We start from the raw sequence: 57,671 nt of genomic DNA on the forward strand, positions 1-57,671 counted from the left end.
CAATCCAGCGGCTCCTACGGCATCAAAGCGGGCGGGGGTCCGTACCGCGGATTCGGGTAGGAGCGTGGCTACCAGGGTCAAGCACAGGGCGCCGAGGCCGGCAGCGGTCCAGAATAAGACGTGCCAATCGGCGACCTGGGCAATGAAGGCCGAGAAGGGCAGGCCGATGGCGCCGCCGACGCCCATCGTGGCGCTCATCGTCGCAATGGCTGCCCCGATCCTCGCCGGAGGCAATTCATCGCGCAGGATGCTGATACCCAAGGGGATGGCCCCCATGGCCAGCCCCTGCAGAACCCGACCCGCGAGCATCACTTCCAACGTGCTGGTCAAGGCGCAGAGCACCGAGCCGGCAACCATGAGGGCCAGCGAAATGATGAGCATACGACGTTTGCCGAACATATCGCCCAACCGTCCGGCGATGGGAGTGACTACGGCGCCGGCGAGCAGGGTGGCGGTGATGATCCAGGCCGCGTCGGAGGCCGAGGTGTCCAACATGGTGGGCAATTGTGGAATCAGCGGGACCACGAGGGTCTGCATTAAGGAGACCACGATGCCCACGAAGGCCAGGATGGTGACCGCGACCCGCGGGGAGGGTGGCCAGTGCGTGGATAGAGCGGGAGTGGAAGTCATGGGGCTCGCTAACTGGATGAGGTGAGTACGCCGAACTATGCTTGTGCACCATACATGAGAAGTGTAGCGCGCACATCTTTTGCATAATGCATATCGTTGTATAGTGGATTCCTGCGGAAAGACAATCAGAGGGAGAAGAATGACGGAAGACACTGATGCTCTGCAGGAGATGCAGTACGAACTCATGCTGTTTTTCCGTTATCAGTTGCGTCCGCACCATAAGAGCAGTCCGGCCCTTGAGCGTTCCGCTTATGTGTTGCTCAACCGGCTTGAACGCTCCGATCCGATGACGCTCAAGGAGCTCTCCCAGGCCCTGCGGCTTGATGCCTCGACGATCCACCGCCAGGTCGGCGCACTGATACGTCACGAGCATGTGGCCTACGTGCCCGGTGTCGCGGGTGAGGTGGCCCGCCGTATCGCCCCGACCGAGGCGGGGATCGAGGCGCTACTGGAAACGCGCCGGTCGTACGAGCAGGGATTGCGTGATGTCGTGGCCGACTGGCCGCAGGAGAAGCAGCGCGCTTTTTCGGGTTTGCTGCGCGACTTCAATGAGAACGTCGAGCGCATCGAAGAGGCCCCTTGGCCGCGGGGGCGATGAGGGGCCGGCGCGCCGGCCGCCTCGGCTAGCGGACCGCCAACATGGCCATCATGATGGCGATGTAGTGACAAGCGAATCCGCCGACCGTGAAGGCGTGGAAGAGCTCGTGGAAGCCGAACCATTCGAGGTGGATGTTCGGACGTTTGAGGGCGTAGAACACGGCGCCTGCGATATAGAGTGCGCCACCGGCGCAGAGCAGGACTGCTGCCGGGATGCTGGCGGCAAAGAAGTCGCCGATGTAGATCAGGCAGGCCAGTCCCAAGGCGATGTAGACCGGGGTGTATAACCAGCGGGGTGCGTCGGTCCAGAATAAGCGGAAGGCGACACCGAGGATCGCTCCGATCCAGACCAGCCACAGCAAGAAGGTGGCTTTCGCCTCCGGAAGCAGCGCCCAGGCCAGGGGCGTATACGAGCCGGCAATGACCAGCATGATGTTGGTGTGGTCCAGTCGCTTGAGAACCCGTTTGACCTTCGGGGACCAATTTCCGCGATGGTACACGGCAGAAATGGTGAACAGAAGCAGTCCCGTTGCGGCGTATACCGCCGCAGAAACCTTACCCCCGGTCCCGGGGGCCAACACCACGAGGACGATGCCTGCTGCCAGTGCCAAGGGTGCGGTCCCCGCGTGGATCCAGCCGCGTAAATGCGGTTTGATCTCATCCAACGGGGCCATGCTGGGGGATGACTGCGACATGGTCCGATACTACCGGAGAGTAATAAAGTGGGTGGCGGGGAAGCCGGCTTCTTCAGGCGTGCCGCTCAACACCGTGGCGGCCCAACCGGTAGCCTAGAGTCGCGGCAACCAAGCAGCGTTGATCCGTGCTGGCCGAGCGACTGGAAGGGGACGACGTGCGGTTGCCCGAAGTCCTTTACCGTCTTTACGGCAAAGTGCTCAAGAAGGATATTCCTACAGAGAAGCTACCCGGGCATATCGGGATGGTCGTGGATGGGAACCGGCGGTGGGCCAAGCTCGCCGGAGCACCGACAGTGCACGGTCACCAGGCAGGTGCCGATAACATCGTTGAGTTCCTGGGGTGGTGCCGTGAACTGAAGATCCCCACCGTCACTCTCTACATGCTCTCCACCGACAACATGAGCCGGTCAAACGATGAGCTGGACGACCTGATGGGCATCATCGCCAATATGCTGGACCGGCTCGCCGAGCAACACGACCTGTGTGTTCAGCCCATGGGTGCCTATGACGAACTACCCGACTATCTCTCGAATAAACTCCACGCCCTCGCCGAATCCTCGCAAAACGCTTCGGGACTGCATGTGAACATCGCCATCGGCTACGGGGGGCGTGCCGAAATCGTGGACGCCGTCAAGGAGCTGTTATCCGATGCCGATGCTGCAGGAACCTCCCTGGCCGAGGTGGCCCGCGGGCTGGAAGTCGAAGACATCTCCCGCTACCTCTACACCCGTGGCCAGCCCGACCCCGATCTGGTGATCCGCACCTCGGGAGAACAACGACTCTCGGGTTTCCTGACGTGGCAGAGCGCCTATAGCGAATTCTATTTCTGCGAAGCCCTGTGGCCCGATTTCCGGAAAGTCGATTTCCTGCGCGCCCTCCGTGATTTCACGGACCGCCAACGCCGCTTCGGGAGCTGAGGCGTTCACCTCCGGGCCATCGGACATTCGCTCACCGGGCGGCGTGTCTTGGGCCACAAGACATGTCTGCGGGCTAGCTTGAAGACATCGGCAGGCATTACCGCCGGCCGAGACGGAAAGGCCACCGAGCGTTGAGACACACGGTCAACGACGGGAGGCCGGATTCGGCCTCAAGGCTGGACCGGACCACCCGCAGAACGGTTACCTAGGGGCGCAACGCCCCTGTTGGGAGTCATCGTGGCAGTCGAAATCCAGTCCAGCAACGTCGTGGCGGACGAGATCGGCAGGACGGGCCCGACTCCCGCCGCCGGCTTGGCCCACGCCACCCCCGCAGCGACCCCGGTGACGAGTGCCCGGCAAAGTATCGGAGAGAAATCCTACGTTCTGGACACCTCGGTCCTGATCGCCGACCCACGGGCCGTCCTGCGATTCGCCGAACATGAGGTCATCGTTCCCATCGTGGTGATCAGCGAATTGGAAAAGAAACGCCATGATCCCGACGTCGGCTTCTTCGCCCGCAAAGCCTTGCGTCTCCTCGATGCGCTCCGCGTCGAACGTGGAGGCCTGAACCGCCCGCTGCCGATCGGGAATGACGGGGGCTCCTTGCGGATTGAGCTGAACCACGTGTCCACCGAGGTGCTTCCGGTGGGGTTCCGGGCCGGTGACAACGACTCACGCATTCTGGCGGTGGCCAAGAACTTCTTCGATGAGGGCCGCGATGTCACGGTGGTGTCGAAGGACCTTCCCCTGCGGGTGAAAGCCTCGGCAATGGGCCTGCAGGCCGATGAGTACCGGAACGGGTTGGTGCTTGATTCGGGGTGGACCGGAACCGCCGAACTAGATGTGGCCGATACCGATGTGGAGGAGTTGTATAACCACGAGCCGGTGTTGGTCGCCGAGGCGGCCGAGATGCCGGTCAACACCGGCTTGATCCTGCTCTCCAACCGCGGCTCGGCCCTTGGCCGGGTCGGAGAGGACGGGCTGGTCCGCCTGGTGAAGGGCGATCGCGACGTCTTTGGCCTGCATGGCCGGTCAGCTGAGCAACGGCTGGCGATCGACCTGCTGATGGATCGGGAGGTCGGGATCGTCTCCCTGGGCGGCCGGGCCGGAACCGGGAAATCAGCCCTCGCCCTCTGCGCGGGACTCGAAGCCGTGATGGAACGAGGCGAGCATAAGAAAGTGGTGGTCTTCCGGCCCCTGTACGCCGTCGGCGGCCAGGAGCTCGGCTACCTGCCCGGCTCCGAAGACGACAAGATGAACCCGTGGGGACAGGCGGTCTTCGACACCCTGGGCGCGCTCGTCTCCAAGAATGTCATGGACGAGGTCGTCGACCGCGGACTACTCGAGGTCCTGCCGCTGACCCATATCCGCGGCAGGTCCCTGCACGATTCGTTCGTCATCGTCGATGAGGCGCAGTCCTTGGAGAAGAACGTGCTGCTGACCGTGATGAGTCGGATCGGACAAAACTCCAAGATCGTACTGACCCACGATGTGGCTCAACGCGACAACCTGAGGGTGGGCCGGCACGACGGCGTTGCTGCCGTGGTCGAAACGCTCAAGGGGCATCCCTTATTCGGGCATATCACCCTGACCCGGTCCGAACGTTCAGCCATCGCGGCGCTGGTTACCGACATGCTCGAGGAATCGGGGGCATAGCTCTTCGCCTCTGATAGAGATCAAGAGTGACACCACCCACGATCCTGGGCCCGACGGGCCGGGCCGCGACGCACCGCGAAAGGATGTCGTGCCGGTCGGCCCCGGTTCCCGGATCCGTCTGAATGCCGCCGTGCGGTTCGTTGCCTTTTTTGGGGGGCAGCACTCATCTTCCTGGTCCTGTTCACCCTGTTGGCGGTCCTCCTTGGCGGCGTCGACTCATTCAGCAGACCCGACGGCGTGGGCCCTTCCATCGTCATGATGATGGCGGTGACCTGCGCCCATGGGGTGGTCGTTCTCGGGGTGGAACGGCGCTTCGTGCCTGATGAAATCGCTCCCGGCGTTGGCCCGGACTGGCCGTGGGGGCCCTCTGGGGGCTGCCGGGCTGCTGGCCGCCTACGGTCTCATCATGGTCCTGGGCGGTTATCGGCTCCTGCCCCCTGCCGGGGTGGATGTCCCGGGGATCTTGGAACTCATGCTGGTCGCCGGGCTGGGAGCTGCGGTGACCGAGGAGCTGGTGTTCCGGGAGATGGGCCTTCGCCTGCTGGAAGAATTCGCCGGCACGTGGACGGCGTCGTGGTGCCCGGGCGGGTGTTCGGAATGTTCCACCTAACGAACCCCGATGCGACGCTCTGGGCGGGAATCGCTATTGCCATCGGGGCGGGCCTGCTTTTGGGGGTGTCATACGCCTTGACGCGTTCCCTGTGGGTGGTGATCGGCTACCACATGCTGTGGAACATCGTGCAGGGCCCCGTATTGGGTGTTCAGATCTCGGGCACCGGAAAGGCGTCCTCGATATGGCATACGGGCCTCACGGGCCCCGAGTGGTTGACCGGAGGTTCCTTCGGGCTCGAGGCCAGTGTCGTGACGGTTATCCTGCTGCTGGCAGCGACCGTCGTCCTCGCCCTCATGCTCCGACGCCGCGGGGGAGTGGCGGCCCCCCGGGCTGGAGGCGTGGCCGGTGAGCTACACGCCGCCTCGGCTGGCCTGCGGTCCACGGATGATCCAGGGGATATGGTCCCGGACATCGGTCAGGTTCATTGAATGCTCCACGAACAGGTCATCGAGCATGTACTCGTTGACGGCGTGGATGCGGATGTCGTGTCCGTTGCCCTGAACCGGTCCGTCCAAGGCCTCCGTATACACACAAACTGCCGTTTGGAGGTCGATACGCAGCCGGGTCCTTCCGGCCTCCAACAGCGGGAACCCGTCCGTTTCCGGGGTGTAGGTGACATTGGGTGAGACCACGGCTTCCAGCGCTGCCCGCCCCGCATGGCGGGTTTCGTTCAATTCATGGATTTCCACGACGTTGGACAACGGGAATTCCAGCGGAACCGGGGCACTGCCGGCCAATTCCACGGGATCGAGCATGGCGGACCAGCGGGCATCCCCGAAGACCGGGTCACCATAATCTGCTTCCGGGCGGCGGGCAATCAGCCCGTCGTCGTCGTAGACAGGTGTCACCAGACGTGGTGGCAGCAGCCAGGAACTGCGGTTGCCCGTGATGTAGAAGGCATCGCGGGACGCGTGGATCGATGTGGTGCTGAACAGCAGTTCGGAGGACTCATCTTCGACCCGTAGGGCGTCCGGACGGCGCAACCAGGCACGGATCCGCGGGATGGCTTCGGGGATGACCTCCTCTTCACGCTCAATATCGGCCGGCGCGGAAAGGGCGTCCAGGGGAGTGTGGTCCTCCTGCAATTTGACCGGTGCGGTCGGGCCCGCCGTGGGGCTGGCGGTGAACCATTCCACGTCGAACCGCAGGGTCCTCCACCGCCAGGGCGAAGACCTACAGAGTCGGCGGAAAGCTGCGGCATCCTCTCGGGAGACCGCCGAGGGGCCAGGTGGCGGCGGGGTGGTCGGAGGAATAGTCATACTCCACAGTCTAAACAGCCGTGGCCTCACCCTGTCGTGGGCTGCGCTAGCGTTGAGCCATGATCGCTGCGATTCAGGAACTGCGTGACAACGCGCCGGTGGCCTTCGTCCCGCTGGTCCTGGCGTTGCTGCTGTTCGTGATCAACGGGGCACGTTTGACGTGGATCGACGCCCGAACGCATCTGTTGCCCAACCGGATCATTCTGCCGTGGTACGTGTTCGCTCTCGTCCTGCTCGGGGCGGCGCTGCTGCTGGCCGGGGATGGGGCAGGGCTGTTGCGGACCTTTCTGGGCGGCGCCATCCTCTTCAGCTTCTATCTCCTCCTGCACATGGTCCAGCCGCGAGGCATGGGACTAGGAGACGTGAAACTTGCCGGCATCATGGGACTGTATTTAGGGTATTTGAGCTGGTCCCATTTGCTGTGGAGCACCGTGGCGACTTTCCTGCTCGGCGGATTGGCCTCCTTGGTGTTCATTATTTTGCGCCGTGCGGGTCTGAAGACATCGCTGGCTTTCGGCCCCTACCTGGTCATCGGTACGTTGGCGGCCCTCTTCGTGGCAGGCTAGGGACATGCCAACCCCGGAATTCATTCTGTCCCTGCGCGAGAAAATTGGTCATGATGCCCTCTGGCTACCGGGGGTCAAGGCCGTGGTGCATCGCCAAGATGGTGCCCTCCTGCTGGTCAAGCGTGCCGATAACGGCAGGTGGACCCTTCCCGCAGGAATCATGGAGCCCGGTGAGGAACCAGCGGCCACTGCCGTCAGGGAGGTCCTGGAAGAAACTGGTGTCGTGGTCGCCGTCGAACGGCTGGCCGGAATCGGAACCACCGACCCGTTGACCTACCCCAACGGCGACCGCGCACAATACCTCGACGTCGTGTTCTCCTGTCGTTATCTCTCAGGAGAAGCCCGAGTAAACGACGATGAGAACACCGAGGTCGCCTGGTTTTCCGACGCAGAGCGTCCACCTTTGCCGCCCAAACACCAGCGGGCCGTGGACTGGGCGCGGGACCGGGACCCGTCCGCACGCTTCCTCAGTTGAACCCGGGAGTTCCCTGGCCGGAACGGGCCGGGCCGCTCAGGCCCCCAGCTTCCGGGCGAACGCCGCCTGCCGCTTGCGGCCGTAGGCGACCATCAGCGGTGCCAGGCCCACGGCGAACCGGGGGAACGTATCAAAGAGCCTCACCTGGCCTCCGCGCCAGCGTGGCCACGCGGTAACGGGCCGCGGTTTATCCACGACGCGTAGGACCACATCCGCGACCTCGCCCGGTTGGAGGAGCTTGCCGGTAAAGGAAAGGGCTGCACCGGGATCATCGAGTTTGTCATGGAGCATCGGAGTCCACATCCCGTCGGGACAGACGCAACTAATATCTACGCCCTTGACCCCCGCAGCCCGCAAATCGGCCAGCGCCGAAACGCTGAAGCCCAGGACCGCGTGCTTCGAAGCCGCATAGATCCCTTCCCCGGGGACCCCGACCAGGCCGGCCAAGGATGCGACGTTGACGATCAGGCCGGCATTGGCCGGACGCATCAACCCCAGTGCTGCCAGGGTGCCGTTGATGGTCCCGGCGGCGTTGACTTCCAAAACCAGACGCCGCTGGCGTTCGTCCTGGTCCCAGACGGGACCGGTAAAGAAGGCCCCGGCATTATTGACCCAGAGAGATAAGGAACCTGCTCGAGACCGGGCGGCCTCGGCGGCCGCTGAGCAAGCGGCAGCGTCGCGGACATCCAAGGCGGAGGCTAAGGCCTGCCGTTCGGCGGGCAACGATGATTCAGCATTGATATTCGCCGCCACGGCTTCGGCCTGCTGGAGATCGACGTCGGTGACCTGGAGGGTGAACCCAGCCCGCGCCAACCGCAACGCGATCTGCCGTCCCAGGCCCCCACCGGCACCGGTAATGACCGCTCCACCGCGGTCGGTTGGACTGCTGCCTGAAGGCCGCCGGTGTGCTTTCTGAGGTGTCATGCGGTCACCCCCTGATGAATGCGCGATCGTGCTGCGGATTGACTGGCACGGGCCGAGCCACGACGCCGTTCTCGTTCGAGGTCCCAGAGGTAGCTGTCGAAATCGACTTCCATCGTGTGCCGGGCCGAGGCGTAGAAACGACGGGCATTGCGCTGCTGCTCGCGTTCCATCTGTGTGCGGATAGTGGCCTCGGGCGGTGCCAGGTAGCTTTCGGTCAGCATTTCCGTCACCCAGAGCGACTGCGCCTCGGCCAAGGGCATCACTGCCCCGATGGGCTGGAGTAGGCCGATGAAGAACAACCCTGGATGATCAGGGTGCACGGTGCGCTTCCACAACGGCAACTCGTTGCCCGCCGGGTTGACCAGGTCCTCCGATAAGAAGGGGAACCGGACCCGGTAGCCGGTCGCCCAGATGATCAGATCCGCGGCTGTCGCGGACCCGTCGGTGAACACCACCTGGTCGCCATGGAGTCGTTCAATGCCTGGCTTCGGCGTCACGGCCCCCACCTTCAGCATCCAACGAATCTGTTCCGATTGGACGGGATGTGATTGGTCCGGAGCATGTGTGGGGCGAGGCAATCCGAGTCGCGTGGTGCTGCCGGAGAGAATCGATGCCAGTCGCAGCCTGGCCCGGGTGGCCCACCAGGGCAGCCATTGAGGCAAAACCAATTGGTCCGAAGCCCGGCCGAGGAAGTACTTGCGCAGCACCCACTGGCCGCGGCGTTGGGACAGGACGGCGCTGTGGGCGACCCTGCCGGCTTCGGAAGCGATATCCAAGGCCGAGTTCCCAGCGCCAACGACCACGACATTCCTCTCCTTGAGCTGTTCTGCCGAGCGGTAGTCGTGGGCGTGTAATTGTTCGCCGGCAAAATTCCCGGGATAGGCGGGTTCGGGCCAGCGGGCGTCCCAGTGGTGCCCGTTGGCGATGAGGACAGCATCATAATGGTGTTCCTCCGTCCCGTCGGGACCGGTGATGGCGACCTTCCAGCCACCATTTTCAGGGACGACCTCGTCCACGCGGGTGTTGAAGCGGATCCTTTCACGAAAACCGAAGTGGTCCACGTAGGCCTCGAAATAGTCGGCCACCTGGTCGTGACGGGCATAAGCGGGGTAGTCGGCTGGCATCGGGAAATCAGAAAAGGCCATGCGCGGGCACGATGTGTTGATTTCCAGTGTTTCGTAGCAGGCGGACTGGCCGTTGGGGTTCGCGAAGACCCAATTTCCGCCGACGACACTGCCCTGTTCGAAGCAATCGACGGGCACAGCGGCCTGGTGCAGCGCCTTCACGGCAGCCAAGCCCGAAGAGCCGGCCCCAATAACGCAGGTCCGCGGCAGGGAGACGTCCGTTGGAATCGGCGTGGTGACGGCGGGGGCTCGATCGCGTTCCTTGACGAAATAAGACATGTGACGACCCTTACATTGGAAAGAAAGATTTTCAATAAAATGGGAACGGAAGTGAAGTTCAATGCCTGTGGCAGAGTGGATTCCGTGAAGACTGGAGAAACTGCGGTGGAGCAAAACGCTGTGCCCGTGAACGAGCGGAGGTGGCGAGGGGTATCCCGCCCACAGCGGGACGCCGTCCGCCGAGAGAAGCTTCTAGAAGCCGGGGTGCAGCTCTTCGGAACCCAGGGGTACGCCGCGACCACGGTCCAGGGTTTATGTCGCGAAGCCGGGGTCTCGTCCCGTTCGTTCTACGAATACTTTTCAGGGCGCGAGGAAGTCCTCGAAACTATTTATCGTGAAGCGACCCAGGCGATCGAACAACGAGTGATGACCCTGCAGAACGAAGCAAATGACACGGCGTATGGAATGATCCGCCGCGGAGTCCAAGCTGGGGTCGGTCCCATGCTCGATGACGAACGCCTTGGTCTGGTGCTCGAGATCGAAGCCGTGGGTGTTTCGCCGGAATTGGAGTCGTCGCGGCGGCAGATGATTGCCGGGATTGCCCGGGCCATGGATGCCATGATGCTCGAATTGATTCGCCGCGGGCTGATCCCCGAGTCCCCGACGGGGCTGATTGGATTGATGGCTGTCGGCGGCATGACCGAGGCCCTCGTGGCCCATTTGAACACCCCGGCCGCCCAGCGCCTGTCGACGTCTGCGTTCGTGGACGAGCTGGCGCGCGTGATCACCCGGATGGCCGGTGGATGGCCCACCCATGGTGTTGCCTCTGCTCCGCCACTAGGCTGACGTTAGGGAAGCCGCCATCGATGTCGGTGGCCCGGAGCGAAGGGGATACGCATGGGAACCGAGCAATACCACGAACCGCCAGCCGAGTTATCGGCCGAAACCCGGACCTTTGCCCGAATGTGCACGAACCTCACCGAGGAAGCCGAAGCCATCGGATGGTACGAGCAGCGGATATCCCTCGAACCTGATCCGGTAGCCAGGGCCATCATGGAGAACTCCCTAGGCGAGGAGTTCAAGCACTTCTGCATGGAGCTGGAATACCTCTTCAGGGCAACTCCGAAATGGGGGCAGATCGCCCGGGGAATCCTCTTCCAGGAGGGGGACATCGTCGACAACGGGGAAGCGGCCGAGGAAGCCGCCGACTCAGATCCCACTGGAACCGCCGAATCTGGGCAGACAACACCTCTGGGGTCATCCGATGGTTCCCTGGGGATCGGCTCGTTGAAAGGAACCGCATCATGACCACCAATCACTTGCTCCGCGAGCTGGCACCCATCACCGCTACCGGCTGGAAACTCCTCGACGAGGAAGCACGGGATCGTCTGACCACGACACTGGGCGCCCGCAAACTCATCGACTTCTCGGGCCCCTTCGGGTGGGATTATTCCGCAACGAACTTGGGGCGCACCGAACGCCTGGCCGGTTCCGATGACGATCCGATTATTTCGAGGCGCCGCCGGGTCTTGCCGTTGGCCGAGATGCAAGTGCCCTTTTCGGTTTCCCGCGACGAACTATTGGATGGAGAGCGCGGGGCAGCCGACGTGGACCTGTCCAACCTCGACATGGCTGCGCTGCAGATGGCCAGTGCCGAAAACCAGGCGGTATTCCATGGGTGGCGGCAGGCACAGATCACCGGGATCACCCAGGCCACATCGCTGCCGACCGTCCCGCGGGTGGAGCACTTCTCTGACTACCCCAAGCGGGTGGCTCAGGCGGTTGACCAATTATTGGAAGAGGGCATCTCGGGACCCTTCGGGCTCGCCTTGGGCCCCGGGCACTATACGGCGGTCGTGCAGTCCACCGAACGGGGTGGCTACCTGCTCTCCGAACATCTGCGAAAGATCCTCGATGGACCGATCGTCTGGGCCCCGGGCGTCAAGGGCGCCGTGGTCATGAGCCTGCGCGGTGGAGATTTCCTCTTCGAATCCGGGCAGGATCTATCCATCGGATACAGCCACCACGATGCCCATGACGTCCATCTCTATCTCGAACAGAGCTTTAGTTTCCGGGTGGCGACCCCGGAAGCGGCAGTGCACCTGACGTCCAGTAGCGAGCCCTCCCAGCGCAGTCGCTAGTTCGAGTTCTCCGACCCGGCGTCGGGAACTGCAGGGGCTGAGGTGCCGGCTGACTTCTTCGCCGCGCGCAACCGGGCTTCCAACTCCAGCGCCTCCTCACCTGAGACCGCTTCGCCCCGGGCCACCATTCCCGACGTGTGGGACAGCGGGACCTGCTTCAGGAGGAGTGCCAGGACAAAGGCAATGAGGATGAAGGGGATCAGGTACCAGAAGACCGGTGCCAGCGAATCGGCATAGGCCGTCACGATGCCGTCCTGCAATGCCTGCGGGAGCTTGTCCAAGACCGAGGGGTCCAGCGTGGCAGTGGCCTGCCCGGCGTCGGAGGCCGAAGCTCCCGCCCCGGTGAAGACCGCGGTGAGCTTCTCCGTGAGGTTGTTGGTGAAGATCGCTCCGAAGATCGCCACACCCAAGGCGGCGCCGACCTCACGGAAATAGTTGTTGGTACTGGTGGCGGTGCCGACCATCTCCGCGGGAACGGCGTTCTGCACCACGAGGACGACCACCTGCATGATCAGGCCCAGGCCGGCCCCGAAAACCAGCAGGAATACGCAGATCAACCACAGCGGGGTATCGGCGGAGAGCGTCGTCATGGCGAGCATGGCAGCAGCTGTGGTGAGCGTACCTGCGATGGGGTAGGCCCTGTATTTGCCGGACCTGGAAATTGCGAGGCCGGACCAGATGGAGGTGCCCATCAGGCCGACCATCATCGGAAGCATCAGCAGGCCGGATACTGCCGCAGAGGTTCCGGAGGACATCTGCAAGAACGTGGGGACGAAAGCGATGGCAGCGAACATGCCCAGGCCCAAAGTGAAGCCGATGGCCGTGGCCGTGACGAACACCCGGTTGCGGAACAGTGCGAGGGGGATGATCGGATCAGTCGCCCGCAGCTCGGCGAAGACGAAGGCCGCCGCTGCCACCAGCAACCCAGTTCCCCACATCCACGTGGACACTGCGGACCAGCCGTGGTTGGCACTGCCGCCGAAGTCGGTGAAGAAGATCAGGCAGGTCGTGGCGATGGACAGGAAGACGACGCCGGCGATGTCGATGGCTTTTGTTGCCTTCTTATTGGGCAGGGTCAGCGCGAACCAGGCGACTGCGAAGGCGGCGATGCCGATCGGGATGTTGATGTAGAAGGCCCACTGCCAGGTCAGGTGGTCGACGAAGAAGCCGCCCAGCAAAGGCCCCGCGACTGCCGAGAGGCCGAAGATCCCGCCCAAAGGGCCCATGTACTTCCCGCGCTCCGAGGCCGGGATGATGTCGGCGATGATGGCTTGCGAAAGGATCATCAGGCCACCGCCGCCGAGCCCTTGGAGGGCGCGGAAGAAGACGAAGATCCAGAAGGTTCCCGCAAAGGCGGCACCCACTGAGGCCAGCGTGAACAGCGCAATCGCGATCAAAAAGAGATTGCGGCGGCCGAGCACGTCGCCGAACTTGCCGTAGATGGGCATGACGATCGTGGTGGCCAGCAGATAGGCGGTGGTGATCCAGGCCTGATGCTCGACTCCTCCGAGCTCGCCGACGATCGTGGGCATCGCGGTGGAGACGATCGTCTGGTCGAGGCTGGAGAGCAGCATACCGGCAATAAGCGCCGAGAAGATGATCCAGATGCGGCGTTGGGTCAGCGCGATCAGGCCGGGGGACTGCGGCGGCGCGGTAGTGCTCATGGTGGTTCCTAGAAGGTCAGGGCTCGAGGGAGTGTCCGCGGAGCCGAAAATGAGGAAAAGGGGTGATGCGAAGTGCGCGGACAGGAGCCGGCATGATCCGGGGCCGGCAGCGTACTAGGTGCCGAACAGACGCCGGGCGTGGGAGAAGTTCTCGGTCAGGATCCGAGTGAATCTGTCCAGCGCGTTCGGGGCTGCCTCTTCCGCAGCAGCAGGGGCTCCTGAAGCAGTGGAATTGCAGGTAATGCCCTCTGTCGAGCAGGAGCTGGAGTGTCCGATGAATTCCTGGAAGCTCGTCATGGCCAACTGCGAAAACAATGTTGAAGCCAGATTCGCAAATGGGTCCTCCGGTTCCAGAGCCTGACGTTGCGCGATCAGTTCCGCCAGCGCTCGCTGACGCTGCATTGCCGAATGAATCATCCGTTTCATCAGCGCCGGTTCCGAATGCATGATCTGCATGAAGGAACCCATGTCCGTCGGTGGGACGTCCATGGTGGCATATGCCTTGATGAACAACTCCAGAAGGGCCTGATCCAACGGAAGTGCGGTGGTGGATCCGGAGGAGCTCGCCACGGACGTTCGAGCGGAGTCCAGGAAATCCTGGGCGAACGGCTTGAACGGGTCGGCGGACTTCACCCCCAGGACGGCGTCCTCCTTGGTGGCGAAGTAGTTGAAGAAGGTGCGGCGGGAGACTCCGGCAGCCTCGCAGAGTTCCTCGATCGTGAATCCGTTCAATTCACGTTCGGCGGTCAGCGTGCGGGCGTGGTTGGTCAGCGCGGCATAGGTTTCCATGCGTCGACGTTCCCTGGCCCCCGGAGCCTCCGTTGCACTTTTCTTCACATAGTGCAGTTTTGCACTATTGGGCCATGGGTGCAAATCGGGAGGTGGTGTAATTGCGCACACTGCCGCGGAAGCGTGAACCTGTCTGGCCGGGCGGAAGGGCCCCCGGGCATGGCGGCGGCCCACCCCGTTGCCGGAATGGGCCGCCGAAGGAGGGGGCTGTGCCTTATTTGCCCGAAGGCGAGGTCATCGTGGTGACATCCAGAGCTGTATCGAGCTGCTCTTCGGTGAGTTCGCCGCTCTCAAGGAAGCCCAACGCGATCGTGGCCTCACGCACGGTGAGTCCTTCGGCGATGGCCTTCTTGGCGATCTTCGAGCCGTTCTCGTAGCCGATGAACTTATTCAACGGGGTGACGATCGACGGGGAGGCTTCGGCCAGGAAACGGGCCCGGTCCACGTTGGCCGTGATGCCATCGACCATTTTGTCCGCCATGACCTGGGAGGTATTGGTCAACAGGCGAATCGATTCGAGCAGGTTCGCCGCCATCACCGGAATCCCGACGTTGAGCTCGAAAGCACCGTTGGTGGAGGACAAGGAGACCGTGGTGTCGTTGCCGATCACCTGGGCGGCGACCTGAATCGCGGCTTCACTGATTACCGGATTGACCTTGCCGGGCATGATCGAGGAACCCGGCTGCAGATCGGGGATGGCGATCTCACCCAAACCGGTATTGGGGCCCGAGCCCATCCACCGGAGGTCGTTGTTGATCTTCATGATCGAATAGGCAATGTTGCGCAGCTGACCCGAGGCTTCGACAAGCCCATCGCGGTTTGCCTGGGCTTCGAAATGGTTACGTGCCTCTGTCAGGGGCAGACCGGTGTCCTCGGCCAGCAGGGCAATGACCCGCTGGGGGAAGCCTGCCGGCGTGTTGATGCCTGTGCCGACTGCCGTTCCGCCTAAGGGGACCTCTGCCACGCGGGGGAGGCTGGCCTCGATCCGCTCGACGCCGTAGCGCATCTGGGCGGCGTAGCCGCCGAATTCTTGCCCCAATGTCACTGGTGTGGCATCCATGAGGTGGGTCCGACCGGATTTCACGACGTCGGCAAACTCGTCGGACTTGCGTCCCAGGCTTTCGGCGAGATGGTTCAGCGCCGGAACCAAATCGTTGAGCAGCGCGTCCGTGACGGCGACGTGGACCGACGTCGGGAAGACATCGTTGGAGGACTGCGAGGCGTTGACGTGGTCGTTCGGGTGAACGCGGGCCTGACTGCCGGCGGCTTCCAATCCCTGGTTGGCCAGAGCTGCCAGAACCTCATTGGTATTCATATTCGACGACGTCCCTGAACCGGTCTGGAAGACGTCGATGGGGAAGTGCGCATCATAGTCGCCGGATGCCACGTGCTCGGCCGCATCAACGATGGCGCGGGCGATCTCCTCGTCGAGGACGCCTAGCTCCGCGTTCGCCAGGGCTGCCGCACGCTTCACCCGGGCCAACGCCTGGATATGGCGACGTTCGAGCCGCTTGCCGGAGATGGGGAAATTCTCTACGGCGCGCTGCGTCTGTGCGCTATAAAGGGCGTCGACCGGTACGCGGACTTCGCCCATGGTGTCATGTTCAATACGGAATTCATCCTTGCTAGCCATGACATCACCATACGCCGCCCGGGGGCCCGAACCCGATCCCGGGCGGCGTCATCTGGGACACACCATGACCTAGAGTGCGCCGAATCCCGTCACTATTTCTGCCTTGCCTTCTTCGAGGCGGTAGGTCACGCCAATGACGGCCGTCTCACCGGCGTCGACGGCGTCCGAGATGAGCTTGGAGGATTCAACCAACCGGTGAGTGGACTGCCTGACGTGCTCCTCGACCGTCGTATTCACATCGGTGACCCCTGCCCGTTGGGCGGTGATGACCGAGGGGGTGATGCGCTCGACGAGATCCCGGATGAACCCGGGGGGCATCTGCCCGGTCTCGAAGGCGTCCATCGTCGCTGTCACGGCGCCGCAGCTGTCGTGGCCCAGGACCACGATGAGGGGGACATCCAATAGGGCAACACTGTATTCGAGCGAACCGAGCACGGCATCGTCGGGAACGTGCCCGGCGGTCCGGACAACGAACACATCACCGAGGCCGACATCGAAGATGATCTCGGCGGCCAGTCGTGAATCCGAGCAACCGAAGATGACGGCGAAGGGATGCTGGGTATTCACCAGGGCCGAACGACGGGCAGAATCCTGGTTCGGGTGGTTGGTGGATCCGGCAACGAAGCGGGCGTTGCCCTCACGCAGTTTGGTCCAGGCCTGGGCCGGGGTGAGAGGTGCGGATTCGGACTCAAGAGATTCAGCAGACATGAAAAAAGAGTACATCCGCCACGGCGCAGATCCGCTACTGCGTTGAGTTGGATTGGTCCTTCATGACGGACCGGGCGGCCTTTTGGAGCACCTCATCGCCGGAATCGGAGCTGAGCATGAGCGTCGATTCCTTGGTCTTGCGAACCCAACTGACGTTTGCCTCTCGGGTGTAGGACTCCCACGTGGTCCCGTCGACCTTTACGGTGCCCGACTCGGTAGCGTCCTCGCTCATCTTGGCGATCCAGCCCGGTGTGGCATCTGCGGTCTGACGAATCCAGACAAAGCCCTCGTCGCCCGTCACATAACCGACTTCCCAGTAGTCGATCTTGTCGGCGCTTCCGGAATTCCAGCGGGCGAAGTTCGGATACCAGTCCGCGGGCACTGCGGGGGCTACCGGTGTGAAATCGGCTGCCTGGTCGGCCTGGGAAGCCACCGCGGAGACGTTCACGTCAGGTTTGAACTTATCGTCGTTGCTCGGCGGATTCAGGGCGATGACCGGTACCGCAACGGCAACCGTCAGCAGCACGGAGATGATCATGCCCTTCAGCGATTGGTTGGCCCGCTTGGACTGGGAGGGCGTCAAGACAGGTGTTACCTGCGGCTCTTCGGCATCTGGGGGCGTCTGGGGTGCATCACTCACGCCTCCATTGTCCCCGATTTTCACGACCGTGGATGACGCGGTGTCGGTCATCACCACCGCATCCATCGTTTCAGCGGATATGCTCGAAGGCGTTGCCCATGGCACCCACACCCACTCGACGACGAGGAACACCGTGACAGAAGCCACAAATTTTGCCCACCTGTCCCCCCGACTGTCCGTCGGCGATGCCGAACCGGACCGCAACCTGGCCTTGGAGCTGGTACGCGTCACGGAGGCTGCCGCGATAGCCGCCAGCCCCTGGGTCGGCTTCGGGGACAAGAACTCGGCAGACGGTGCGGCCGTCGACGCCATGCGTTCGCTGCTCTCCACCGTGTCGGTCACCGGGACCGTCGTGATCGGAGAAGGCGAAAAGGATGAAGCCCCGATGCTCTTCAACGGCGAAGTCGTCGGGGACGGTACCGGGCCCGAGGTCGATGTCGCCGTTGATCCCATCGATGGGACCCGCCTGACGGCACTGGGCATCAACAACTCGGTAGCTGTCTTGGCCATGGCCGAACGCGGTTCCATGTTTGACCCGTCGGCCGTGTTCTACATGGAGAAGTTGGTCACCGGCCCGGAGGCCGCCGAACTGGTGGACCTACGCCTGCCGGTGAAGCAGAACCTTTACCTGATCGCCAAGGCCAAGAACAAGCCGATCAACCAGATCACCGTTTGTGTGCTGGACCGTGAACGTCATACCAAGCTGGTGCGGGAGATCCGCGATGCCGGGGCCCGCACGAAGTTCATCATGGACGGCGATGTCGCCGGCGCCATCTCGGCCACCCGTGAGGGATCGGGTGTCGACGCGTTGATGGGCATCGGGGGAACCCCCGAGGGCATCGTGACTGCCTGTGCCATCCGCTCGCTGGGCGGCGTCATCCAGGGCCGTCTCTGGCCCACCGATGACGAGGAGAAGCAAAAGGCCATCGATGCCGGGCACGATCTGGATCGCGTGCTGTCCACCAACGATCTGGTGACCAGTGACAACTGCTATTTCGCGATGACCGCCATCACCGACGGCGATCTACTGACCGGAGTGCGCTACAAGAACGACAAGATCTTCACGCACTCGATCGTCATGCGTTCGAAATCCGGGACGATCCGGACCGTCGAGGGCGAGCACCAGTCACGCAAGTGGGAGCCTTACACCCGCTAGGCGATCGGGCCCGGGAAAAGCTAACCCGTGAGGCCACGAGCCTTGCGGGTTAGTTCGTTTCGGCGGTGGTCACGGCGAACGCCACGGCCGGTCCCTCTCCGAGACGTTTGGCCACCACCGGAGCTTCGTGAGCGGGAATGAACGCCGATTCCCCGCGAGTCAGTTGCAGATCACCACGAGGCGAATCCAGCAGCAGGTCACCGGACACACAGAGCAGTGTCACCGGGCCGTTCTGGGCGACGGCAACGTCCTCTCCGGCCAGCAGGGCATCACCGGGCAACGCGATGCGTTGGAGCTGGAATTCGTCGAAGGGCGGCCGGTAGATCTCCTGGCCGAGCATGTTCTTCGCGGCTTCCAGATACGGGACGCCCAGACTTTGGAAGTCAACCGTGTCCATCAGTTCAGGTAGATCGATATGTTTGCCGGTCAGCCCGCCGCGCAAGACGTTATCCGAACTAGCCATGACTTCCACCCCCAGTCCCCGCAGGTAGGCGTGGATATTTCCCGCAGGAAGGTAGATGGCCTGCCCGGGTTCCAAGGTGATGTGGTTGAGCATCAACGAGACCAGGACCCCAGGATCGCCGGGGTAGAAACCGTTCAGCGATTCCAGCTCCGCCAGACCGGTATCAGGAACCGTCTGGCGACCTGAAGCAACGGCCGCGCTGGCGAGCCCGACGAGACGGACCACGTCTTGGCCTCCGGAGAGCAAGTCGGTGAATGCCCCCCGCAGATCGCCTTGGCTCAGGGTGGTGGCCGTATGTCGGGCCGCGAGGACGGCACTGCCGTTCTCGTCGGTGAGCTCGGGGTCCGCCTCGATTGTTTCGGCCAACCAGGTGAAGAGGGCCGCCGACTCGTGCGCGGCCCGGAACCCGCAGAGGGCCGAGAACCCGGTGAGCGCGAACAGGAGCTCGGGCTTGTGGTTGTCGTCCTTGTAGTTGCGGTGCGGTGCCGAACGGTCGACGCCGGCTTCCTCCTCCGCGGCAAAACCGGCACGGGCCTGCTCCAGAGTGGGGTGGACCTGCAAGGAGAGCGGTTTTTCCGCGGCGAGGATCTTCGCCAAGAACGGAAGCCGCCCAAAGCGGGTGGACGTCTCCTCACCGAGAAAGAGGGTGGGGTCGGTGGCGATCAGCTCATTGAGCGGAGTCGTGCCGTCGACGTCCGGGTGGCTGGCCTTCGAGGGGGAGTCGGGATGTGCCCCGATCCACATTTCTGCTTCGGGGCCCCCCGATGCCTCGGCTCCGATGAGTTCGGCGATGGCCGTGGACGATCCCCACGGATAGTCCCTGACGGTATTGCTCAGGCGGTACATTCGGCTCCTTGGCAGCTGGGTCGATACGGGGCGCTACCACCCAATCTAGGCCAGTGCGCTAGGTCCCCGGTACCTCCGTCGTCGGACGGCGATGCGGGTCATGGTGCGCTGCACTCGTTGTTATTGGCTGCGATCTCCGAGATGAGTGTGCGTTGTCCGTTGATTTCGAGCTGGACCAGATACTTCTCGGTGATGGGGGAGCCATCCGGCTGCGTGGAAGGAACCGTCGTGGGATCGGTGTTGCCCTCGATGGCTTCCGGAACCGCCGACTTGGCGTCGGTGGCAGGCTTGGTGGGCGCCGCCGACGATGGCTTGGTCTTCCCGGAGGCGGATTTATCGGCCGACGCTGACTTCTTCTGTGCGGCGGCAGCTGATTTCTTGTCAGCAGCCGCCCGGGCGCCAGCATCGGTGGCCTCCTCCAGCAGCCCGTCGACGCGGGTATGGATCTGGCTGTAGTCGGGGAAGGTGGAGAACCGGTCGGAAGTGGTGCCGAAGTCCGGGGCGCCGAGGGTGAGGCGCTTAAAGGGGTTCTTGCCGGCCTTATTGGCGAGGTTGAGGAAACTGCCGAGTTGGGACTGTGGGATGTCAGTTTCGAGTAGATCCTCACCTGCGGACATGATGTCGGAGAACCGGGTCAACACCGTGGAGGGCTTGAACTGGTTGATCATCGCCTGCTGCAAGCACTGTTGGCGGCGGATGCGGTGGTAGTCGGTGGTGAAATCACGTGAGCGGGCGAACCAGAGTGCCTGCTTGCCGGTGAATTTCTTCGTTCCGGGGGAGAACCAATGGGTGTTCACGAGCGTCCCCGGCCATTTCTTGGCGTTATAGGGGACCCAGCCTCCGGACTCAACGGTGACCCCGCCCATGGCGTCGATGAAGGTGGAGAACCCGTCCATATCGATCACCACGTACGCCTGGACATCGATGCCCGTGATGCCGGTGGCGGCATCCATCATCGCCTCGGCGCCCGGGTTGGCCTTGCCCGGATACAGATCGGCATGATCGGCCTCAACCGTGGGGTAGAGGGCGTTGATGATGCACTCATCGCCGCAGTCGAAACCGCGGGGGTAGACGTCGTGGAGCGGAGAGTCCTTCGGGAACGGAGCATTTTGCAGGTTACGAGGAATGGAAATCATCGCGGTTCGCCCCGATTTCGCGTCGATGCTCACCACGGCCATCGAATCGGGCCGCAGCCCCGTCCTTCCGGCCCCCGCGTCGCCACCCATCAACAGGATGTTGTAGCGCCCATCGACGGGGTCCATGGAAGGACCCGAGGCAAAGACATTCTGGATGGTGTCCCGGCCAGTGTTGAGTATGAACGCACCGTAGCCCAGAACGCCTCCGGTGAGAACCATCAGGACGACCGTTGACGCCGCGACAACGCCGCGCATGGCCGGAGTCAATAAACGCGGCCGAATGATCAACAACGTATTGATGAACATCAGCATCCATCCGGCGGCCAACAGCAGCAGGACAATGACGAGGATCAGTTGGATGACCGGCTTGGCCAGAACCTCGATAACGGTTCCACGGTTGATGAGGGCGACCACGAGACCGATGATGATCAGCGCCCAACAGGTGAGGGTAACCGTCAGGACCCGGCGCCCCAGCGTCCGGTTGCCGGCCACTACCTGCGCCCCACCCGGAATGAAAACGGTCAGGGCCAGCAGGAAGAAAGCCCGTTTGGTCCGGATCGGTGCGGAGGCGTGTTCGGGATCCCGCACTGGATTCTGTGCGGGGGAGAAACGCGGCGTCTGTTTGCTCATGGGTCAGGAACCGAGCCCCATCTCCTCGGTGAGACGCTGGCGGAGGCGGTCTCCCTTGGCGGAGGCCTGCTGACGGAGCTCGTCCGCAAAGTCGACGAGACGAGAACGCAAGCTGGTGGCCAGCTCATCGGTACCACTGGCCAAGGTGCGGACGGCCAATAACCCGGCATTGCGGGCCCCACCGATGGAGACGGTGGCCACCGGTACCCCTGCGGGCATCTGCACGATGGACAGCAGCGAATCCATGCCATCGAGGGTCTTCAGCGGGACCGGCACGCCGATCACCGGAAGGGGAGTGACGGAGGCGAGCATCCCCGGCAGGTGGGCGGCGCCGCCGGCACCAGCAATGATGACCCGCAGACCGCGTTCGTGAGCCGTTTTGCCATAGTCGATCATCTCGTCGGGCATGCGGTGGGCCGAGACGACATCGGCTTCGAAGGGGATGCCGAATTCCGCGAGGGCTTCGGCGGCCAGGCGCATGACGGGCCAGTCGGAGTCGGAACCCATGACGACACCGACGAGGGGCTTCGCGGTGTTCATGCGGTTCGGGCTCCTTCGGTTGAGGCCGGCCCCGGGGCCCCGTCGCGGATGATGTCTGCCACCTGCGTGGCGGTGCGGCGGACATCGTCGACGGTCTGGCCGGGGGCGCCGACGAGGTTGACGTGACCGATCTTACGGCCGGGCCGTACGGACTTGCCGTAGACGTGGATCTTGACGCGGGGTTGCGCGGCCAAAGCGGCAGGGAAAGCTGAATAGAGCTCGGGGTTCGCCCCGCCGAGGAAATTCTTCATGACGGTCACCTCGCCCAATGCACTGGTGTCGCCCAACGGGAGGTCCAGCACGGCGCGCAGGTGCTGTTCGAATTGGCTGGTCACCGAACCGTTCATCGTCCAGTGGCCGGTGTTGTGGGGGCGCATGGCCAGTTCGTTGATGACGAATCCCGGGCCGCGGCCGGGGGTTTCGAAGAGTTCGGCAGCCATGACGCCGGTGACGCCGAAAGCCTCCGCGATGCTCAGTGCCGCTTCACGGGCCGCCTCAGCAGTGGCCGGGTCCAGTCCGGGGGCCGGGGCGATGACTTCGTCGCAGACCCCGTCAACCTGGATGGTGTGCACTACAGGCCAGCCACGGGCTTCACCCGAGGTGGTGCGAGCCACGAGAGCCGAGAGCTCCCGGCTGAAATCAACCTTCTCCTCGGCCAGCAAGTCGGTTCCGGCGGCGAACCAGTCGGTGCATTCGGATGCTGCGGCCGCATCGTCGAGCATCCGCACCCCCTTGCCGTCGTATCCGCCGCGTGGGGTCTTGAGCACCACGGGCCATCCGGTGGAATCACCAAAAGTAATGAGCTCCTCGATCGAAGCGACCCGGGCCCACACCGGGTTCGGTAGTCCGAGCTGGTCGATGGCAGCCCGCATGACCAGCTTGTCCTGGGCATGGATCAGGGCTTCGGGACGGGGTTGGACATTAATCCCCTCGTCGATCAGGGCCCTGAGGTGTTCGTTGGGGACATGCTCGTGATCGAAGGTGATCACGTCGACGCCGGCGGCGAACTCCCGCAGGGTTTCCAGATCCCGGTAGTCGCCGACCGGGGCCTGGGCGACGGCAGCGACTGCCGAGACCTCTGGCCCCTCGGCCAAAACCCTCAGGTCAAAACCGAGGTTCGTTGCTTCAGGGGCCATCATTCGGGCAAGTTGGCCACCACCGACCACGCCAATCACAGGAAAATTCACCTCTTCAGGGTACCGAACCGAGACCAGTCCATCGGCCGTGACGGGGCCCTGAACGGGGGATTATGAGGAAACTTTGAGTTGCAGCCGATAGAATGGGGAGCTGGCCGCGTCACGGACGCAGTGGACCGGCTCCTGCTGGAGCCCCGAATCTCGGGGTTTTTACCCGCACTGAACACCGTCTGTGGAGGAACATGCTCAACGAGTTGGCGAAAAAATGCCAAGGCCTTTTCACCATGCTGTGGCGAGAGGTCATGAAATTCGGCGTCGTCGGCGGTGTGGCGTTCATCATTGATACGTCGATCTTCCTGTGGATGATGAACGGGCCGATGCACGGTTCCGAGGTCAAGGCCAAGATCGTCGCCGGGATCGTCGCCACCATGTTCTCTTGGGTCGCCAACCGCTACTGGACCTTTAGGCATCGCCGCCGGGCTTCAGTGGTGCGCGAACTGGTGTTGTTCATCATCATGAACGGCATCGGCTTGTTCATTGCCGCGGCCTGCGTCTGGGTCACCAAATACTGGATCGGTCTGACCGATTCGACCAGCCTGTTCATCGCCGGGTCGGTCGTCGGCCTGGTGTTGGGCACGATCTTCCGCTTTTTCGCATACCGCTTCTGGGTCTTCACCGAAGAGCTAGACAACGAGCCGGGCTTCAACCACGACCATGACCTGATCGGTCACCCCGAAACCGCCAGCATGGCTCAGGAAGACGGGATGCCGCGCGAAGGCGGCGACCCCAACCCCACAGCGCACTAGGTTCCGAAGCTGTCAGGCCCGCCCCGCGATGACGTCGTCGGGGCGGGCAGTTGTCTTTAAAGGTGTCGTTCCACGCGTTCATCGTCGAGCATTCGCTGTGTGGGGGAGGCCCCGGGGCCGAGGAGCACCAGCGGTGAATCCCCCCGCCATTGGGCCACGGCAGCCCGCAACGTCGTGCCGAGGTCGGTGACGGGGCCCAGCAGGGCCGTGCCGTGGGCTGCGGGCAGGGAAAAGAGCTGTGCATAGTCCAAGTCCCCGGTACCGTCATCGGCCGTCAACGCCGGGGCGGCAGCCGGTACCGGATCAGCCAGGTAGTAGTCTCCGAAACCGCGAACCTCGGCCACGTAATCCAGGCACCCCGAAGGAACTTCCCCGGGGAAGGACAAGGCCAGGGACTCCAGCCCAACGGCCACGACCTCAGCGGCGGGGAAGACCTCGGTGGCCGTGCTGGGGTTGCCGGTGAACACCACATCGGGGGAACCCGTCGTGCCGTGGTGGTGGTTGGCCCACTCGTGGAGCGGGCTCTCGGTGCCGGATGCCGGAAGGATGAGTTCGGCGCCGGTAGACCAGATGGCGAAAGCGATCGCCAAAGATTTCCAGTGAGCCGGCAGATCGAGCAAGATCCTGGTCCCGGGACCGGCGTCGAATTCCTCGGCGAGGAGGTTCGCCGATTTCGCGACCCAGTTGTCGAAAACATGGCCGCTCAGTTCCACGCGTTCACCGGGATCGCCGTACCATGTCAGCAGCGGGGAAGCGGAGTCCCGGTGTTTGGAGAGCAATCGGTTTGTAAAATCTAACGAATCGGTATCGGTGGTCATGGACTCAATCCTCTCAAACCTGTGAAAACCCTGATAATCCGGGGAACTGTCGGACACGCCCATCGGTACACTCATATATCGGGCGTGTTGCGACATGGATCGGAAGGCTTCCATCTATAGAATCACCGCCTCCACTTGACGTCGGTGAGTTACACCATTGTAATTAGTAGGAGAAGCAGCTTTTTCCAGACCACGGACTAAGCCGTGGCCGCTCACGCGACCAGACGTAGGACGGACGGTTACCGTTCGACAGGTCGGGTAGGTGGCCGGTGTAAGAGAGACAGCCAACCAGCGGAAGGGCGCACACCATGGGGAACGCAGAGCGCATTTACGATCCCAGCCAAGCCGAACAGGCGTCAAAGAGGTACGGCTCTCGTGGAGTCCCCGCAGACTGGTTCCTCGATCCCGCAGACAATGCGGCGGCAGAGAACTACCGGGCCGCCGGACTGGACCTCGATGACCAGGCCACGGCATTCTTGGCCGCCCACGAGTCCGATGTTGAGACTCCAGAGGCCCTCCTGGCTCCGGTGCGTGACCTACCCGTGGAGCGCCCCGCCCAGACGGCTCCCGCCGAAGTGGACCCGCAGCAGCAGTTGTGGCTCGGCATGCCGGGCTACCCCGGCGCAGATGACGAGGGAGAACTCGGCTGGCAGACCGAGGCACTATGCGCCCAGACCGATCCCGAAGCCTTCTTCCCCGAAAAGGGAGGCTCGACGCGTGACGCAAAAAAGGTCTGCGGTGCCTGCAACGTTCGTTCCGAATGCTTGGAGTATGCGCTGTCCAATGACGAACGCTTCGGTATCTGGGGCGGCCTCTCCGAGCGTGAGCGCCGTCGGCTGAGGAAGCGAGCGGTCTGATTCATTCGCAAGTACGCGTCACGGCCGTGGTCGTTGCGCACGACGGGGAGAGCTTCCTTCCGGCAACCCTCGAAGCGCTGACAACCCAAACCCGGCCGGTCGATCACTTCATCGGCGTCGACGCAGGTTCCCAGGACAACTCTGCCCGCATCCTGACCGACTCGCTGCCGGCCGGCAGCCCGCTGGTCAAGGCACGGGCGAGAGGATTCGGCGCCTCGGTGCGCGCGGGCGTGACCGGCGAGGATGCGCTCCCTCGCCGCGCGGGCGACCCGACGACGTCGGGAAACCTTCCGACCGTGGACCCCGAGATCCAGGACTGGATCTGGTTGATCCATGACGACTCGGCCCCCGACAGCGGTGCCCTGGAGGCGCTCCTCGAGGTCGTGGAGACCTCCCCTGCGGTGACCATTGCCGGCTGCAAGCAACTGGACCGCGATCAACCGCGCCGCCTGCTGGACGTCGGGTTGGGCATCAGCCGCTGGGGCGAACGCCTGACCATGATCGATGTGGACGAACTCGACCAGGGGCAATACGACTCCCGCTCCGACCGCTTCGCAGTGAATTCCGCAGGCCTACTGGTCCGCCGGGACGTCTGGGAGGATCTAGGCGGCTTCGACCCAGCCCTGCCCGGACTCGGCGACGACTTGGACTTATGCTGGCGTAACCGGCTGGCCGGCAACCGTGTCGTTGTCGTCCCGACGGCCAAGATGCTCCACGCTCCCGATAAGGTCCGCTCCATCGCCGGCCCGTTGGCCGGCCGCCGGGCCGAGGTCTATTTGCGGCTCAAGCACGCCGCCGCCTGGAAGGTCCCCTTCGTCGCCCTCGGCGCGATCCTTGGTTCCCTCTTCCGGCTACTCATCTCACTGGTGGCGAAGGACCCGGCCTTCGGCTTCGGGCAACTGAGCAGCACCCTGACCGCAGTGTTCTCCCCGGTAGCCCTCCGCGGTTCGCGCCGCGGGGCCCGCCGGACCCGGAAGGTCTCCCGTTCGCTGGTCCGCCCGCTGATGGTCCCGCGTCGGGAAGTGTGGGCCCACCGACGCAACCTCCTCCAGGCCGCAGGCACCTCAACGGTCCTCGGCGACGGTTCAGGGGTCACGGCCGAGGCGTCCAATCCCTCCGGCGACAGTTCCGACGACTTCGCGGAATTGGCTGCCCCGACCCGCACCAGCTCTTCGGTCAGCGCCGTGATTGCGGTTCTGGCCACGGCCGTCGTCGCCCTCCTGGGGCTACGGAGCGTCTTCGGTTCCGGGGCACTGGCCGGCGGATCGATGCTTCCGGTGAGCGATCGACTCTCAGGGATCTGGGCCCACGCCACCGGATGGTGGCAGGACCTGGGAACCGGGATGCCGGGGCATGGTGATCCCTTCGACCTGGTGCTCTGGCTGCTCTCGCTGCTCGGGTTCGGTACCCCCAACACCGCCATCGTGGTGTTGTATCTGGCGGCCATGCCGCTGGCGGCACTCTTCGCCTGGCTGGCCCTCGGATCGGTGACGGCGAGCCGGGCCGCCCGGCTACTCGGCGCCCTCGTCTGGGCGCTGGCCCCGGCACTGCAAGTTGCCCTGGGCTCGGGGCGGGCAGGTGCCATCGCCGTGCACGTCCTCATCCCGCTGGTCGGCCTCGGAGTGATCCGTGCCGTCGGCGCCGGCCGACCGCGCGCCGAACAGCACGCCGTCCCGTCCCCAGCGGATCCGCCGTCGAAGGCGGGTTTGCATGGAGTCCCCTCGTGGACCGCTGCTGCCGGGGCAGCCTTGGCCCTGGCGGCAGTCACTGCCGCCTCCCCGAGTTTGCTGCCGCTGGCTGTCGTGCTGGTGGTGGTGCTCGCGATTCCTTTGGGCCGCCGGGCCCGGACCCTGTGGTGGGTTCCGGTGCCGTCGCTGGTCCTCGCACTGGGAAGTGTTCCGGCTGCCCTGAACAACCCGCGGGTCCTGCTGGCAGATCCAGGGGTCGTCCAGCCGTTCCAGGCGGCGGACCTGTGGCAACAGGCATTGGGCTTCCCCGTGGCATTCGACCCGATGGCGGGAGCCAATGGGTTCGGATGGGCAGCGAACCTGCTCCCTGGCCCGTGGGCGTTCATCGCCGCCCTCATCGTGGGTGTTCCGCTGCTCCTGCTGGCCATCGTCGGTTTGCTACGCCGTGGCCGGCGCGGCGCGATCATCCGCACCGCCTGGGTGGTCGGTGTGCTGACCCTGGCCACCGGATACGCCGTGCAGGCCCTTCCCTTTGGCGTCACCGCCGGCCGTGAGGTCACCCCCTTCACCGGTCCGTTCGTTTCGGTCTTCATGCTCGGCGTCCTCCTCTCGGCCGCAGGTGGCCTGGACTGGATGCGTAGCGTCAGGATCCACAAGACCTCGAGGCTGCGCGTGATCGCCGGCCCCGCCATGGCGGCAGCCGTGGTGTTGGTCCTGGCCTCGGCCACGGTGGCCACCACGTTGTGGCTGGCCCCCCGTACGGTCGGAACCGCGGATGCGGCGGCGGGCGAATCCGGCGCCACGTCGGATCTGGGCTTGGGGCAAGCCGTACTCCCCGTTGCGGCGCGCACGCTTCCCGCGACTGCAGCAGACCGAGGGAACTCGCCCTTGCAGGAACGCACCCTCGTTTTGGCTCCCGAGGGCAACGACGGGGCCATGAGCGCCACGTTGATGAGCGGATCGGGGATGAGTCTGGACCAACTCTCAGCAGTCTCCGCCAGCTCGCGGCTGACGGGAACACTCACCGATCCGCAGGCGGCACCGGACGACGATTCAGCAAAAGACCTCCGCAGCACAGTGGCCGGACTGGCCTCGGGCCAAGCCATCGACCCGCGGCCGGAACTGGCCCGTTTCGGAGTCAGTTTCGTGGTGCTGCAGGTCCCCGAAGGTGTTTCCACGTTGGCCGGCCGTCTTGACGGTGTTCCGGGACTGGCCCCCGTTGGCTACACCGAGGCAGGGTGGCTGTGGCGGGTGACCCCCGACACCGAAATCAAGGACGCCGAAACCCCCAACGAATTCACCGCCCGTGTGAGGTTGCTTGATGCCGAGGGCGAGACCACCTCACTCATCGGATCCCATGCGGCCCGCGTGCAGGCCCACGCGCTACCCAACGGCCCGAAGGGGCGCACCGTCGTGTTGGCAGAACGGGCCGACCCCGGTTGGGAAGCCACCTACGACGGCAAGGCTCTCGAGTCCACCACCAACGGGTGGGCCCAGGCGTTCAAACTGCCCAGCGGAGCCGGAGAACTATCGATCGGCTATTCGGCGCCCTGGTCCCTGCCCCTAGGAATTCTGATGGTCCTGGTCTTCGCAGGGACCCTGCTGCTGGTCATCCCGATCCCTGCCTCCCGCCGGTTCGCTGCCCGCCGGGTGGAGGAATTCAGGACGACGGGTAGCGCCGAATCCGTGTGGGATATTGATGATGCCGACGGCGAACACCTGCAGGACGAGGACGACGGCGATGCCCCGTTGGAGGGCACGTCAGGAGCTGAGGAGCACAAGTCATGACCCGGAACCGCTTACCGCGCCGCGGACGCGCCGCAGCGGCCTCACTGGGGGCTGTTTTGCTGGTGGCCACCGGCGGCGGCATTGCCGTGGGTTCGCTCAACGGCCCCCTCTCGGCACCCGAGGTTGGGGCCGTTCCGCGTGTCTCGGTACCCGCGGGGGACTATGTGGGCCAGTGCCCGGCGACGGCCCGGTTGGTCGATGGTGCTGCAGGAGAAGGCACCGACCCGGCTTTCGCTGCCGCCTCGGACTCTGAAAAGACGATGATCCGGTCAACGGTGCTCTCCGATGCCGCCGAGCGCCTCCCCGGTGCCGCGGTGGAGAAACTCGACGGGACGACGGTGCGCACCTTGTCCAAGCGACTCTCGGACGAGGAGGCCAGTGAAGATCAATCCACCGGTGAAGACGGGTTCACCGGCCGGAAAGCCAAGACGGCCTCCGGTGTGAGCGAGCCGTCGGCAGCGAACCTGCGCGTCCAACCGCTGGGCGGCCGGCAGTCCACTGCCGGGGCAGTGCGCAGCTACGTTGCCGGTGACGGCGATTTGGCCGGGCTGGCGGCGGCGGACTGTCAGGTCCCGGCGAACGAACAGTGGCTCACGGGTGCCTCGACCACGGTCGGCAGCACGGCGTTGCTGACCCTGGCCAACCCGTCGGCCTCCCCGTCCACCGTCGATCTGGAACTCTACGGTTCCAAGGGCCCTATCGAGGCGGGCAACGCCCGCGGCATCATCATCGCCCCGGGGGAGTCGACGTCGATCGTCCTGGGCGGCATGGCGTCGGGGGAGAAATCACTCTCCGTCAAGGCCACGTCCACCGGTGCACCGGTCAGCGCCATCATCCAACAAAGCACGCTGCGTGGTCTGACGCCGGGAGGCGTGGACTTCATCGAGCCGGCGGCTACCCCCGATGAACACCAGGTCGTCCCCGGGATCCTCATCCAGGACGCCAAGACCCAGAAGGACATCACCTCACAGAAGGGGTACGAGGACGCCGCCCCGACCCTGGATCTGACCGTCCCTGGGGCCAGCGAACAACAGGTCAAGGTCCGTCTGGTGGGCAAGGACGGTCCGGTGGACCTGCCCCGCGACGGCCAATACACGGCCCACGCCGGTGCCACCACCAGCGTGCATCTCACCGGGGTTAAAGCTGGAAACTATACGGCCATCGTGGACTCGGAGGAGCCGGTGGCTGCTTCGGTGCGTATGACCCGGGGAACCAAGGCCAAAAAACGGACCGATGCTGCCTGGGCTGGTGCGGCACACCGGCTGGGCGGCGAACATCTCGTCGTCGTCCCCGAGGGGGCCGCATCTCGTTTCCTGTTCCTCGCCAGGGACGGGGCGGCGAGCATCGACCTGCGCCCGGTCACGTCTGACGGCAAGGTTGGCAAGGCGGTCACCGTGGAGGTGGATCAGGGCCACAGTGTGGAACGCACCATCGATTCCTTGGGTAAGGACGTGGTTGCCGTGACCCTCAGCGCCAGTGGGGACCCCGTTTACGGCAGCCTGCTGGCCACCCACGGGAAAACTGATGTCTCGGTTCTTCCGCTTCCGCCGGCCACCCGAGGTGCCACCGATATCAGCGTGGACCTGCGCTACTGAGCCTCGGCAAGGCGAGGCGCTAGAAGCCGCCCTCCCACGGGTGGTAATCGGGATCAATTTCCTCGGGTTCACGCAGCAAAAGCTCGGCCACCTGTTCGACGACGGCCAGATGCACGACTTCGGGGAGCACCATGGGTGAACCAGCCAGTTCCTCCACGGGGCGCCGGTAGATGGTCACCCGGGCGAGGCGGCGCGGGGTGGCCCCCCATGACCTGCCCAGGGGAACCGGACGTCCCGAGGCCTCGGAATAGTCCAACGAGGTGCTGCGCGGCATGAGCTCTGTCGTGAATTCCATCGAGGCGATGGGCTGGCCCCACAACAATTCGAGACGTTCGGCGGATTCGGCGATGAGATCCTCGAAGCGTTCGGCGCGGGTCCGTGAGCCGGGCAACCCGGGGTGCATGAGGTTTCCGCGCAGACCGCGTCCATGCCGGTTGCGTCGACGGCGGAGGAACGCTCCGGAATTCGTCTCGGTGTCTGCCCGCGCAGCGGGGCGGCTCGCCGTCCCGGGATCTTCAAACCGCACCGTGAAACCTTCTGCCATGACACCGAGCCTACCGAAGATCTTCGACGTGGGCGGGGGAACCGTTTCCCGCCATGCCCGGCTGCTTGGGGCGTAGCCGAGGGCACGGCAGGTAAGCTGTTTTCTCGTGGGATCCCTTCGACTTTGTTCACGCTCCGCCTGTGGCCGCTCGGCCATCGCGACCCTGACGTTTGTGTACGCCGATTCCACCGCCGTTCTCGGGCCACTGGCCACCTACCCCGAACCGCACTGTTACGACTTATGTAGCGAGCACGCCCACCGGCTGACCGTGCCGCGTGGCTGGCAGGTCCTGCGCCTGGAACTTCCCGAAGCACCCCGTGTGGCTTCCGATGAACTCTCCGCCTTGGCCGACGCGGTGTCCGAACCCCGCCCACCGGCGACGGATCGCCGGGAGACCCTCGTCGAACCCGAAAGCGGTCCGACGAATTCCATCTCGGCTCGCACCGCACCAACACCGCTGGACCCGCCGGAGGACACGGACAACGGACGAGGGCCTCTACGTATTCTGCGTGAACCACGCTAAAGCCATAAACTGGGCCCATGGCCCACATCACACCCCAGCTCCTTGAGATCCTGCGTTGCCCGGTCACCGGCTCGACGCTCACCCAGGACGGCGACGCGTTGGTCGCCACCGCCCTCGACGCGCACGGCAGCACCCCGCGGTACGCCGTGCGCGAAGGAATCCCCGTCATGCTGGGCCCCTCCCCGGCCGAAGGCGTCAGCCGGACCCCGGAGGTGGACTAGCCGTGGGCTTTGACTACCGGATCGCCGATATTTCCTTGCACGAGGCAGGCCGCCACCAGATTCGGCTCGCCGAACACGAGATGCCTGGCCTGATGTCCCTGCGAGCCGAATATGCCAGCTCCCAACCCCTGGCCGGGGCACGGATTGCCGGGTCACTGCACATGACCGTCCAGACGGCAGTGCTGATCGAGACGCTCACCGCCTTGGGTGCCCAGGTCCGTTGGGCCTCATGCAACATCTTCTCCACCCAGGACGAGGCAGCAGCAGCCGTCGTCGTGGGGTCCGGGAGTGCCGCACAACCCCAGGGGGTGCCGGTTTTCGCCTGGAAAAACGAATCCCTGGAGGAGTATTGGTGGACCGCCGAGCAGATCCTTTCCTGGCCGGGAGCAGATACCGACCCCGCCCGGGGCCCGAACCTGATTCTGGACGACGGTGGAGATGCCACCATGCTCGTCCATCAGGGGGTCGGTTTCGAAGCTGCAGGATCGGTTCCGGCAGCAACTGGAGCAGATAGCGCCGAATATACGATCGTTTTGGACGTGCTGCGCCGCTCATTGGCGCAAGATCCCGGGAAGTTCACCCGCATCGCTGCAGGAATTCTGGGAGTGACCGAAGAAACCACCACGGGGGTCCACCGGCTCTATCAACTCGCCGAAAGCGGGGAACTACTTTTCCCTGCCATCAATGTCAACGACTCGGTCACCAAATCTAAATTCGATAATAAATACGGCATCCGTCACTCGTTGCCCGACGGCATCAATCGGGCGACGGACGTGCTCATCGGCGGCAAAGTGGCGGTGGTCTGCGGGTACGGCGACGTGGGCAAGGGGGCGGCGGAGGCGCTCCGGGGCCAAGGTGCACGGGTGATCGTCACCGAGATCGACCCGATCTGCGCGCTGCAGGCGGCCATGGATGGCTACCAAGTCGCCCGGCTGGAATCGGTGATCGGCCAGGGCGATCTTTTCATCACCACCACCGGTGGGACGGGCATTATCCGGGCCGACGACATGGCGGCCATGAAGGATAAAGCCATTGTGGGCAACGTCGGACACTTTGATGATGAAATCGATATGGCTGGGCTCGCCGCGGTGCCGGGCATCCAGAAGGTCGAGATCAAACCGCAGGTCCATGAATGGGTCTTCGAGGGCGAAACGGCTGCCAGACGCTCGATCATTGTGCTCTCGGAGGGCCGTCTGCTGAACCTGGGCAACGCCACCGGACACCCCAGCTTCGTCATGTCTAACTCCTTCGCCAACCAGACCATCGGACAGATTGAACTCTTCGGCCGGCAGCGGAGCCCCCAGAGCGGCGCAGATACCGCCTACGAGCGGCAGGTCTATGTGCTGCCAAAAATTCTTGATGAGAAGGTCGCCCGCCTCCACCTCGACGCCCTCGGCATTGAACTGACGGAGTTGAGGACGGAACAAGCCGAATATTTGGGGTTGGATCCTGCGGGGCCCTATAAGCCCGAACACTACCGGTACTAAAAAGCCGGCAGCTCGCCGGTCAGGTGCCGAAAGGCAGCCGGTGGATCCGCTCGCGGACCGTGCGTTGGCGTTCTGCCACAGCACTCAGGCGCCGGTAATCGCGTTCCCTGCGTTCGGCGACCACGGCCGCCAGGAACTGTTCCGGAGGGCAGCCAAACGGTGGTGCGGGGGAGACATAGGGCTGCAGGTCCGCGGCCAAGGTGGCGGCGACCTGCTCCCGAGAGGCCTGAGCCATGGAAGGACCCTGGCGGATGAAGCGGGCGATCCGTGCCGCCAGCGGGTCGGGGATCCGCCCCACATCGGCCAGTTCGGCCCAAGGACGCAGCTGCTGGGGCACGGGAAGCACCAACGGGGCCACGCGTTCGCGGCGTTCGCGCATCGAGTAGGTGCCGGCGAGCATGTCTCCCAGACGTTTACCGCGTTCGTTGGCGAAAGAGACCAGCAAGGCCAGCGAACCGAAAAGTGCCAGGACCTCCAGCAGGGCGAGCATCGCCCGGATGAAGGCGTGGCGGAAACGGATGGAACCGCCGTCATCGCGCACGATGCGCAACCCCATGATCAGCCGGCCCAAGGACTTCCCGCGGCTCAGGGTTTCCACCAGCACCGGAACAGCCACGATCCACAGCACGACGACGATGATGACCACCGCGCGGATGGCCGCACTGTCAAAACCGGAAGCCAGTTTCTCGAGCAGGACCAGCGAAGCGACCAGACCGATCAGATAAACCAGATAGTCAATGAAGCATCCCACGGCGCGCAGCACGAAACTGGCGGGACGCAACTGCAGGACGACTGCCTCGCCGGTGATGATCGTGCTCACGGTATCCCTCCGTCGAGGCTGGGTGATCGGACGCCCGACCGGTGCCGGGGTTGACCCGGCGCAACGCGGCCGTCATCCCAATCTAGCCGACACCCCCACGTTAGGCTGGGAACGTGGATCTTGATGCCTTTGTCGCCGTTCATCGGCAGGAGTGGGACCGCCTTGACGTCCTGTCCTCCAGGCGTCGACTGACCGGTGCCGAATCCGACGAATTCCTGGGGCTCTACGAACGCGTGTCGACCCATTTGTCGATGGTCGGATCGATCGAACCCGATGCCGTCGTCTCTGCCGACCTCTCCGCCAGGATCTCGCGTGCACGTACCCGTTTCACGGGGGCCAGGACCCCTGTGCTGGAAGAGATCGCCACGTTCTTCGTCTACACGCTGCCGGCGGCCTTTTACAGGATCCGGGTGCTCACCATCGTGCTGGGGTTGGTGTTCATCGCTATCGCCTTTGCCTCCGGACTCTGGGCTGCCCACACCCCCAGCGTGCTCAAGGCGATGGGCTCCGATGCCGATCTGCAGCAATACGTGCACCATGATTTTGTTGACTACTACTCGGAGAACCCCGCCGCCTCCTTTGCCGGTGCGGTCTGGACGAATAACGCACTCATCGCCGGAATGTGTGTGGCCTTCGGAATCTCGGGGCTGTATGTGCCCTTCGTGCTCTACCAGAACGCGGTATCGGTGGGGATGGCCGGGGGGCTGATGTCCTCGCTGGGTGAGCTCGACACCTTCTTCCTCTACATCCTGCCGCACGGGTTCATGGAGCTGACGGCGATCTTCATCGCCGGCGCTGCTGGCCTGCGCATCTTCTGGGCGTGGGTGGCTCCCGGGGCCAGGACCAGGATTGGTTCCCTCGCCGTGGAAGGCAGATCGTTGATGACGGTGGCCCTGGGGCTCGTCGTGGTGCTCTTTATTTCCGGGCTGGTCGAAGGATTCGTCACCCCCAGCGGGTTGCCGCATGGGGTCCGCCTGGGCATCGGCCTGATGGTCCTGGCCGGCTACTGGACCTACACGCTGGTCCTGGGCCGGCGGGCCGTCAACGCAGGATTCACCGGGGATCTAGGAACCTACGACGCCGGCGCCACCGCGGCCGTCGCCTAACGACTTTGCATGCCAACAGGGAAGGACACATTGATGGAGAATAAGAACGCCGTGCCAGAAGGACCCGAACCCGGGGACCTGGACAACGACCGGCCGGCGCCCACCGCGGACGACCCGGAAGTTCCTGAGTTCCTGAAGGGGCCGGATCCGGAGGAGCCCATGGTCGACACCCCACAAAACGCCACCCGGGAAACAGCTGCCATCAGAGGCGAAGGTGCCGATACCGGTTCACCCGCGGTAGCGGAAACCCCCGAGGCCTGGGACTCCGAATTCGCCGCGGCCACGGGCGATGAAAACGCGGCAGCCTCTGCCACCGACGAGCCGAGCGCAACCGACGACTCCCGCACCCAGGCCTTGCCGGCATGGCAGCAGGAGCCTTCCTCCCAGACCCAGGCGATGCCCCGTTCGGAGCAGGACGCCGCAACGGGAGCGGCAGTTGCCGCGGAACCGTTGGCCGGTCAGGATCCGGATACCGACGGGGAAACGGTACGCGCCGATTCGGCGGCCGCAGCCAAACGTCAGGAACCGATCCCCGCAGGACCTGCCGCCGAAACCGACCGGGAAGCCCAGCGCCGTCAGCACGCCCGAGACGCCGCGCTGACGGCCAAACCGGTGTTCGCGCGGATCGTGCAGACCTTCCTGGCGATTGCCTTCCCCTTCATCGTGGTCATCGGGTCCATTCGTGCGGTAGCCAGTTCCTGGTTCCTCTGGTTGGACTATCACCGTCCAGGGTTCCCTTCGGACGGCTATGGTTTCAGCCAAGCCGACCGGCTGACCTATGGGAACTACGGGGTGGACTACATCAACAACTCGGCTCCCTCCGCCTATCTGGGTAACCTGGTGGACACCAACGGGGACCCGCTGTTCCTGGCCAATGAGGTGTCCCATATGGCCGACGTGAAATCCATCATCGGGATCACGTATGCCGCAGGGATCATCCTGACCTTGCTGGCCATCCTGATCTGCCTGTACCTATGGCGCCGCTACGCGGGAGGCATCCGCCGGGCGTTCTTCGCCGGTTCGGTCATCACCCTGGTCGTGATGATCGCGCTGACGGTACTGGCTGTGCTGAACTTCGGGACGTTCTTCACGGACTTCCACGAGCTGTTCTTCGCCCAAGGCAACTGGACGTTCCACGCCAACGACACCTTGATCCGCCTCTACCCGGAACAGTTCTGGATGGATGCGGGAATCGTGATCGCCGGGCTGGTGCTCATCACCTCCCTGGTGTTCCTGATCACCAACTGGCCCTCACGCAAGCGCCGTGACCGGGCGCGGCAACGCCAGGTGGACCGGGAGATGGGCCTGCTCTAAACCAGGTTCCACGTACGGAAACGGGCCGCTGCCTCGGGGATGATCCCCGAGGCAGCGGCCCGCAGTGTTTGAGCGGGGTATCGCGGAACATCAGCCCCAGCTGGGCATCCACAAACGCAGTCGCCAGGCCTCATAGGGAATCGTCTGTCCGGTCCAGACCGGCCAGAAGAACGCCGAAACCAGCACCACCAAAGCCAAAAAAGCAGTCACACCGATGAGCCCGGTTCGACGTCGGGCCACGGAAGCACCCACCCCACCCAGGGCCAGGGCGAGCACGAAGGTGAGCGACAGGATCATGAATGGTTCGAAAGTGATCGTGTAGAAGAAGAACATGGTGCGTTGCGAATAGAGGAACCACGGGCCGAATCCGGCGAGTATGCCCGCCAAAATGGCCCCCGTCCGCCAATCGCGGCGTCCCGCCCAAAACAACAGCACGACCAGGAGGGAGAGGGTCGCGGCCCACCAGAGCACCGGATTGGGAAGATCGGTGACCACCGAGGCGCAGGAACCCACCGGACAACCCGGATCCCCGGCCTCCGATCCGTGGTAATAAAACAGGACGGGCCGGCCGGCGAACAGCCAGGTCCACGGGCCTGACTCCCAGGCATGGGGGGAACTGAGCCCCTGGTGGAACTCGTAGGCGCTGCGGTGGTACTCCCACAGTGAGCGAAGCGGGGCAGGCAGCCATCCCACCCCTTCACCGGGATGATCCGCAGCCCAGGTGCGGTCGTAGCCGCCCGCCGTGAGAAACCAGCCGGCCCAGGTCGAGATATACGTGGCAACGGTCAACGGGATGATGAGGAAGAACGCGGGGATGCCGTCGCGGATGATCCCTGCCGTCAACCAGCGGCGGATTCCCACCGTCCGTCGTGCCTGCATATCCCATAGCACCGTTAGCAGGCAGAAGACCGCCACGAAGGAGAGCATCGACCATTTCACGCCCAAGCCGCCGCCGAGCATCAGGGCGAAAACCAACCGCCATGGCCGCCAGGCCATCCACGGGCCGAACTCCAGGAAGGATCGTGGGGGAACACCGGTTTGCGGGTCTACCGCTGCTGAGACTTTTCTGGCGAGGATCCTGCGTCCGTGGGAGCGGTCCACCAGAAGGGCGTAGAAGGCGGCGACGATGAAGAACATTTGAAAAATGTCCAATAAGGAGGTCCGTGACAGGACCAACTGGTGGCCGTCGACGGCACTCAGGCCGCCGGCCACTGCACCGAGGGTGATCGAGTTGAATAAACGCTGGGCGATGAGAGTGACCAACAGGACGGCCAGCGTTCCCACGATGGCCGCGGAGAAACGCCATCCCATCCCGCTGTCGGTACCGAACAGGAGCATCCCCACGGCAATCATCCATTTGCCCAAGGGCGGATGGACCACGTATTCGGGGCTGTCCAAGGGGGCAGGTGTGCCGTCAAGGAACGCGGGATTGGGGTCGTCCGGCCACTCCATCTCATGCCCGTGGGAGAGCAGCGTGAAGGCGTCCTTGACGTAATACGTCTCGTCGAAAGTCAGGGCGTGGGGCTGATCCAGGTTCACCAAACGCATGAGAGCAGCAATGAGGGTGATGACCAGCGGGACCATCCAACTCAGCCGGCTCACCGGGGCGACGACGCCCTGCAACCTCTCCGTCAGGGCCCGGTAGGTGAACGCCGACCGCGGGGTCTGGACCCAGACGGGGCGGGACGATTTCAGGGCGCTCACGGGACAACTCTACCGGCGCTGCCGACGGTAGGCTGGCGGGGTGAATAATGATCCTGCAGACCCCGTGTCCGACACCCCGGAACCCGCGCCCTCAGCCCAGCCCCGGGTAGAGGGGGCGAACGGGCAGATCGTGCTGGCTGCCACCCCGATCGGGAACCTGGGGGATGCCTCTCCGCGGTTGATCGAGTTGATGACCGGCGCCGATGTCATTGCCGCGGAGGACACCCGGAGATTCCACCATCTGGCCCAGGCCCTGGGATTGCGGATCCCCGGCCGGGTGATCAGCTACCACGAGCACAACGAGGGCGTGAAGACCGCAGAATTGCTGGACCTGGCCCGCCAGGGGCTGACCGTGTTGATGGTCTCCGACGCCGGTATGCCTGCCGTCTCCGATCCCGGGTTCCGGCTGGTCGAGGCGGCCGGCGCCGAGGGCCTGCTGGTGACCGCAGTGCCGGGACCCTCCGCCGTGTTGACCGCGTTGGCCCTCTCCGGGCTGCCGACCGATCGCTTCACCTTCGAAGGCTTCCTTCCCCGTAAGCCGGGGGAGCGGGCTGGACGGCTGGCCGAACTTCAGAAGGAACGCCGCACGATGGTCTTCTTCGAAGCCCCCCACCGGCTGGCCCCCATGCTGCGGGCCCTGGCCGACGCCTTCGGTCAGGACCGGAGGGCAGCGGTTGCCCGGGAACTGACCAAAATGTATGAGGAGGTGAAACGCGGTTCCCTGCTGGAACTCCTCGAATGGGCCGAAGGACAGGTGCGGGGGGAAATCGCCGTCGTCGTTTCCGGGGCGGCCGAAGACGCGCCCTCCCGTGCCGTGGACCATGTTTCCTCCGTGCAGGAGCTCGAACGGGGTGGTCTGCGGCTCAAGGACGCGGTCGCCGCCATTGCCGAACGGGAGCGGATCTCCAAACGCGAACTCTACGCGGCGGTCCTTGAAGCCCGCCGCTAGCCCCGGGCGGATGCACAACCACATGGGGTGGTCATGATGCATCCCTGCATTTACAGCCGGGAGGACCTCTGGCTAACGTGAGGTCTGATAGAACCCCATCCACCCTGACGCGGGAGAGACCACCGATGACCATCACCCCCGAGCGCGAAGCCGAACTGCTCGCCTCCGTTCCCACCGGCCTGCTGATCAACGGGGAATGGCGCGATGCCTCCGACGGTGGAACCTTCGACGTCCAGGACCCGGCCACCGGAAAGGTCCTGGCCACCCTGGCTTCGGCGACCAGCGAGGATGCCATGGCAGCGCTCGACGCCGCCGATGCGGCACAGGACTCCTGGGCCCGCACCCCGGCCCGCGACCGCGCAGAAATCCTGCGGCGGGCCTTCGATCTGGTGCAGGAACGTGCCGAGGATTTCGCCCTGTTGATGACCCTGGAAATGGGCAAGCCGCTGGCTGAATCCCGGGGCGAGGTCACCTACGGTTCCGAGTTCCTGCGCTGGTTCTCCGAGGAAGCAGTGCGCGACTACGGCCGCTATGTGACGACCCCCGAGGGCAAAAACAAGATCCTCGTGCAGCGCAAACCGGTGGGCCCCTGCCTGCTGATCACCCCCTGGAACTTCCCGCTGGCGATGGCCACCCGCAAAGTCGGCCCGGCCGTCGCGGCCGGCTGCACGATGGTGCTCAAGCCGGCGAAACTCACACCGCTGACCAGCCAGCTTTTCGCCGCCACGATGCTGGAGGCCGGGCTGCCGGCAGGAGTGTTGAACGTGACCAGCTCGAAATCGGCGTCGGGCATCTCCGGACCTCTCATGCAGGACCCGCGGCTGCGCAAGGTCTCCTTCACTGGTTCGACGCCGGTGGGCAAGCAGTTGCTCAAGGACGCCGCCGACAACGTGCTGCGCACCTCCATGGAACTGGGTGGCAACGCCCCGTTCATCGTGTTCGCCGACGCCGACCTGGACCGGGCCGTCGAAGGGGCCATGGCCGCGAAGATGCGCAATATGGGTGAGGCCTGCACCGCTGCCAACCGTTTCTTGGTCCAGGCGCCGGTGGCCGAAGAGTTCACCCGTAAATTCGCCGATGCCATGGGGGCGCTCACCCTGGGACGAGGCACCGAGGACTCCACGAAGGTTGGCCCGCTGATCGACGGTGGCGCCCGTGATGATGTGCATTCGCTGGTCACCGCAGCGCTCGACGCCGGCGCCGAGGCGCTGACCGGTGGACGAGCCCGCGAGGGTGCCGGCTACTTCTACGAGCCGACCGTGCTGGCCAACGTTCCCCAGGATGCGGCGATCCTGGGCAGCGAGATCTTCGGCCCCGTGGCCCCGGTGACCGTCTTCGAAACCGAAGAGGAAGCCATCAAGCTGGCCAACTCCACCGAATACGGGTTGGCCTCCTACGTCTACTCCCAAGACGTCAATCGCATGTTCCGTGTCTCCGAGCAGATCGAATTCGGACTGGTGGGCTTCAACGCCGGCGTGATCTCCAACGCCGCGGCCCCCTTCGGCGGGGTCAAGCAGTCGGGCATGGGCCGTGAAGGCGGCTCCGAAGGCCTCAACGAGTACACGAGCGCCCAGTACATCGGCATCGCCGACCCATACGCCGTCTAGCGTCTGAGCAACGAGGCGGGCCAGGCCCGGGCCAGGAATTGACGTCCGGGGCTGGCCGCGTCGGAGAAGCCTTGCTCGATATCGGTCAGGGCTGCATCCAACGCCTCGTCCAGGGCCAGCTCCCGGCTGGCCCGGGGACGGTGGATGCCGCTGGCCGGGCCGCGCGGGACCAACTGGCGGCGCGGTTGTGCGTCGAGGGAAAAACTCGCCCGTTCGAAGGCTTCCCGAAGCCGTTGCACCTCGGGTGCGGCATCGGGCAGATGATCCTGCAGCCGGCTCGCGTAGGCGGCGTCGGTCTCCTGGGGGTCTTGGGCCAGCCCATAGTCCCGCCCCAAGGCCAGGAGTTCTTCCCACGCGCTGGCCACGGCATCGCGCCAATCGGTGGCCCGGTGGATGCTGCGGATACGACGGGAGCGTTGCCACCGCCGGATCCCCAACGGGCCGAAGAGCCCCAGCAACACCACCAGCGCCAGCAGGGCCGGCATCACCGCTGAGATCCCGTCGTCGTTCCCGGAGCTCTGGGCTCCTGCAGCGGGCGGGATGGACGGTTCGGCGCTTGGATTCGCGTCGGGGATGGTTCTGGCGCGGGTTGGATCGGTGTCCGGTGCCTGTGAGGGGGCGGGCCCGCCGTCCGGGCTGTCGCTGGCATAGGACGGGGTGGTCCCGCGGCCGGGGGTGGGCTCGAAGGGGACCCACCCGAGGTCGGGGAAGAAGAGTTCGGGCCAGGCATGGGCGCTGCTGGGGCTCAAATCGTAGCCGGACCACTGTTTTCCGTCCGAGCCCAGCGCCTGCGCCCCATTGCTCCGGCCCGGCGCGTAGCCCACAACAATCCGGCTGGGAACGCCCAAGGTGCGGGCCATCAGGGCCATGGCCGCGGAATAGTGGGTGCAGTAGCCGCTCTTCTGCTTCAGGAACGCCGCCACCACGCCGACCCCGTTGCCGTCGTACCCCTGTTCCAGCGGTGTCTGTTCCGAATAGGTGTAGTCGACGCTGCGCAGTTCTTCCTGCAGCGCGACGGCCTCCTCGTAGGCGGTGGTGGCGTGGGCCTTCCGGGTGATCTGGCGGGCCGTATCAGGAATGATCTTCGGCAGATTCCGGGGAAGATCCGTAGAGGTTTTGGGCAGCCGGTCGGTAGCAGACCCCGGGTCCCGGGCTAGGCGGGCGGAGCTGGCCTCCAAGGCGGCGGCATCGATCACCGGTACCTGCGAGGTGACCGTGTAGTCCAGCTTCCTGCTGCTGGCCTCGGCCTGGGAGAACATGGTGTCGGTCCCACCGTTATACCCCCATTCCTGGGCCAGCCCCGTCACCGAGGCCGCCTCGCGGGGCATCGGCAGCCACGGGCTCTGGTAGTTCCCCGTCACCACCCGGGTATGGACGGTCCGGGTGCGCGGCACGCTCTGCGCCGGGAAGCCGTCGGGCGAGGGGGCCAGGTTTTCGGCGCTATGGTCCCGCCCGACCTCAAGATCCGAAGGCTCCCACCGTTTGGCCCCCAGATCGGAGATGACCGCGGTGCGCAGGTAGAGCGGTTCGGAGGAGTCCGTGTAATAGGTCAGCGTGGTCACGCCCAGGCGGTCACGCAGATTCACACCCAGATTCAACACCGGGTTCACCCCACTGGGTTTACCGAACAGGTAGAGCCGCTGGCCCTGCGGCATGAGCCCCTGGGAGAAACCGGGCAGGGCGAGGGGCACCACGAGCATCAGGGTGAGCGCGGCCGCGGCGATGAGAACGCCCTGACGCAGCACACCGGTGCGCAGCGCAGCCCCGGGGGAGGTGGCACGACGCTCCAGCCGGGCTCCGGCGAGGACCACCAGGTAGCCGATGGCTGTCAGCCCCACATGCAGCAGGCCGGCCCCATCGGTTTTGACGAGGGAGGAGATGACGAGGAAAACCGAGAGCGGCAGCGCGCTCAGTGCCGGGACCCGCAGGCCGACGACCAGCAGGTACACCATCAGGGCCGTCAGCCCGGCGGCCAGGCAGATGAAAAAGATGAGGGGGTCCTCGGACAACACGGGCTGGGCCTGGACGAGGACGGCATCCCTGGCCTGCGGGTAGAAGTCCAGGGCCCGGCGCACGCTTTCGGCGGTGGGGATCACCCCCAGCACAGCAGTGGAGGGGAAGAACTGCAGGGTGAGCATGACGATCAGCCCGGCCACCGAGGCGGTGAAGCTCAGCCCGGCAGAAAGACCCCGAATCCGCACCAGGGTTCCCGCGGCGAGGGTTCCGGCGACGGTGACGGTGGCCTGATCGAACCACAGCCGGCCGTCGATGACCCCCCAGAGTCCACTGACCGGGGCCACGACGGCCACCAGCAGCGCGGTGAAGAGCAGCCACTGGGTTCCGCGGTTCCGCCGCGTTGGTTTTCGTCCGGCCGGTGTCCGGCGGGTAACGGCCGGGGCGCTCATGCCTGCCCCCGGGCGCCGGTGCGCCGCTCCTGGGCAGACAGTTCCAGCCAGGCCTGCGCCAACTCGGTCTTCGCATCCACGGGTACTGCCGTCCAGCCAGCGGTCCGGAAGACCCGTGTGCCGGCCGCCGTGGCGGTGGGACGACTGGCCACCAGGAACACCATGACCTTCCGGTGGGTTCCCATGCGGTCTACCCAGGACTGTGCCTGGTCCCCGGTGGGAGCACCGGTGAACAGCAGGAGGGGACCCTGCCCACCGCGTGGAAAGAAGTCCAGGGGATCGACGGCTGATTCCTGGCGGCGGGGTGCCGGCTTCAAACCCACCGAGGCCAAGGACAGTTGAAGATCCTCGGCAGCGTGCGGCCCGCTGAACAGTCCGGGGCCGGGGCCTGAGGCCCCCGGTGCTGCGCCGGTCAGTGGGCTGCCGGTCTCGTCCAGGATCTCCAGGTCGTAGCCCTGTTCGGCCAGGTGGGCTCCCACGGAAATCACCGCCTGGATGTTCCAGTCGAAGCACGGGGTGGTGGTTCCGGGGGCCTGGAGGAAGTTCGGGATCGGGGTCGGGGCATCGGAACCGACATAACTGCCCTGATAGGGCTGTGGTCGCGCGTCCACCACGAGCGTGGCTCGGGGGGTGCGTTGGAACTGTTCTTGCCGGACCATCAACGTGTTGTGGCGGGCCGTCGCCGGCCAATGCACCCGCCGCAACGAATCCCCCTCCCGGTATTCGCGGGTCATCACGTCGTCGTTCTCGGGGGTGGCCTGATGGTGTGAGGTGGCCGTTCCGCGGGTGCCGGTGCTGCCCACGACTCCGGTGATGGGCAGGGGGAGGACCGCAGGGACCACGGTCAGCGGTGTCGGGCGGTCCACGGCGATGGGACGCATGGCCAGGCCGAAGGGGTCCGAAAGCTGCACCCGGAGCGGGCCGATCGCGTAGACACCACGATGGGTGGGCCGCAGCCGATACCGGTACGCGGTCCGCTTCCCTGCCGTGGCATCGACCGGACCGGGGTCATCGGAGGAGAACGACGGCGTTTTGCCGAAGTCCTTCGGGAGTTCATCGTTCAGGACCGTCCCCGCAGGCAAAGGGGAGGCATGGCCCAGCGACAACGTCACCGTGGTGGAACCGCCGGTGGTGACCGGGTCGGGGCCAAAACTGCGGCGGACCTTCACCCGCGTTTTCCCCCAGGCGAGGACAGCTGCCGAGAGGAGGGGTACGGCCAACAGGAAGATCGAGATATTGACCAGCTCGCGCCGGCCGAGAAACCAGGCCAGAAGCAGGACGACGGCTCCAGCGACGACGAGGGCCCAACCGCGGGGCGTCAGGAACCACAGCCGCAGGCGGACCCGCAGTGGTTCACGGCCGGTGCGCCCGGGCCCGATTGCGCTGTCCACCCTCTGCCGTCCAGGTCAGCTACGCGCCGAGGTCCGGACCGGGACCTGGGCCAGCAGCGATTCAACGAGGTCCTGCACGGTGGTCCCGGCGATCTCCGCCTTGCGATGGAGCACGAGCCGGTGACCGAGCACCGAGGGGCAGTTGGCGACCACGTCGTCGGGCAGCACGAAGTCTCGACCGTTCAGGGCCGCCTCCGCCTTGGAAGCACGCAGCAGCTGGAGCAAGGCCCGCGGGCTGGCCCCGAGACGGATATCCGGGTGGGCGCGGGTTGCCTGGCCCAAGGCCACAATGTATTCCTGCACGGCATCCGCCACATGGACGGCTTTGACGATGTCGATCAGCGAGAGCAAGGTGGCCTGGTCCACGACGGGGCTGACCCGTAGCAGGGGCGAATCCGACTGGTGGTTGCGCAACATGGACAGTTCGGCCTCCGTATCCGGGTACCCCATCGACACCCGGGCCATGAACCGGTCGCGTTGGGCCTCGGGGAGCGGGAAGGTGCCTTCGAGTTCGATCGGGTTCTGCGTCGCGACGACCATGAAGGGGGCGCTCAGCTGATAGGTCGACCCGTCGACGGTGACCTGGTGCTCCTCCATGCATTCCAGCAGCGCGGACTGTGTTTTCGCCGATGCCCTGTTGATTTCGTCCCCGATGACCAGGTTCGCGAAGACCGGCCCCCTGCGGAATTCGAAGCCGTGGGAGTCCTGGTTGTAGATGGAGACACCGGTGACGTCCGAAGGGAGCAGATCGGGGGTGAATTGGATGCGGTTCACACTGGCGGCCACGGAGCGGGCCAGGGTTTTGGCGAGCAGGGTCTTGCCCACACCGGGAACATCCTCGAGCAGCAGATGCCCTTGGGCCAGCAGGACCCGCAACGCCGTGCGGGCTACCTCCGGTTTCCCGTCGATCACCGTACCGATGGCCTCCAGAATCCGGGTCGTGACGACGCCGAACTCTTCAGCGGAGGGCAACGGGAGTTCCGTGGTTGTCGACACTGCGTCTGCTCCCTGGTGTTTTGGGTGGTGATGAGGTCCGTGCCCCTTCAGCCTACCCACCCACGAGGTGATGTGGGTCACGGGCGCTGGAATCGGGTTCCGCCGGCCGTACTGTGCGATCCACTGCGGCGGTAGCCTAGATATGCGGCCCGTCCGCCGGAATTTTCCGTCCCCGTTCCAGGAGTCCCTGCATGTGTCCTTCCCCCCGACCGGATGACTCTTCCCGCCTCGAGGCAGGCGCCGAACCTCCCGCCCTGCCCGGAGAGACTCCGCCGGCCTACCGGGCCACCGGCGAGGACCCGGCGGCTGGCGCCGGATCGGCTGGCGGCCCCCGTCGCGATGCGAAGGCTGCCAACGGCAGCAAACGCGATACCTCCTACCCGCCGGCTCCCGAACCGTTGGCCGTTCCCGTGATGGATAACCACACGCACCTGGATTTCGGTGACGGCGGGGTGACGGTCACGGTCGCACAGGCGCTCGATACCGCCAACGCGGTCGGGGTCTCGGGGATCATCCAGGTCGGTTGCGATGTCGAGTCCTCCCGTTTCGCTGTCCAAGCAGCCCATGCAGACCCCCGCGTGCTGGCCGCCGTGGCCATCCACCCCAATGATGCCTCCCGGCTGGCCGAGCGGGGGGAACTGGGGAGCGCGCTCGCCGAGATCGACCGGCTGGCCGGTGACCCGCGGGTGCGCGCCGTGGGGGAGACCGGGTTGGATTATTTCCGGACCGGGGAGGAGGGCCGGCCGGCCCAGCAGGAATCCTTCAGGGCCCATCTGGAGATGGCCGTCCGTCACGGCCAGGCAGTGCAGATCCATGACCGCGAGGCGCATGCGGATATCGTCCAGATCCTGGGGCAGGTCCCGACCCCCGATACCGTCGTCTTCCACTGTTTCTCCGGTGATGCCGAACTGGCGAGGATCTGCAACGCCCACGGCTGGTACATGTCCTTCTCCGGGACCGTGACGTTCAAGAACTCCGGTGACCTGCGCGAGGCGCTGGCCATCGCCGATCCCTCACTGGTTTTGGTGGAAACCGACGCCCCGTTCTTGACCCCGCACCCCTACCGTGGTCGCCCCAATGCCAGCTACCTGATCCCCTATACCGTGCGTTCCATGGCCGATACCCTGCAGACCGACGTCGATGGGCTCAGCGAGCGGATCGCGCAGAACACGACGACGGCCTACGGCAACTGGTAGTCGTTCCCCGACGACGCCGGCATAAGTCACGAGCCGGTCACCGTCGGAAGGCGATGATCACGAAGTGGGGGCGGAAAAAACCGCGGAAAACCGCAGAATCTAGCCGTTCAACGGTGTCGAGCTTGTCACAAGATAACGAACCGGTTACGGTAGTCAACAGAGTAGCCGGGATCGGGGAAGGTCTTCGGGGCTCAAGCACCAGCACCGACCAACGTTTGGACGTTCCGTTCGTACGCCCAAACGGCTCCTGCCGGTGCGTGAACCACTGCAAGACAGCCCGGGGCCGGGACCTTGGAGCACCTCCAAGGGCCATCCCGTCCCGGCGCTCTCCCCGTGCCCGGAAGAACACAAAGACTGGAAATCCGTGCAGAAAGCCTTCAAGAACCGCTGGGTCAAGACCGGCGCCCAGGCGGTTGCCTTGACCGCGTTGATCCTCGGCCTCGTCTCCTTCGTCGGAGCCAATAAGACGGTTGCCGTGACCGTCGACGGCGAAACCCAGAGCGTCCAAGCCTACGGTGGCACGGTGGGGGAGATGCTGGCCTCCGCCGACATCGCGGTCGACGCCGCGGATGTGGTCTCTCCCGGGGTCGACGCCGCAGTGGCCGATGGCGACGCCATCACGGTGAAACGGAATAAGACGGTGGATGTGTCCATCGATGGGGTGGACCGCGTGGTGCATACCACCGGCCTGACCGTCGCCGATGTGCTCGCCCAGCTGAAGGTCGGCGACGCCGCCGATGTCTCCAACGGACCTCAGCTCGAGCTTGCTTCGCTGAGTACCCCGCTGCAGATCAGCACGGTGAAGACCCTGAAGCTGAAGGCCGACGGCACAACGCGGAGCATCAAGACTACCGAGGGGACGGTCGGGGAGGCCCTGAAGAGCGAGGGCGTGAAGATCGGGAGCGCCGACGAACTCTCCGTCGCCGCAGCCACCGAACTCACGGACGGCCTGAAGGTGAAGCTCGTGAGGGTGAAGACCTCGACCACCACCGAGACCAAGACCGTGGCCCACGGCGTGGAGAAGACCAAGGATGCCGACGTGGCTCTGGGCAAGACCAAAACCGTCACTCCGGGCAAGGATGGCGAGCGGACGCTGACCTATTCCGTCACCACCCGCGACGGCAAGGAAGACTCCCGCAAGCTGACCAGCAATAAGGTCACCACCAAGCCGGTGGACGCGGAAGTCGCTCTGGGCACCAAAAAGCCCGAGAAGAAGGAAACGCCCCAGAAGAAGGAAGCGGAAAAGAAGAAGGCCGAACCGGAGAAGAAGGACGAGAAGGCTTCCACCGGTGGAACCACGGCCTCGGCCGGAGGAGTTTCCGCCAACTGGAAGGCATTGGCCAAATGCGAGTCAGGTGGCAACTGGTCGATCAACACCGGCAACGGCTACTACGGTGGCCTGCAGTTCAACCAGAGCAGCTGGATCGGTGCCGGCGGCGGAAAATACGCTGCCCTGCCGCATCAGGCCACCCCGGCCCAGCAGGTTGCCGTGGCTGAGAAGCTGCGCGCCAACGGTGGCTGGGGCCACTGGCCGGCCTGCTCCTCCAAGCTCGGCCTGCGCTAGATCGACGAGCCGATCCACCACGGATCCCACATGACTGAAGGGCCCCGCACTGCGGGGCCCTTCAGTGTTTCGCAGAGCAGATGTGGAGACAGAACGCAGAGCCTGCGACCTCAACTAGGATTGAACTCGTGACTGACGACTCCCAGACCCCCCACACCGCCTCCGGGCAGGACCCCGAGCAGAACCCCCGGGGGAATCCGGAGACACCGCGACTACTCGGCGCCACCGATATTCGCCGACTTGCCGCGGAGCTGGACGTCCGGCCGACCAAGACGCTGGGCCAGAACTTCGTCATCGACGGCAATACCATCCGACGGATCGTGTCCGCGGCGCGGATCGACCCGGAGGAAACCGTCTTGGAAGTCGGCCCCGGACTGGGTTCCCTGACCCTGGGGCTGCTCGACGCCGCCCAACGGGTTGTTGCCGTGGAAATCGACCCCAAACTGGCCGAACGCCTGCCCCGAACCATCAACGAATTCCGTCCGGCCCTGTCTTCCAACCTTGACGTCGTCCTGGGGGATGCGATGCGGGTCACCGAGCTGCCGCACGAGCCCACCTCGCTGGTCGCCAACCTGCCCTATAACGTGGCCGTTCCCGTGGTCCTGCACCTGCTCGAACACTTTCCCAGCCTGCGGCACGGACTGGTCATGGTCCAGGACGAAGTGGCCGACAGGCTCTGCGCGGGGCCCGGAAACAAGACGTACGGCATCCCCAGCCTCAAGGCCGCCTGGTACGGCACGATGCGCAAGGCGGGGGTCATCGGGATGAACGTGTTCTGGCCGGCGCCGAAAATCTCCTCGGGCCTGGTCTCCTTCGAACGCCATGAACCACCGCAGACCACGGCCAGCCGCTCAGAGGTCTTTTCCGCCATCGACGCGGCCTTCGCCCAACGCCGTAAGACCTTGCGGGCCGCACTGGCTGGTTGGGCCGGGGGAGCGGACGCCGCCGAACGGGCGCTCCGTGGCGCAGGGGTGGACCCGCAAGCCCGCGGGGAACGGCTCGTCATCGAAGATTTCGCCCGTATCGCCGAGGCACGGAACCTGGCCGGGCACGATCATGGGGTCGGGGCATGAGCCAGACCGTCGTGGCCCGCGCCCCCGGGAAGATCAACATCTACTTCCGGGTCGGGGCCCCCCGGGAGGACGGGTACCACCCGGTGGCCAGCCTGTATCTGGCGGTCTCCCTCTTTGAGGATGTGGCCGCCACGGCTCGCGATGACGGACTCATCACCGTCGGACTGAGTGAGGACTCCACCGCTGTGGAGGACCCGGAGTCCTTCCCGCTGGGGGAGGACAATCTCGTCATCCGTGCCGCGCGCCTGCTGGCCGAACACACCGGCTCCGAGGCAGGGGTCCACCTGGAGATCACCAAGCGGGTGCCGATCGCCGGTGGCATGGGCGGGGGATCGGCGGATGCCGCGGCGGCCCTGGTGGCCTGCAACGGCCTGTGGGGAACCGGACTGAACCGTGAGGAACTCGGACGGCTCGGGGCCCGGCTCGGTGCCGACGTGCCCTTCGCCCTCTCGGGAGGTGCCGCCGTCGGACTGGGCGTCGGCGACGAACTTTCACCCCTGTTATTGCGCAGCCGCACCGACTGGGTCCTGGCCCTGGCGAGCTACGGTTTGTCGACCCCCGCGGTGTACCAACAACTGGATATCCTGCGCGGCGATGAAGCCATCGAGGAGCCCCGGGCCGTGGACCCACAGGTGGTCCAGGCACTCGTCGCCCACGATCTGGTGTTATTGCCCGGCCTCTTGGACAACGACCTCACCAGTGCCGCGGTCCACCTGGCACCCGAGCTGACGGCGGTCATGGACATGGGCCGCCAGGCCGGGGCCCTGACGGCCCTCGTCTCCGGATCCGGACCCACGATCGCCTTGCTGGCGCAGGACCAGGCACATGCTGACGAACTAGCGACCGTGCTGATCGACGAAGCAGGCATTGACACGCAGACCGTGCACGGCCCGGTCCACGGAGCCCAGATCATCTGACGCCGACGCAGCGGGCCCTCCACCGGGCCCACCGGCTACCCTCAAACCCCACCGACGAAGGAACATATTACTTTGGCACATCTGCTCGGCGCGGAGAACGTCTCCGTCGCCTTCGCCACCCGCACCATCTTGGACGGGGTCACCCTCGGCCTGGAACAAGGCGACCGCATCGGCATGGTCGGGCGCAACGGTGACGGCAAATCAACGCTCATGCGTCTACTGGCCCGACGCCAGGACCCGGACTCCGGACGGGTGACCCAGCGCAGCGACGCCCAGGTCGGGTACCTCGACCAGCAGGATGTCTTGGACGGCGACCTCGAAGTCGGTCAGGCGATCGTCGGCGACGCCGCCGCCCACGAATGGGCGTCGAACCCGAAGATCCGCGAGATCATGGGGGGTTTGGTCGGGGAAGTCGACTGGAATGCCCGGGTCTGTGATCTCTCCGGCGGGCAGCGCCGCCGTGTGGCCCTGGCGAAACTGCTGATCGGCGACGATGACGTCATCATGCTGGACGAACCGACCAACCACCTCGACGTCGAAGGGGTCGCCTGGCTGGCCGATCACCTCAAACGTCGCTGGCGGGCGAACCAAGGGGCCCTGCTGGTCATCACCCACGACCGCTGGTTCCTCGACGAGATCAGCACCCGCACCTGGGAAGTGCACGACGGGATCGTGGAGGCCTTCGACGGCGGGTACGCCGCCTACGTGCTCGCCCGCGCCGAACGCGACAGGTCCGCAGCCGTGACCGAAGGCAAACGCCAGCAACTGGTCAAGAAGGAATTGGCCTGGTTGCGTCGCGGCGCTCCGGCGCGCACGGCGAAACCGAAGTTCAGGATCGATGCGGCCAACTCGATCATCGCCGATGTCCCGCAACCGCGTGACACCGTCGCCCTGTCCAAAATGGCGACGGCCCGTCTGGGCAAGGACGTCCTGGATCTGGAACATGTCTCGCTGACCTACGACGGCGGTGCCCCACTGTTCAAGAACGTCACCCTGCGGTTGGCTCCCGGGGAACGGCTGGGCATCGTGGGGGTCAACGGGTCGGGCAAATCAACGCTGTTGCGTCTGCTCAACGGCGAGGTCGAACCCACCGAAGGCCGCATCAAACGCGGCAAAACCGTCCAGACGGCCGTGCTGACCCAGGAAGTCACCGAACTCGATGAACTCTCCAACCGACGCGTCATCGAAGTCATCCAGGACGAGAAGAACGTCTTCAGCATCGGAGGCAGGGAAGTCTCCGCGGGGCAGCTGATCGAGCAGCTCGGCTTCACCCAGGAAAAGCAGTGGACTCCGGTCCGTGACCTCTCAGGTGGTGAACGACGACGGCTGCAACTGCTCAGACTCTTGGTGGGCGAACCCAATGTGTTGATGCTTGACGAACCGACCAACGATCTGGACACCGATACGCTGGCCGCCGTCGAGGACCTCTTGGATTCCTGGCCGGGAACCCTCGTGGTGGTCAGCCACGACCGCTACCTCCTCGAGCGCGTCACCGACCACCAGGTGGCCTTGCTGGGCGACGGACAGATCCGCGACCTGCCCGGCGGCGTCGAACAGTACCTGGAATTGCGCTCCGGGGCCGGAACCGGCGGAGCCACCACCGGGCCGGCAGCCCCCGAGGCGGCAGGAAAAGGTGCGGTTGCCTCCGGTGCAGAGGTCAGCGAGGCCGAGAAACGTGAGGCCCGCAAAGAAATCAACAGGATCGACAGGAAACTCGCCAAACTTTCGGCGCAGGAGGAACGCCTCCACGCGAAGATGGCCACGGCTTCTGCGGGCATGGACATCGATGGCCTTTCGGCACTGAACGCCGAGCTCAAGGAACTGCAGTCCGAGCATGAGGCCCTCGAAGAGGCCTGGCTGGAAGCTGCCGAAGCCGCCGGACAGTAGCTGCTCGGGTTTATGGCAGAATAGTTAACCGTGTTCCCCCTGCGGGACATGATCCGCCCTGGTGTAATGGCAGCACCCCAGCCTTTGGAGCTGTGGAGTATAGGTTCGAATCCTATGGGCGGAACCCCCGAAAAAGCGTCATACAGAAGTCCATCTCCCGCTGCCCCATCGCGCCGTTCTGAGGCAGGGCTTAGGATGGTTTTGATGGCCCGCGCCAGCCCGCCGGCCACCAGTCGTTCCGGGGGAAGGCGGTCAACAGTGCACACTCAGTGGCACGGCCTGGGGACGCGTGGGCACTCATGGTGGTTGGAATCGGACGCATTGTGGATCACCGACGTGGCGCGCAGGGCCGCCGCTGGCAACGGAGTGCTGCTCTACGGCGAACCCGGTGCCGGGCAAGACGAGCTGGCCAGCGAAGTCGTCCAGCGGATCGGAACCGGAAATGGGCAGGTGGAGCTTTCCTGCCCGCCCGACGTTGAAACCGGTCAGCAACTCGAACGGTTGGTCAACGAACCGCCAGCACCAGGGCTCGTTCTCTTCATTGCGGACCTCTCGGCCTTCGACGGTCCAGAGGTCGAACTGGTCTCCCGTCTGGTCATCCGCCACGGGGCAGTCGTCGTCGCGGTCAGTGCCGACCCGCAAGGGGCCCCGGACGCACCCCTGTCCCGTTACCTGAGGTTGGATCGCGCCCGGGTGCTTGACCTGTCGTTGAACCGCGCCACGGAGTACCTCCAGAGGGGGCTCGGTGGGTCGCTGAGTGGACCAGCGGCCTATGCCATCTGGAATAGTGGCGCCGGAAATCGGTCGATGATGCGCATGATTTCCGCTGACTGGATCGAGATGGGGTACCTGGTCCAGGAGGATGGGGTCTGGGTCATTCGAAGTACAGATTTCCCGGCCGGTCCCCGGCTCGTGAGGCACTGGAAGCAACGACTGGCCCGGTTCGGCGTCGACGTCCGTCAGGTGTTCGAACTGCTGGCACTTGCGCATGAACTTCCGCTGAGCGTCGTACTGGAAATCGGTGGAAACGCCGTGGACACGGTCCATGAACTGGGGTATTTGCGCTTGGACGAGTCTGCGGGCCGTGATGCGAGTTTGAGGGGAACCGTTAATTCCGCTGCGATTGCCGATCAAGTTCCACCTGGACGGAGCCGAGAGTTGCTAGACCGCGTCACCGATTACGTTGACGGACTGGGCATCATGCGGCCAGTCGGCCTCATTGCTTGGCGGTTACGCTGCGGACTGCCAGTTCATCCTGCCCGATTGCTAGAGGGAGCGGAGCACCGGCTGCATTCCTTCACTCCCACACAGGCCATCGACCTCTTGACGATGAGCCGGCCGGATGAAGTACCAGAACGTGCGGCTGGTGTCCGTATCGGGGCACTTCTCGCTGCTGGATATTTTGTGGACAGTGGATCGTTGGCGGTACTTCTGGGAGAGGGGGGCGCGGCGGACACGCGGGGAGCAGCACTGCGGGCTCTTTCGCCTGAAACAGCTACGGCCATGCAACTGATCAGGGCGACGTGGGACGGTGACTTCCGGCAGCTGCTGGAACAGACTGATCGACCAAAATTACCCGAGGGAGTCATGTGGCTCTGGCAGGAAATGGTCCACGAAGCCCAGGTGATGACCGGTGACGTTTCAGCGGGCCGCCAGGCCCAACGAGGGCTCTTGCGGTTGCTGGAACAGACAGACACCGCACCGTTCCTCGTCCAACGGTGCCGGTTGGCGCTTTTCGATTTGGAGTTGGTGACGGGCGAATGGGGTCGGGCGGTAGGGACCCTGTCCAGTGGGTGGGACTCGGATTCGATGGGCACGGGGCAGGAGGGGAGAGGCTCGCTCTATGCGGCCCTCGCGGAGGCGATGACCGGACGTTTTGATGACTCGCTCGAACACCTGGACCGCGAAATACCGCAGCTCAAGGTCCTGGGACGCTTCGATATCCTCCCCTTGGCACATTCTGTCCGGGCCTTTGCCTGGGCCAAGTCCGGCAACCGGCCGGAAGCGCTGAGGGCTTTGGCCGCCGTGGAACAGCAGCCGATCGCAGGTGCTGGCGGTATCTGGCGGATCCGTTGGGCCGGCGGCTTCTTCTGGGCCCACGCAATGGCCCTGGTCGGGCGGGTCGAAGAGGCCACTGAGTGGCTGATGGCCTTCGCTGCCCGGGACCGCGAACTAGGTAATGTCTCACAAGAACTGATGGCTCTCTCCGCTGCCCTGCAATGGGGGCATGCTCCCGCCATGGAGCTTCTAGAGGAAGCAGCTGAACGGGCCGACGGCAGATTTGCCGAGGCCTGCACGTGGACTGTTCGTGGCCTGCGGACCGCTGACCCGCGAGAGCTTGAATACGGCGCATTGCTGTTGCGCTCCCTGGGCCACTATCTGTTGGCGGACTTCGTGCAGGAAGAACTTGAAAGGCTGAACGGCCCCTGCCCGGAGCAGAACGGGCTCCCGGCGGTGGTTGCTCCCCACCGCGACCAGCCGCTATCGGCCAGCGAGGTGGTGAGTGAGTCAGCATGGGCAAGCCTGACCCCACGTCAGCGGGCGATCGTCGACTACGTACTTATAGACGACAGTAACGGGGAGATAGCCCACAAATTGGGGTTGTCCGTACGCACTATCGAGAGCCACCTCTATTTGGCCTACGCGAAGCTGAACGTAGCCAACCGTGCGGAACTACGCGGAATCGTCAACCGACAGCCTACCGAGTCGCGGAATGTGACTCCGCACACTTAAGTACGAATACATAAAGATGAGTGATGGATTGCGCTATCCACTGATGTAACTGTCGGGGCGGAGCCCTATGGTGAGTTTTGAAGGCCCCGTCCGCATGGTCGAACGGGCTGAACAAGAGGCACCACACTGGGGGCGGTAGAGCAAGTGCAGGTTTTTGCGAAGACATCACCGGAAGCCGACGGCGTTTCCACCGGAGTACAAGCCGCAGGGGCACAGCCCGTGGCGAAGAACTTGAATTTTGAGACTCGGGACGAACCTATTGCTGCCATCCGAGCCGGGCTTAGTGACACGGGTCTCGGGGGCTTGGTGATCGTCGGACCGGCCGGAAGTGGGCGTCGTGCTGTCTTTGACGAAGCACTCGCCTCACTTGATCCGAACCCGTTCGTTGTTCACCTCACGGGCAGCCCCTACGTTGCCCAGATGCGTCATGGTGTCATTTCTTTCGTTCTGTCCCAGCTCGAATCCGGAACATTTTCCACTCGCCACGAACTCGTCCACGGTTTGGCCGATCTCCTATGCCCCGAGGGCCGGCGGAGCGTGGTCACGCTCGGAAACCCGGAACAGGTTGATCCCGACTCCGCCGCGATCCTGGCCCAGCTAGCAGCCATGAAGAAGATTTGGCTGGTGGCCGTTTGCGAACAACTGGTGGAACTCCCCGCTGACCTCTTGGCGATGCACCGCTCCGGGCAGCTGCAGCGAGTTACGGTCCGCAGCATGGACGTACGCCACACCCGCAGATTCCTTGAAGGTGAGTTGGGCGGCCCGATTTCAACGTTTGCTGCGGCGGCGTTATGGCACCTCACCAGCAGTAACCGGGACGTTTTGCGCCCGTTGGTTCGCGATCTGGTGGGTGCAGGGAAACTGCGACTGCAGTCGGGCTGCTGGGTCCTCGCCCACGGTGGCCTCCGCATGGGGCCGTCGTTGCGGGCGCAGGCGACTCGTTGGATGTCAGGGTTGGACCAGAAGGAGCGGAAGGTCCTCGATCTTCTCGCGCTGGGAGGGCCCGCGACATCCGGGGATCTGCGAGACGGTGGCCTGGAGGAGCAAATCGTTGGATTGCGGGCCCGTGGTTTGGTGACGGTCGGAGAACTCCCCGTGGGCCAGGTCAAGTTGCGCATTCCGCTTCTGGGGCATTATTTGCGGGAAGGCATGGACGACGGGCAGCGTCCCGAGATCGAAACACTCCTGACGCGGGTACACCGTGACCCGCAGGTCGCACGTATTCTTACCGAGGTCACCGCGATGCGAGAACTGGGCAACTTCGAGGCGCTCGTCGCAGTCGTCGAGGAATATGATCATCACGGAGGAGCGACGAGTGAAGCCTGGTTGGTGGACGGATACCGGCAGATGCGAATTCTGGATCAGACCATCGATGCGCTGGTCGTCCTCGGCTGGCACGGCCGCGCCAGCGCACGCCTTGCCCGCGCACAGGAGGAAATCTCCGCCGCTCTGCTGAACGTCCCCCGGGACGAAGAGCTGTTGCGCGCACGCCAAACGCTGCGGATTATGAGGGCACAGATGGCACTGGTCGAAGGCCGTCCCACTGCGGTGGAGGGCATCCTCGGTGGAGTAATTCCGGCCCAAGTTAGCGCTGATGAACGTCCCGGTTCCGACGGTGGAGGGCCGCTGGACACACTGTGGGCTAGCGAAGCACTCCATTTCCGGGCGATGTCTGTCCAAGCTGAGGCTTGGGCCATGACCTCTCGACAAACCGAAGCATTGCGCATGGTGCAGCGGATCCGTGCCGACATGGATGGATTGGGCACCACGGGAATTCTGGATCAGGTGATCAGCGAAGCGGACTGTGCCGCCATCGAATTGGCGGGGTTGAGGGTTCAACTCTTATCAGGGCAGTGGAATGAATGTGCTCGTGGTGCCCGGGCGCTGGCCAAAGGACGATATGCCGATCCGCGTGCCATCGCCTACGCCGATATCGTTCTTGGAATTCTTGGTGCGTTGGCGGCAGAAACGGGGTCGGCACTGGGAGTGCTCCTGCCCGCCCAGCAGCAGCTGGACGTCGACGCCGAATCGACTGAGCGCGCGGTTGTCGAAGCCGCAGTGGCCTACTGCCTGACCGAGCAAGGCCGAGGAGACGAAGCCGTGGAATTACTCCTCAACGCCCCATCGGTCCTTGAACGCATGCTTCCCATGAATTTTTTCTCGTGGGCTGCGGAGGTCCTTTCCTCGCTGGCTCTGGCCGGCGTAGGATCGCCACACTCCGCAAGACGGCGTGTATTGACCTTGGTGGAGAGAGCCGAAAAGGCCGGTAGCGAGGGGCTGGTCATCTACTCCCTCGTCGTGGCCCTGCGTCTGGGGGAACACGACGTGGCACCCCGGCTCAAGAAACTTGCCGCGGAGCACCCTGGGGACGGCTTCCGTTCCTACGGACGATTGGCCAGAGGAATGATGGAGGCCGACTCCTCGGAATTGTGCGAGGCACTCGAGGAGCTCTCCGAGCTCGGTGAGACCTTGCACGCAGGGGACGCCTCCAACAGTTTCGTCGACGCGATGAGCCCGAAGGATCG

The 57,671-nt window shown here is 64.6% G+C and carries 50 protein-coding genes and 1 tRNA gene (2 of these 51 cut by a window edge); 30 read left to right on the forward strand and 21 right to left on the reverse strand.

Going from position 1 to position 57,671, the window contains the following annotated elements:
* Positions 1-630 carry the beginning of an MFS transporter gene (locus FM101_RS13280; RefSeq protein WP_087000438.1) on the reverse strand. The gene continues 822 nt to the left of window position 1, outside the view, so only the first 630 of its 1,452 coding nucleotides appear in the window; the start codon lies at positions 628-630; its stop codon lies beyond the left edge, outside the window.
* A gap of 139 nt (positions 631-769) precedes the next feature.
* Between FM101_RS13280 and FM101_RS13285 the strand changes: the two genes are divergently transcribed.
* Positions 770-1,228 (forward strand): MarR family winged helix-turn-helix transcriptional regulator, encoded by a 459-nt coding sequence (locus tag FM101_RS13285; RefSeq protein WP_087000439.1) that lies wholly within the window; start codon positions 770-772, stop codon positions 1,226-1,228.
* A 25-nt stretch (positions 1,229-1,253) separates the two neighbouring features.
* Here the strand turns inward: FM101_RS13285 and trhA are convergent, their stop codons facing one another.
* The gene (trhA, locus tag FM101_RS13290; protein WP_087000441.1) at positions 1,254-1,901 is read right to left on the reverse strand and encodes a PAQR family membrane homeostasis protein TrhA; all 648 of its coding nucleotides are present in this window, start codon (positions 1,899-1,901) and stop codon (positions 1,254-1,256) included.
* A 176-nt stretch (positions 1,902-2,077) separates the two neighbouring features.
* Between trhA and FM101_RS13295 the strand changes: the two genes are divergently transcribed.
* From FM101_RS13295 to FM101_RS15780, 4 genes are all read left to right on the forward strand, one after another.
* Positions 2,078-2,839, forward strand: a complete 762-nt coding sequence (locus FM101_RS13295; RefSeq protein WP_087000645.1) for an isoprenyl transferase — start codon at positions 2,078-2,080, stop codon at positions 2,837-2,839.
* A gap of 342 nt (positions 2,840-3,181) precedes the next feature.
* The gene (locus tag FM101_RS13300) at positions 3,182-4,495 is read left to right on the forward strand and encodes a PhoH family protein (protein ID WP_245806706.1); all 1,314 of its coding nucleotides are present in this window, start codon (positions 3,182-3,184) and stop codon (positions 4,493-4,495) included.
* 322 nt (positions 4,496-4,817) lie between these two features.
* Positions 4,818-5,105, forward strand: a complete 288-nt coding sequence (locus FM101_RS15775; RefSeq protein ID WP_179204327.1) for a hypothetical protein — start codon at positions 4,818-4,820, stop codon at positions 5,103-5,105.
* Positions 5,093-5,536 (forward strand): CPBP family glutamic-type intramembrane protease, encoded by a 444-nt coding sequence (locus tag FM101_RS15780; RefSeq protein ID WP_179204328.1) that lies wholly within the window; start codon positions 5,093-5,095, stop codon positions 5,534-5,536. Before FM101_RS15775 ends, FM101_RS15780 begins: the two co-directional genes overlap by 13 nt.
* Here FM101_RS15780 and FM101_RS13310 read toward each other — a convergent pair.
* Positions 5,459-6,367 carry a hypothetical protein gene (locus FM101_RS13310; RefSeq protein ID WP_087000445.1) on the reverse strand — a complete coding sequence of 303 codons (909 nt, stop codon included), beginning with the start codon at positions 6,365-6,367 and terminating at the stop codon, positions 5,459-5,461. The two genes, FM101_RS15780 and FM101_RS13310, sit on opposite strands and share 78 nt — an antisense overlap.
* Positions 6,368-6,426: 59 nt before the next feature.
* On the opposite strand from FM101_RS13310, the gene FM101_RS13315 reads away from it, so the two are divergent.
* Both FM101_RS13315 and FM101_RS13320 read left to right on the forward strand, forming a co-directional pair.
* Positions 6,427-6,933 (forward strand): prepilin peptidase, encoded by a 507-nt coding sequence (locus FM101_RS13315; RefSeq protein WP_087000447.1) that lies wholly within the window; start codon positions 6,427-6,429, stop codon positions 6,931-6,933.
* A gap of 4 nt (positions 6,934-6,937) precedes the next feature.
* Positions 6,938-7,408 (forward strand): NUDIX hydrolase, encoded by a 471-nt coding sequence (locus FM101_RS13320; protein ID WP_087000449.1) that lies wholly within the window; start codon positions 6,938-6,940, stop codon positions 7,406-7,408.
* Between the two features lie 36 nt (positions 7,409-7,444).
* On the opposite strand, the gene FM101_RS13325 is transcribed toward FM101_RS13320, so the two are convergent.
* Positions 7,445-8,332: an SDR family NAD(P)-dependent oxidoreductase gene (locus FM101_RS13325; protein ID WP_087000451.1), complete on the reverse strand. Its 888-nt coding sequence runs from the start codon at positions 8,330-8,332 to the stop codon at positions 7,445-7,447.
* Positions 8,329-9,735 carry a flavin-containing monooxygenase gene (locus tag FM101_RS13330; RefSeq protein WP_087000453.1) on the reverse strand — a complete coding sequence of 469 codons (1,407 nt, stop codon included), beginning with the start codon at positions 9,733-9,735 and terminating at the stop codon, positions 8,329-8,331. Before FM101_RS13330 ends, FM101_RS13325 begins: the two co-directional genes overlap by 4 nt.
* Positions 9,736-9,861: 126 nt before the next feature.
* Here FM101_RS13330 and FM101_RS13335 point away from each other — a divergent pair, with 126 nt between their 5' ends.
* The 3 genes from FM101_RS13335 to FM101_RS13345 are packed head-to-tail and all read left to right on the forward strand — an operon-like array spanning position 9,862 to position 11,816.
* Positions 9,862-10,521, forward strand: a complete 660-nt coding sequence (locus FM101_RS13335) for a TetR/AcrR family transcriptional regulator (RefSeq protein ID WP_179204329.1) — start codon at positions 9,862-9,864, stop codon at positions 10,519-10,521.
* A gap of 51 nt (positions 10,522-10,572) precedes the next feature.
* Positions 10,573-10,983, forward strand: coding sequence for a hypothetical protein (locus FM101_RS13340; protein WP_087000457.1), 411 nt, complete (start codon positions 10,573-10,575; stop codon positions 10,981-10,983).
* Positions 10,980-11,816, forward strand: a complete 837-nt coding sequence (locus FM101_RS13345; protein WP_087000459.1) for a family 1 encapsulin nanocompartment shell protein — start codon at positions 10,980-10,982, stop codon at positions 11,814-11,816. The genes FM101_RS13340 and FM101_RS13345 overlap by 4 nt, the downstream gene beginning before the upstream one ends.
* Here the strand turns inward: FM101_RS13345 and FM101_RS13350 are convergent.
* The 5 genes from FM101_RS13350 to FM101_RS13370 all read right to left on the reverse strand — a co-directional run bounded on the left by FM101_RS13350 (position 11,813) and on the right by FM101_RS13370 (position 17,250).
* Positions 11,813-13,480: an MDR family MFS transporter gene (locus tag FM101_RS13350; protein WP_087000461.1), complete on the reverse strand. Its 1,668-nt coding sequence runs from the start codon at positions 13,478-13,480 to the stop codon at positions 11,813-11,815. The two genes, FM101_RS13345 and FM101_RS13350, sit on opposite strands and share 4 nt — an antisense overlap.
* A gap of 114 nt (positions 13,481-13,594) precedes the next feature.
* Positions 13,595-14,317, reverse strand: a complete 723-nt coding sequence (locus FM101_RS13355; RefSeq protein WP_143269295.1) for a TetR/AcrR family transcriptional regulator — start codon at positions 14,315-14,317, stop codon at positions 13,595-13,597.
* A 166-nt stretch (positions 14,318-14,483) separates the two neighbouring features.
* Positions 14,484-15,902, reverse strand: a complete 1,419-nt coding sequence (locus FM101_RS13360; RefSeq protein WP_087000465.1) for a class II fumarate hydratase — start codon at positions 15,900-15,902, stop codon at positions 14,484-14,486.
* Positions 15,903-15,971: 69 nt separating this feature from the next.
* Positions 15,972-16,610: a carbonic anhydrase gene (locus FM101_RS13365; RefSeq protein ID WP_087000467.1), complete on the reverse strand. Its 639-nt coding sequence runs from the start codon at positions 16,608-16,610 to the stop codon at positions 15,972-15,974.
* 34 nt (positions 16,611-16,644) lie between these two features.
* Positions 16,645-17,250: a DUF4245 domain-containing protein gene (locus tag FM101_RS13370; RefSeq protein ID WP_179204330.1), complete on the reverse strand. Its 606-nt coding sequence runs from the start codon at positions 17,248-17,250 to the stop codon at positions 16,645-16,647.
* 79 nt (positions 17,251-17,329) lie between these two features.
* Between FM101_RS13370 and glpX the strand changes: the two genes are divergently transcribed.
* The gene (gene glpX, locus FM101_RS13375; protein WP_087000471.1) at positions 17,330-18,406 is read left to right on the forward strand and encodes a class II fructose-bisphosphatase; all 1,077 of its coding nucleotides are present in this window, start codon (positions 17,330-17,332) and stop codon (positions 18,404-18,406) included.
* Positions 18,407-18,455: 49 nt separating this feature from the next.
* On the opposite strand, the gene manA is transcribed toward glpX, so the two are convergent.
* From manA to FM101_RS13395, 4 genes are all read right to left on the reverse strand, one after another.
* Positions 18,456-19,715: a mannose-6-phosphate isomerase, class I gene (manA, locus tag FM101_RS13380; protein WP_087000473.1), complete on the reverse strand. Its 1,260-nt coding sequence runs from the start codon at positions 19,713-19,715 to the stop codon at positions 18,456-18,458.
* A gap of 98 nt (positions 19,716-19,813) precedes the next feature.
* Positions 19,814-21,481, reverse strand: coding sequence for an LCP family protein (locus tag FM101_RS13385; RefSeq protein WP_179204331.1), 1,668 nt, complete (start codon positions 21,479-21,481; stop codon positions 19,814-19,816).
* A 3-nt stretch (positions 21,482-21,484) separates the two neighbouring features.
* On the reverse strand, positions 21,485-22,021 hold the full coding sequence (purE, locus tag FM101_RS13390) for a 5-(carboxyamino)imidazole ribonucleotide mutase (protein WP_087000475.1): 537 nt from the start codon (positions 22,019-22,021) through the stop codon (positions 21,485-21,487).
* Positions 22,018-23,208: a 5-(carboxyamino)imidazole ribonucleotide synthase gene (locus tag FM101_RS13395; protein WP_087000477.1), complete on the reverse strand. Its 1,191-nt coding sequence runs from the start codon at positions 23,206-23,208 to the stop codon at positions 22,018-22,020. The genes purE and FM101_RS13395 overlap by 4 nt, the downstream gene beginning before the upstream one ends.
* A gap of 191 nt (positions 23,209-23,399) precedes the next feature.
* Here FM101_RS13395 and FM101_RS13400 point away from each other — a divergent pair, with 191 nt between their 5' ends.
* Entirely contained in the window at positions 23,400-23,963 is a 564-nt protein-coding gene (locus FM101_RS13400; RefSeq protein WP_087000479.1) for a GtrA family protein, read from the forward strand.
* A 56-nt stretch (positions 23,964-24,019) separates the two neighbouring features.
* Here FM101_RS13400 and FM101_RS13405 read toward each other — a convergent pair whose 3' ends face one another.
* Positions 24,020-24,781 carry a TIGR03089 family protein gene (locus FM101_RS13405; RefSeq protein ID WP_087000481.1) on the reverse strand — a complete coding sequence of 254 codons (762 nt, stop codon included), beginning with the start codon at positions 24,779-24,781 and terminating at the stop codon, positions 24,020-24,022.
* 308 nt (positions 24,782-25,089) lie between these two features.
* On the opposite strand from FM101_RS13405, the gene FM101_RS16005 reads away from it, so the two are divergent.
* Genes FM101_RS16005 through FM101_RS13420 form a run of 3 tightly spaced genes read left to right on the forward strand, consistent with a single transcriptional unit; the run spans position 25,090 to position 30,709 of the window.
* A complete protein-coding gene (locus tag FM101_RS16005; RefSeq protein ID WP_087000483.1) occupies positions 25,090-25,638 on the forward strand; it encodes a WhiB family transcriptional regulator in 549 nt (182 codons plus the stop codon).
* A 26-nt stretch (positions 25,639-25,664) separates the two neighbouring features.
* Positions 25,665-29,114: a glycosyltransferase family 2 protein gene (locus FM101_RS13415; protein ID WP_179204332.1), complete on the forward strand. Its 3,450-nt coding sequence runs from the start codon at positions 25,665-25,667 to the stop codon at positions 29,112-29,114.
* The gene (locus FM101_RS13420) at positions 29,111-30,709 is read left to right on the forward strand and encodes a DUF5719 family protein (protein WP_087000487.1); all 1,599 of its coding nucleotides are present in this window, start codon (positions 29,111-29,113) and stop codon (positions 30,707-30,709) included. Before FM101_RS13415 ends, FM101_RS13420 begins: the two co-directional genes overlap by 4 nt.
* A gap of 19 nt (positions 30,710-30,728) precedes the next feature.
* Here the strand turns inward: FM101_RS13420 and FM101_RS13425 are convergent, their stop codons facing one another.
* The gene (locus FM101_RS13425; protein ID WP_087000489.1) at positions 30,729-31,253 is read right to left on the reverse strand and encodes a metallopeptidase family protein; all 525 of its coding nucleotides are present in this window, start codon (positions 31,251-31,253) and stop codon (positions 30,729-30,731) included.
* A gap of 172 nt (positions 31,254-31,425) precedes the next feature.
* Between FM101_RS13425 and FM101_RS13430 the strand changes: the two genes are divergently transcribed.
* From FM101_RS13430 to ahcY, 3 genes are read left to right on the forward strand one after another with little or no spacing between them, the layout of a single operon-like run.
* Positions 31,426-31,776: a DUF3499 family protein gene (locus FM101_RS13430; RefSeq protein ID WP_428844165.1), complete on the forward strand. Its 351-nt coding sequence runs from the start codon at positions 31,426-31,428 to the stop codon at positions 31,774-31,776.
* A 17-nt stretch (positions 31,777-31,793) separates the two neighbouring features.
* Positions 31,794-31,997 (forward strand): Trm112 family protein, encoded by a 204-nt coding sequence (locus FM101_RS13435; RefSeq protein ID WP_087000493.1) that lies wholly within the window; start codon positions 31,794-31,796, stop codon positions 31,995-31,997.
* Between the two features lie 2 nt (positions 31,998-31,999).
* On the forward strand, positions 32,000-33,484 hold the full coding sequence (gene ahcY / locus FM101_RS13440) for an adenosylhomocysteinase (RefSeq protein WP_087000495.1): 1,485 nt from the start codon (positions 32,000-32,002) through the stop codon (positions 33,482-33,484).
* A gap of 19 nt (positions 33,485-33,503) precedes the next feature.
* Here ahcY and FM101_RS13445 read toward each other — a convergent pair whose 3' ends face one another.
* Positions 33,504-34,304, reverse strand: a complete 801-nt coding sequence (locus tag FM101_RS13445; RefSeq protein WP_087000497.1) for an RDD family protein — start codon at positions 34,302-34,304, stop codon at positions 33,504-33,506.
* A gap of 113 nt (positions 34,305-34,417) precedes the next feature.
* Here FM101_RS13445 and FM101_RS13450 point away from each other — a divergent pair, with 113 nt between their 5' ends.
* Both FM101_RS13450 and FM101_RS13455 read left to right on the forward strand, forming a co-directional pair.
* On the forward strand, positions 34,418-35,410 hold the full coding sequence (locus FM101_RS13450; protein ID WP_087000499.1) for a stage II sporulation protein M: 993 nt from the start codon (positions 34,418-34,420) through the stop codon (positions 35,408-35,410).
* Between the two features lie 33 nt (positions 35,411-35,443).
* A complete protein-coding gene (locus tag FM101_RS13455) occupies positions 35,444-36,724 on the forward strand; it encodes a TIGR01906 family membrane protein (RefSeq protein ID WP_179204333.1) in 1,281 nt (426 codons plus the stop codon).
* A 90-nt stretch (positions 36,725-36,814) separates the two neighbouring features.
* On the opposite strand, the gene FM101_RS13460 is transcribed toward FM101_RS13455, so the two are convergent.
* Positions 36,815-38,428, reverse strand: a complete 1,614-nt coding sequence (locus FM101_RS13460; RefSeq protein ID WP_245806701.1) for a dolichyl-phosphate-mannose--protein mannosyltransferase — start codon at positions 38,426-38,428, stop codon at positions 36,815-36,817.
* A 64-nt stretch (positions 38,429-38,492) separates the two neighbouring features.
* Here FM101_RS13460 and rsmI point away from each other — a divergent pair, with 64 nt between their 5' ends.
* Both rsmI and FM101_RS13470 read left to right on the forward strand, forming a co-directional pair.
* On the forward strand, positions 38,493-39,377 hold the full coding sequence (rsmI, locus tag FM101_RS13465) for a 16S rRNA (cytidine(1402)-2'-O)-methyltransferase (protein WP_241895337.1): 885 nt from the start codon (positions 38,493-38,495) through the stop codon (positions 39,375-39,377).
* A gap of 125 nt (positions 39,378-39,502) precedes the next feature.
* Positions 39,503-40,984 carry an NAD-dependent succinate-semialdehyde dehydrogenase gene (locus FM101_RS13470; RefSeq protein WP_087000503.1) on the forward strand — a complete coding sequence of 494 codons (1,482 nt, stop codon included), beginning with the start codon at positions 39,503-39,505 and terminating at the stop codon, positions 40,982-40,984.
* On the opposite strand, the gene FM101_RS13475 is transcribed toward FM101_RS13470, so the two are convergent.
* The 3 genes from FM101_RS13475 to FM101_RS13485 are packed head-to-tail and all read right to left on the reverse strand — an operon-like array spanning position 40,981 to position 45,776.
* Positions 40,981-43,389: a transglutaminase TgpA family protein gene (locus tag FM101_RS13475; RefSeq protein WP_087000505.1), complete on the reverse strand. Its 2,409-nt coding sequence runs from the start codon at positions 43,387-43,389 to the stop codon at positions 40,981-40,983. The two genes, FM101_RS13470 and FM101_RS13475, sit on opposite strands and share 4 nt — an antisense overlap.
* Positions 43,386-44,780, reverse strand: a complete 1,395-nt coding sequence (locus FM101_RS13480) for a DUF58 domain-containing protein (RefSeq protein WP_087000507.1) — start codon at positions 44,778-44,780, stop codon at positions 43,386-43,388. The genes FM101_RS13475 and FM101_RS13480 overlap by 4 nt, the downstream gene beginning before the upstream one ends.
* Positions 44,781-44,795: 15 nt before the next feature.
* Entirely contained in the window at positions 44,796-45,776 is a 981-nt protein-coding gene (locus FM101_RS13485) for an AAA family ATPase (RefSeq protein WP_087000509.1), read from the reverse strand.
* A gap of 191 nt (positions 45,777-45,967) precedes the next feature.
* Here FM101_RS13485 and FM101_RS13490 point away from each other — a divergent pair, with 191 nt between their 5' ends.
* From FM101_RS13490 to FM101_RS13525, 8 genes are all read left to right on the forward strand, one after another.
* The gene (locus FM101_RS13490) at positions 45,968-46,972 is read left to right on the forward strand and encodes a TatD family hydrolase (protein ID WP_087000511.1); all 1,005 of its coding nucleotides are present in this window, start codon (positions 45,968-45,970) and stop codon (positions 46,970-46,972) included.
* Between the two features lie 364 nt (positions 46,973-47,336).
* Positions 47,337-48,536, forward strand: a complete 1,200-nt coding sequence (locus FM101_RS16075; RefSeq protein WP_087000513.1) for a resuscitation-promoting factor — start codon at positions 47,337-47,339, stop codon at positions 48,534-48,536.
* Between the two features lie 230 nt (positions 48,537-48,766).
* Positions 48,767-49,609: a 16S rRNA (adenine(1518)-N(6)/adenine(1519)-N(6))-dimethyltransferase RsmA gene (rsmA, locus tag FM101_RS13500; RefSeq protein ID WP_241895336.1), complete on the forward strand. Its 843-nt coding sequence runs from the start codon at positions 48,767-48,769 to the stop codon at positions 49,607-49,609.
* Entirely contained in the window at positions 49,606-50,526 is a 921-nt protein-coding gene (locus FM101_RS13505; RefSeq protein ID WP_087000517.1) for a 4-(cytidine 5'-diphospho)-2-C-methyl-D-erythritol kinase, read from the forward strand. The genes rsmA and FM101_RS13505 overlap by 4 nt, the downstream gene beginning before the upstream one ends.
* Before the next feature lie 72 nt (positions 50,527-50,598).
* On the forward strand, positions 50,599-52,413 hold the full coding sequence (locus FM101_RS13510) for an ABC-F family ATP-binding cassette domain-containing protein (RefSeq protein ID WP_087000519.1): 1,815 nt from the start codon (positions 50,599-50,601) through the stop codon (positions 52,411-52,413).
* 52 nt (positions 52,414-52,465) lie between these two features.
* Positions 52,466-52,537: transfer RNA gene (locus tag FM101_RS13515), tRNA-Gln, on the forward strand.
* Positions 52,538-52,719: 182 nt separating this feature from the next.
* Positions 52,720-55,146: a helix-turn-helix transcriptional regulator gene (locus FM101_RS13520; protein WP_179204334.1), complete on the forward strand. Its 2,427-nt coding sequence runs from the start codon at positions 52,720-52,722 to the stop codon at positions 55,144-55,146.
* A gap of 306 nt (positions 55,147-55,452) precedes the next feature.
* Positions 55,453-57,671, forward strand: partial view of a helix-turn-helix domain-containing protein gene (locus FM101_RS13525; RefSeq protein ID WP_143269296.1) — the 5' portion only. The gene runs 310 nt beyond the window's last position; 2,219 of the gene's 2,529 nt are visible here — the first part of the coding sequence; it begins with the start codon at positions 55,453-55,455; its stop codon lies off the right edge, out of view.

It is taken from the genome of Arthrobacter rhombi (genome assembly GCF_900163545.1).
Taxonomy (GTDB): Bacteria; Actinomycetota; Actinomycetes; order Actinomycetales; family Micrococcaceae; genus Arthrobacter_H; species Arthrobacter_H rhombi_A.

Coding starts and splice junctions, on each gene's coding strand:
- FM101_RS13315 (WP_087000447.1), top strand. CDS start 6,427: ATGATCGCTGCGATTCAGGAACTGCGTGACAACGCGCCGGTGGCCTTC.
- FM101_RS13320 (WP_087000449.1), top strand. CDS start 6,938: ATGCCAACCCCGGAATTCATTCTGTCCCTGCGCGAGAAAATTGGTCAT.
- FM101_RS13400 (WP_087000479.1), top strand. CDS start 23,400: ATGCTCAACGAGTTGGCGAAAAAATGCCAAGGCCTTTTCACCATGCTG.
- FM101_RS13385 (WP_179204331.1), bottom strand. CDS start 21,481: ATGAGCAAACAGACGCCGCGTTTCTCCCCCGCACAGAATCCAGTGCGG.
- FM101_RS13350 (WP_087000461.1), bottom strand. CDS start 13,480: ATGAGCACTACCGCGCCGCCGCAGTCCCCCGGCCTGATCGCGCTGACC.
- FM101_RS13340 (WP_087000457.1), top strand. CDS start 10,573: ATGGGAACCGAGCAATACCACGAACCGCCAGCCGAGTTATCGGCCGAA.
- FM101_RS13505 (WP_087000517.1), top strand. CDS start 49,606: ATGAGCCAGACCGTCGTGGCCCGCGCCCCCGGGAAGATCAACATCTAC.
- FM101_RS13365 (WP_087000467.1), bottom strand. CDS start 16,610: ATGTCTGCTGAATCTCTTGAGTCCGAATCCGCACCTCTCACCCCGGCC.
- FM101_RS13325 (WP_087000451.1), bottom strand. CDS start 8,332: ATGACACCTCAGAAAGCACACCGGCGGCCTTCAGGCAGCAGTCCAACC.
- trhA (WP_087000441.1), bottom strand. CDS start 1,901: ATGGCCCCGTTGGATGAGATCAAACCGCATTTACGCGGCTGGATCCAC.
- FM101_RS15780 (WP_179204328.1), top strand. CDS start 5,093: ATGTTCCACCTAACGAACCCCGATGCGACGCTCTGGGCGGGAATCGCT.
- FM101_RS13310 (WP_087000445.1), bottom strand. CDS start 6,367: ATGACTATTCCTCCGACCACCCCGCCGCCACCTGGCCCCTCGGCGGTC.
- manA (WP_087000473.1), bottom strand. CDS start 19,715: ATGTACCGCCTGAGCAATACCGTCAGGGACTATCCGTGGGGATCGTCC.
- FM101_RS13345 (WP_087000459.1), top strand. CDS start 10,980: ATGACCACCAATCACTTGCTCCGCGAGCTGGCACCCATCACCGCTACC.
- FM101_RS15775 (WP_179204327.1), top strand. CDS start 4,818: ATGAAATCGCTCCCGGCGTTGGCCCGGACTGGCCGTGGGGGCCCTCTG.
- FM101_RS13490 (WP_087000511.1), top strand. CDS start 45,968: ATGTGTCCTTCCCCCCGACCGGATGACTCTTCCCGCCTCGAGGCAGGC.
- FM101_RS13475 (WP_087000505.1), bottom strand. CDS start 43,389: ATGAGCGCCCCGGCCGTTACCCGCCGGACACCGGCCGGACGAAAACCA.
- FM101_RS13405 (WP_087000481.1), bottom strand. CDS start 24,781: ATGACCACCGATACCGATTCGTTAGATTTTACAAACCGATTGCTCTCC.
- FM101_RS13330 (WP_087000453.1), bottom strand. CDS start 9,735: ATGTCTTATTTCGTCAAGGAACGCGATCGAGCCCCCGCCGTCACCACG.
- FM101_RS13470 (WP_087000503.1), top strand. CDS start 39,503: ATGACCATCACCCCCGAGCGCGAAGCCGAACTGCTCGCCTCCGTTCCC.
- glpX (WP_087000471.1), top strand. CDS start 17,330: ATGCTCGAAGGCGTTGCCCATGGCACCCACACCCACTCGACGACGAGG.
- FM101_RS13455 (WP_179204333.1), top strand. CDS start 35,444: ATGGAGAATAAGAACGCCGTGCCAGAAGGACCCGAACCCGGGGACCTG.
- FM101_RS13285 (WP_087000439.1), top strand. CDS start 770: ATGACGGAAGACACTGATGCTCTGCAGGAGATGCAGTACGAACTCATG.
- purE (WP_087000475.1), bottom strand. CDS start 22,021: ATGAACACCGCGAAGCCCCTCGTCGGTGTCGTCATGGGTTCCGACTCC.
- FM101_RS13420 (WP_087000487.1), top strand. CDS start 29,111: ATGACCCGGAACCGCTTACCGCGCCGCGGACGCGCCGCAGCGGCCTCA.
- FM101_RS13425 (WP_087000489.1), bottom strand. CDS start 31,253: ATGGCAGAAGGTTTCACGGTGCGGTTTGAAGATCCCGGGACGGCGAGC.
- FM101_RS13435 (WP_087000493.1), top strand. CDS start 31,794: ATGGCCCACATCACACCCCAGCTCCTTGAGATCCTGCGTTGCCCGGTC.
- FM101_RS13360 (WP_087000465.1), bottom strand. CDS start 15,902: ATGGCTAGCAAGGATGAATTCCGTATTGAACATGACACCATGGGCGAA.
- FM101_RS16005 (WP_087000483.1), top strand. CDS start 25,090: ATGGGGAACGCAGAGCGCATTTACGATCCCAGCCAAGCCGAACAGGCG.